Raw genomic sequence first — 55,417 nt, 5'->3', positions numbered from 1 at the left:
AGGTGCGGACCCCGGGCGACGGCCCGGGGTCCGCACCGCTGTCGGGGTGCGGCCGGAGCCGGTAGCGGGCGTCGCCGAGGTCCTCGATCCAGCGGTCGCCGTCCAGCCGCTCGCGCAGCGCCGCCATCGCGGACACCACGACCTCGAGGTCGCTGTCGCGCACCTGGCTGCCGACCGGGTAGGTCTCGCCGCGCAGCCCCAGCGCGAGCTCGCCCGCCGTCCGGGGCGCGGTGCCGGCGTAGAGCAGCAGCTCGAGCAGGTCGAACTCCAGCTGCCGGAGCTCGACGTCCTCGCCGTCGACCACCAGCCGGTTCGCGATCGGGTCCAGGCGCAGGTCGCCGAGGACCACCCAGTCGCCGTCGAGCTCGACCAGCCGGGTGGCGGGCGGCGCCTGGGGCGGCAACGGCCGCGGGACGACCGGCGGGGCCTGGGCCACGGCGTAGCGCTGGCGGGGCCGGCGCAGGCCGGCGAGCAGCCGGGCGCGCACCTCGCGCGGCCGGAACGGCTTGCCGACGTAGTCGTCCGCGCCGGCCGCGAAGCCACCGAGGATGTCGTCCTCCCCGGCGCGGGCGCTGACCATGACGACGTACGTCGAGCTGAACTGGCGGATCCGCCGGGTGACCTCGAAGCCGTCGATGCCGGGCAGGCCCAGGTCGACGGTGACGACCACCGGGGCGTGGGTCCGGACCGTCTCCACGCCGGCCGACCCGTCCGGGGTGACGACCGGCCGGAAGCCGATCTGCGACAGGATCAGCGCGAGCAGCTCGGCGACCTCGGGGTCGTCCTCGATCACGACCGCGAGCGGGGCGGCGTCAGCGGCACTCGACATTCGTCACCTCCCCGGTCCCGGGCGGCGTGACCGGCTGGGCGCACCCGACCACGTTGCCGGCGTCCTCGGCGTCGCCGACCAGGTGCACGGCGTACCCGGGGCCGCCGAGCGCGAAGGTGTTCCCCACGAACCGATTGTCGCGGCCCCAGCCGTCCAGGATCACGTGGACCTGGATCCCGTCCGGTCCCTGGGACCGCACCTCGTTGGACCGCACGTCCCAGCCGTTGCCCTTGAGGTCCACCACCGAGTCGACCTGCCCGGCCCCGCCGCGCAGCAGGTTGCCGCGCAGCTCGCCGCCGGTCGTGCCCTCCTTGACGTCGACGGCCTCGGCGGTGGTCCCGCCGACGTCGTTGCCGACGATCCGGTTGCCGTCGCTGCGGTCGGGGCCGCAGTCGCCGACCTCGCACCAGTTGCTCTCCGCGCTGCCGACGTAGATGCCCTCGCCGTACTCCGGGTCGTGCAGGCCGGTGCGGCGGATCTCGGCGCCGGTCACCAGGTTGTCGCTGCTGCCCGCGCGCAGGTGCAGGGCCTCGTCGCCGACCCCCTCGATGCGCAGGTCGCGCAGCTCGTTGTGGGAGGAGCCGTCGAGCACCACGCCCTTCTGCCCGCCGCTCACGGTGAACCCGCGCAGCCGCCAGTACGACGCGCCGTCGAGGTGCAGCGTGTACCCGGTGTCGACCGACGCGCCGACGAGCCGGGCCCGCCGGGAGCCGCAGACGGTGACCGGCTGCGACCGGGTGCCGCTCGCGGTCGCCTCGAAGGAGCCGGTGTAGTCGCCGTCGCCGAGCACGATCACCGCACCGGGCCGCGCGCCGGCCAGGGCGTCCCGCAGGCCGCCGGCGTCCGAGACCGTCGGGGCCCCGGAGCAGCCGCTCCCGCCGGCTGCGCCGCTGCCGGTGCCCGGCGCCGACGGTGCGTCCGAGGAGCACGCCGGGAGCGCCAGCACGGCGGCGAGCAGGAGCGCCGCCCGGAGGATGGTCACGGCCGAAGTGTCACAGGCGGCGGGCCGCCCGCGACGGACGCGTCTCGAAATCCGCGCCGTGGCGCGGCGGCGCCCCTACCCTGGTCGCGGGGAGAACGCGTGGGAGGGGTTGGGCGATGGACGCGCTGGTCGTCGGCGTGCCCGACTCCGTCTCGTTCATCCTGCCGTTCGGCCTGATCGGGATCGTGTCGTGGACCTTCTGGCTCGTGCGGAAGGTGATCTCGGCGACGACCCGGCCGGTCGTCAACGACTTCCGGACGACCTGCACGATCGTCGTGCCGTCGTACCACGAGGACCCCGACGTGCTCGTCCGGTGCATCGGCACCTGGATCGCGGAGGGGCCGCAGCGCGTCATCATCGTGCTCGACGTCGCGGACACCGAGGCCAAGGAGCGCATCGACGCCCTCGGTCACCCGAACGTCGAGGCGCACCTGTTCAAGCACCGCGGCAAGCGGTCGGCGCTCGGCTACGGCATGCGCCTGGTCGACACCGAGCTGTGCATCCTCATCGACTCCGACACCGTCTGGGAGCCGGGGATGTACGCCAACATCCAGATGCCCTTCCTCGACCCGGTCGTCGGTGCGGTCAGCACCCGCCAGAACGTCTACCTCCCGAAGACCAGCCTCTGGCGGCGGGTCGCGGACTGGATCATCGACCTGCGCTACTACGACTACGCCCCGGCGATGGGCCGCTTCGGCGGCGTGATCTGCGCCTCCGGGCGCACCAGCGCCTACCGCTACTCGGTCATCGTCGACAAGATCGACGACCTGGAGCACGAGTACTTCTGGGGCCGTGAGTGCATCGCGGGCGACGACGGCCGGCTGACCTGGCTGGTGCTGTCGCAGGGCTACCGGGTGGCGCACCAGGACACGGCGCGGGCGCTGTCGATGTTCCCCGACACCTTCCGCGCGTTCTGCAAGCAACGGGTCCGGTGGAGCCGGAACTCCTACCGCTGCTACCTCACCGCGATCCGGCACGGCTGGATCTTCAAGACCCCGCTGATCTCGCAGATCACCGTGATGCAGATCCTGCTCACGCCCATCACGTGCGCGTCGGCGCTGCTCTACGTCGGCCTCAGCCTGAGGTCGCCGCAGCCGGCGCTCGCGTTCACCGCGGCGGTGGCCTGGCTGGTGATCGGCCGCGGCATCCGCGGGATCTCGCACCTGTGGCGACGTCCCGAGGACATCTGGATCCTGCCGGTCGTCGCCTTCGCGGTCATGCTGATCGCGCTGCCGATCAAGACCTATGCGTTCTTCACGATGAACAAGCAGGGCTGGCTCACCCGCAGTGCGGACTCGATCGGCGGGGAGGGCCAGTCGGAGGCCAGCCTGACGAAGGCTGCAGCGGCGTGAACGACTCCGCCCCGTCCGCCGCCGAGCGGGGCGACACCGTCCCGGGCTGGGTGCGGTGGGTGGTGCGGCTGCTGGCGGTCGCCGCCTTCGTCGCGGGTGCCGTCGCGGTGGCGCACGTGCGCAACGGGGACCAGGAGGCGCAGCAGGGTGCGACCCCGTCGGCGACGCCGGCCCCGGCGCGCCCGTCCACCGCCACCGACGCCACCGACGCCACCGACGCCGCCGACCCCCTGGCGGCCGCCGGCCGCGAGGTGCGGCTGCTCGACGCCGAGGACGCCCGGCTGCGGGCGGTCAGCCTGGCCCGCGTGGACGGCACCGGCCACGCGGCCGGGACGCTCGTCCTCGACGCCCGTCCGGCGCCGTACACGCTCGCGGACCTGCTGCGGGCCGGAGCCGCCGTCCGGACGTCCCCGTCCGTCGTGCAGCTCACCCAGCCGGTGGTCGTCCGGCGCGAGGCCCGGCTGTCGATCGTCGCCCCGGGCACCACCCTGCGGCTGCTGAGCGGTGCGAAGGGCTACACCAGCCTGGTCTCGTGGGGCGGGTCGGTCACGCTGGCCGGGACCGCGCACGACCCGCTGGTCGTCGAGTCCTGGGACACCGACCGCGGGGGGCCGGACACCGACCAGACCGATGGCCGCGCCTACGTCCGGGTCAAGGACGGTGCCCTGGCGCTCGCGCACGTCCGGCTGGCGGACCTGGGCTACTGGAGCGGCCGCACCGGCGGTCTCGCGGTCACCGGCAGCGACGAGACCACGGCGACCGCTGCCCTCGACGACGTCAGCACGACTGACCTGCACCTCGGGCTCTACGTCTCCGGTGCGCAGCAGGTCCGCGCCGTCCACCTGCGGGTCCGGCACCCCGAGCGGCACGGCGTCGAGATCACGAACCGGTCCCGTGACGTCCGGCTGACCGACCTGGTGGTCACCCGGGCCGGCGAGGACGCGGTGAGCGTCTCCCACGGGTCCTCCCACGTCCGGATCTCCCGCGCCGTGCTCGCCGGCACGACCGGTGGCTACGGGCTGGACGTCGACGGCTCCCCGCTGGCCGACGGCCTCAACTCCGCGGGCTACGGGATCGGCAACTACGCCTGGGTCGGGCTGAGCCGCAGCACGGTCCGCGGCAACAGCTCCGGCGGGGTCCGGGTCCAGTCCGTCGACCACCTCAGCATCGACGACAGCAGGGTGACGGCCGACCGCGCCGCGCTCGTCGTCGTGGGCGCCGCCCGCGAGGTCACGGTGGCCGACTCCGAGCTGACGTCGGAGGCGGGGACCGGCTTGGTGCTGGCGCACCGGGTCGTCGGTGCCAGCGTGAGCGGGTCGACCGTGGTCGGCGTCGAGGTGGGCGTCGACGTCCAGGGCTCCGAGGTCGCGATCGAGGACAACCACATCACGGTCGGCACCGGGCACGGTGTCCTCGTGACGGGGCCGGCCGCCGAGGCGACCCTGAGCGGCAACGAGATCGACGGCCGGGGCTCGGGAGCGGTCCACGGCGCCGACGGCGCCAGCGTCTCCGGGGCCGACACGAGCACGGGGGACTGGACCTACCGCCCCGAGGTGGTGATGTGGGCCGAGCGGCACGCGGCGGCGCTGCCGCTGCTCCTGGTGCTGGTCGTGCCTCTCGCCGGGCTGGTCTTCGTGCTGCGGCGCCGCCGCCAGCAGCGCGAGCTGCGGCGGATCTTCGAGTCGACGCTCGTCGCGCGCGGACGCTCGGCGATCGACACGTACGTGCCGGTGTCGGCGCCGGTGCCGGCCACCGAGCCCGGGCCGGTCCCCGACACCGGGCTCCGGATCGAGATCGGGCCGGTCGCGGGGCCCGTGGAGGAGCCCGTGGAGGAGCCCGTGGACGAGCCGGGGGACGAGACCGTGCCCGCGGCCCCGGCCCAGCGACCCGCGCTGGAGGACCGCGAGTTCTCGACCGCCCGCGAGTTCGCCGTCGCCGCGGTCCGGGAGGCGGGCTACCCGCCGCACATGGTCGCCCGGGTCCTGCACGTGCCGACCTCCCGGGTGCGGGAGTGGGTCGCCGCGCCCGCGGAGCAGGAGCTGACCCCGGTCTGACGCGGCCGGGCGATGACCTCCGGTCGGCGACGGGATGTGAACCCTCGCCCACGGCGGGCCCGCGGTGAACTAACCTCGACCTGATGTCCCAGGTCGATCCGCCCCCGTCCCTGACCCCTGCCGGGGCCCTTCTCGACGCCACGATCGACGAGCACGGCGACGAGCTCGTCGCCCTGCGCCGCGACCTGCACGCGCATCCCGAGCTCTCCTGGCGGGAGATCCGCACCACCGCACTGGTCGCGGCCCGGGTCGCCCGGGCCGGGTGGCGGGTGCAAGAGCTGCCACGCGCCGGGCTGGTCGCGGAGATCGGTGACAGCGGTCCCTGCGTCGCGCTCCGTGCCGACCTCGACGCCCTCCCGGTCCCCGACCTCACCGACGACCCGTGGTCGAGCACCGTCGAGGGGGTGACCCACGCGTGCGGCCACGACGTGCACGTCGCCTCGCTCGTGGGTGCGGCGATCGCGCTGGGACGTCTCCACGACCGGGGGCTGCTGCCCGGACGGGTCCGGCTCCTGTTCCAGCCGGCCGAGGAGGTCATGCCCGGCGGCGCGCTCTCACTGATCGAGGACGGTGCGCTCGCGGGCGTCGACCGGATCTTCGGGCTGCACTGCGACCCGAGCCTCGACGTCGGGAAGGTCGGGCTGCGCGAGGGCCCGATCACCGGTGCGGCCGACCACCTCGAGGTGACGCTCACCGGCTCCGGCGGCCACACCTCGCGCCCGCACCTGACCGAGGACCTCACCTACGCCCTCGGCAAGGTCGTCACCGAGCTGCCCGCGATCCTCTCGCGACGGCTCGACCCGCGGGCGGGGGTCAGCGTCGTGTGGGGCATCGTCCACGCCGGCTCCGCCCACAACGTGATCCCGGCGACCGGCCGCATCGGCGGGACCGTCCGGATGCTCGACGCGGTCGCCTGGTCCGAGGCGGAGAAGCTCGTGCCCGTGCTGGTCGAGCAGATCGTCGCGCCGTACGGCGTGCACGCCCAGGTCGACTACCAGCGTGGCGTCCCGCCCGTGGTCAACGACCTGGAGTCGATCGTGCTGCTCGGCCACGCGGTCGAGGAGGTGCTCGGCCTGGTCGGCCACGAGTCGACGCAGCAGAGCCTCGGCGGCGAGGACTTCGGGTGGTACCTCGACCGGGTCGCCGGCGCGATGGGCCGGCTCGGGACCCGGACGCCGGGAGGGCGCACCTACGACCTCCACCAGGGCAACCTGCGGGTCGACGACCGGTCCGTGGTGATCGGCGCGAAGGTCCTCGCGCAGGTCGCCGTCCTGTCGACGCTCGCGTGAGCGGGCGTCGGGCCCCGTCCGCGGACGGAGCCCGACGGCACCGCTAGCCCTTGCGGTAGGGGATCCCGTCCGCCGCGGGCGGCCGGGACCTGCCGACCAGGCCGGCGACGGCGAAGATCGTGACGACGTAGGGCAGCATCAGCATGAACTGGCTCGGGACCGGCGAGCCGATCACGGACAGCACGCCCTGCAGGTTTGAGGCGAACCCGAAGAGCAGGGCGGCCAGCGTCGCCCGGATCGGGTCCCACTTGCCGAAGATCACCGCCGCCAGCGCGATGTAGCCCGCACCGCCGGTCATCTCCCGGTTGAACTGCGGGACCGAGACCAGGGTGTAGAAGGCGCCGCCCATGCCGGCGACCGCGCCGGCGATCAGGATCGTGCGGTAGCGGGTGCGGTTGACCTTGATGCCCACCGTGTCGGCGGCTGTGGGGTGCTCGCCGACGGCACGCACGCGCAGGCCCCACCTGGTGCGGTAGAGCGACCAGGTCACCAGGGCCACGGCGATGTAGAGGATGTAGACGATCGGGGTCTGCCGGAAGAAGATCGGGCCGATGAGCGGGATGTCGCCCAGCACCGGGATGACGACGGCGTCGAAGTGCGGCGGAGAGTTGAGCGAGTCCGCGTTGGGCGCCAGGACCTGGGTGAACATGAAGCTGGTCAGGCCGAGCACCAGCACGTTCAGCACGACACCGACGATGACCTGGTCGACGAAGTAGGTGATCGCGAACAGCCCGAGGAGGAGTGCCACGAGCACGCCGGCCGCGCTCGCGGCCACCAGGCCGGCCCAGGCCGAGCCGACCACCGAGGCGATCATCGCGGCGGCGAACGCCCCGGCGAGGAGCTGTCCCTCGATGGCGATGTTGACGACGCCCGAACGCTCGCCCAGGACGCCGCCGAGGGCGCCGAAGACCAGCGGTACGGCGAGCGCCAGCGAGCCCGAGAGGAGCCCGACGACCGGGATGGTGCCGCCGGTGGCCGCCCAGGTGAGGAACCCGAAGACCCACGCCACCGAGTAGACGACGATCAGCCAGAGCGGGGTCGGCCGGTGCCGGCTGTAGAGGACGACTGACCAGACGGCGCACAGCGCGCAGAGGACGACCACGACCCAGGCGGTCAGGGTGGAGGGGACCGTCACCGTCGGCAGCTGCGCGAAGTCGCTGGGGACGGCCAGGCGGAACGTCGTGTCGCCGTCCTCCGGCCAGATGGCCACGATGGCGAGCAGGACGATCGTGAGGACGCTGAGCAGGACCGGCGTCTTCTTGTCGATGACGGTGGTGACGCCTGCCAGCGGGGTCTCGTCGAGGGGGATGCTGGCCTCGCTGGTCGTGGTGCTCACTTCGCCTCCTGCGCGGGCAGCCGGAACAGGGTCTTGATCAGAGGTGGCGCCGCCAGGAAGAGCACGATGAGCGACTGGACCACCAGCACGATGTCGACGGGGATGCCCTGCGAGGCCTGCATCGCGAAGCCGCCGGCCTTCAGTGCACCGAAGAGGACGCCCGCGGCGAGGATCCCGAGCGGACGCGAGCGGCCCAGGAGCGCCACGGTGATCGCGTCGAAGCCGATCCCGGCGTCGAGGTCGACGGTGATGCCGCTGGTGACCGTGCCGAGCACCTGGTTGGCCCCGGCCAGGCCGACGAGCGCACCGGCGATCAGCATGACCACGACGTAGGTGCGCCCGACGTTGATCCCGTTGGCGCGCGCCGCCGCCGGGTTGATGCCGACCGCGCGGATGCGGAAGCCGAGCGAGGAGCGCTCGAGCAGCCACCAGGCGAAGCCGACCGCCACCAGCGCGATGATGAAGCCCAGGTGCAGGTTGTACTGGTCCCCGAAGAGCTTGGGCAGGGTCGCGGAGTCCTTCATCGGCAGCGACTTGGGGTTGAAGGAGTCGGGGGCCTGCAGCAGGCTCTGCTTCGAGAGCGCGAAGAACACCAGGTAGAACGCGACGTAGTTGAGCATGATCGTCGTGATCACCTCGTGCGCCCCGGTGCGTGCCTTGAGCACGCCCGCCAGGCCGGCCCAGAGCGCGCCCGCGAGCATGGCCGCGACGAGCGCCAGGGTCACGTGCAGGACGGGCGGGAGGTCGAAGTGGAAGCCGATCCAGCCCGCAGCCGCGCCGGCCATCAGCATCTGACCGCGACCACCGATGTTGAACAGGCCGGCTCGGAACGCGATGCCGACGCCGAGGCCGGAGACGATCAGCGGGGCGGCGAACTTCGCGGTCTCCGTCAGCGGCTTGATGCCCTGCTGGAAGTCCACGGCGTTGGTGTTGTAGATCGACCCGCGGAACAGCGCCGTGTAGGCGCCCCAGACCGCGTCCCAGGTCGCCTGGAAGAAGTCACCGGGTCGCGCGGTGATGTAGCTGGCGGTCGATCGCACGTTCTCGTCGGTGACGGCGATGAGCACCGAGCCGACGACGACCGCGAGGAGCACGGCGAGGACCCCGTTGAAGACGCTCCCGGCGGCGATGTCGTGGAGGGTCGTGCGCCAGCGGTTCGACTCCGGCGGCGCCTGGTCCGGCTCGGTGGGCGGCTGCTGCTCAGCCTGGACGGCGCTGCTCACGCGACGACCCCTTCCGGACGCTCTCCGGTCATCATCAGTCCGAGCACCTCTCGCGGTGTGTTGGCGGGGACGATGCCGACCACCCGGCCCCGGTAGAGCACCATGATCCGGTCGGCCAGGGCCGCCACCTCGTCCAGCTCGGTGGAGACCACGAGCACCGCGGCCCCGGCGTCGCGGCCGGCCACGATCTGCTTGTGGATGAACTCGATCGAGCCCACGTCCACGCCGCGGGTCGGCTGCGCGGCGATGAGGAGCTTGATGTCGCGCGAGAGCTCGCGGGCGACCACGACCTTCTGCTGGTTGCCGCCCGAGAGCTCCTCGGCGAGCGCGGTGATGCCGGGGGCGCGGACGTCGTACTCCTTCAGCTTCTCCTCGGCGAACTTCTCCAACCGGTCGAGCGCGAGCGTGCCGCGCCGCACGAACGGGGCCCCGTGGCTGCGGTTGAGCATCAGGTTCTCGGCGATCGTGAACTCCCCGACCAGGCCCTCGGTCTGCCGGTCCTCGGGGATGAAGCCGACGCCGGAATCGAGGACGTGGCGGACCGACCGGCCGACGAGCTCCTCGCCGTGCAGCCGGATGGATCCCTCGACGTGGTCCTGGAGCCCCATCAGCGCCTCGGTGAGCTCGGTCTGCCCGTTGCCCTGGACGCCGGCCACCGCGAGGATCTCGCCGGCGTGGATCGCGAAGCTCACGTCGTCGACGTGGACCCGGCCCGCGTCGTCGAAGACCCGCAGCCGGTCGACGCGCAGCGTCTCCTGACCCGGGGTGGCGGGGTCCTTGTGGACGGTCAGCTCGACGGGCCGGCCGACCATCATGGAGGCGAGCTCGGCGTTGCTCGCCGTGGGCTCGGCCTCGCCGACGACCTTCCCGAGCCGGATCACCGTGATCTTGTCGGCGACCTCGCGGACCTCACGGAGCTTGTGGGTGATGAAGACGATCGCCTTCCCGGCCTCCTTGAGCTGGCGCATGATGCCCATCAGCTCGTCGGTCTCCTGCGGGGTCAGGACCGCCGTGGGCTCGTCGAGGACGAGCACCTGGGCGTCGCGGGAGAGCGCCTTGATGATCTCGACCCGCTGCTGCACGCCGACGGGGAGGTCCTCGACGAGGGCGTCGGGGTTGACGTCGAAGCCGAACCTCTCGGAGATCTCCCGGACCCGGCGCCGGGCGGCCTCGACGTCGAGGGTGCCGGCGAAGCCGGTGGCCTCGTCGCCGAGCATCACGTTCTCGGCGACCGTGAAGACGGGGATCAGCATGAAGTGCTGGTGGACCATCCCGATGCCGGCGGCGATCGCGTCGCCCGGGCCGGAGAAGTGCTGGACGACACCGTCGAGCTCGATCTCGCCCTCGTCGGCGGGGTAGAGCCCGTAGAGGACGTTCATCAGCGTCGACTTGCCGGCCCCGTTCTCACCGAGGAGGCAGTGCACCTGCCCGCCCTCGACGGTCAGGGAGATGGCGTCGTTGGCGACCAGCGTGCCGAAGCGTTTGGTGATGTCGCGGAGCACGAGCTGCATGGGGGCGATCCTAGTGTCGGCGGGGGGTCCAGAGACGAGAGGGGGGAGGCCGGCCGGAGCCGACCTCCCCCCTCCCGAGGGTCGTACGAACCTACGCGACCAGCGTCACTGGTTGAGGTAGGAGTTCACCGGGATCGAGCCGTCGATGATGCCGGCCTTGATCTCGTCGAGCTGGCCCTGCAGCTCGGCGGGGACCTTGGACTCGAAGTTGTGGAACGGGGCGATCCCGACACCGTCGTTGTCGAGCGTGCCGACGTACGGGGAGAAGTCGAAGTTGTCGCCGTCGTTCGCCGCGGACATGATCGCCTCGTAGGTCGAGACCTTCATGTTCTTGAGGATCGACGTCATCACGACGTCCTGCGTGGTCGGGTCCGTCTCGAACAGGTCGGCGTCCACGCCGATCATCGCGATGTCCTTGCCGGAGTCGCCGATGGCGGTGACCGCGCCCTGGTAGATCGGGCCACCGACCGGCAGGATCACGTCGGCGTCCTGGTCGATGAGCTGCTTCGCGGTGTTCGTGGCCTTCTCGTTGGCCTCGAAGCCACCGGTGAAGCTGCCGTTCTTGCCGTCCCAGCCGACGACCTTGACGTCCTTGCCGTTCTCCTCGTTGTAGTAGTCGACGCCCTGCTTGAAGCCGTCCATGAAGATCGTGACGGTCGGGTAGGGCTGACCACCGTAGGTGCCGACGACACCGGTCTTGGTGTAGTCGGCGGCGGCGTAGCCGGCGAGGAACGCGGCCTGCGCGGTGTCGTAGAGCAGCGGCTTGATGTTGGGCTCGTCGGCCTTGCCGTCGAAGGTCTGGCCGTCGTCACCGCCGTCAGCCGCGTCGTCGATCAGGACGAACTTGATGTCGGGGTTCGCGGCGGCGGCCTCCTTGGTGGCCGCGGCGAGCGCGAAGCCGACGGTCACGATGGTGTCGCAGCCCTCGCCGACCAGGCTGTCGATGTTCGGCGCGTAGTCGTTCTCGCTGTTGGACTCGACGGACTTGAAGTCGGTGCCGAGCTCGTCGGCGGCCTGCTTGACGCCCTCGTAGCTGAGCTGGTTGAACGACTTGTCGTCGAAGCCGCCCGCATCCGAGACGATGCACGGCAGGAAGTCCGACGCCGACGTGCTGCTGCCTCCGTCGCTGCCTCCGCTGGACTCGTCCGGCGCGCTTCCACAGCTGGTCAGCACGGCGGCGGCCAGCAGGGCGGCCACACCGCCGCCCGCGGCCTTCCTCAACTTGTTCACTATTGCCTCCAAGATCCTCGCCCGTCGACGTGACGGCGCGACCGTCGGTCACGGTATCGAACCCCATCGGTCCGACAAGCCGGAAACCGGGAAAGATTCTGTAACGGTTAGGGTGTCGTCGTGCAGGCTCGCGTTGCAGGCCCGTTCGGCCGCAAGACCATCGCCGGAGCCCGGTCGTGACCGATGCCCCGGACGTCGCCGCCGACCCCGTGTGGGGCGAGCTGCGGGCGACCGCCGACGAGGCGGCGACCCACGCCTACGCGCCGTACTCCCGGTATCGCGTCGGTGCCGCGGCCCGCGTGGACGACGGGCGCGTGGTGGCCGGCTGCAACGTCGAGAACGCGGCGTACGGCGTGACGCTCTGCGCCGAGTGCGGGCTCGTGAGCCAGCTGCACCTCGGGGGCGGCGGCCGGCTCACCCACTTCGTCTGCGTGAACGGTGACGGGGCGGTGATCATGCCGTGCGGACGCTGCCGGCAGCTGCTGTTCGAGAACGGCGGCCCGGACCTGCTCCTGATGACCGGCTCCGGGGTCCGGTCGATGGCCGAGGTGCTCCCGGACGCCTTCGGGCCCGACGACCTCGCCCCGTAGGGTCTGCGTCGTGGGAGAGATGCATGACGCCGTCGAGGTCATCCTTGCCAAGCGCGACCGCCACGAGCTGGGCGACAGCCAGATCGACTGGGTGATCGACGCCTACACCCGCGGCGAGGTCGCGGACGAGCAGATGTCGGCGCTCGCGATGGCGATCCTGCTCAACGGCATGAACCGGCGCGAGATCGCCCGCTGGACGGCGGCGATGATCGCGTCGGGGGAGCGGATGGACTTCTCGTCGCTCTCGCGCCCGACCGCCGACAAGCACTCGACCGGCGGCGTCGGGGACAAGATCACGCTGCCGCTGGCCCCGCTGGTGGCGGCGTGCGGCGTCGCCGTCCCCCAGCTGTCGGGGCGGGGACTGGGCCACACCGGGGGGACCCTCGACAAGCTCGAGTCGATCCCGGGGTGGCGCGCCGCCCTGTCGAACGCCGAGCTGCTCGCCCAGCTGGAGTCGGTCGGCGCGGTGGTCTGCGCGGCCGGTGACGGTCTCGCGCCGGCGGACAAGAAGCTCTACGCGCTGCGCGACGTCACGGGCACGGTCGAGGCGATCCCGCTGATCGCGTCGTCGATCATGTCGAAGAAGATCGCCGAGGGCACCGGCGCCCTGGTGCTCGACGTGAAGGTCGGCACCGGCGCGTTCATGAAGGACGTCGCGTCGGCGCGCGAGCTCGCCGAGACGATGGTGGCGCTCGGGCAGGACGCCGGCGTGCACACCGTCGCGCTGCTGACCGACATGTCCACCCCGCTCGGGCTCACGGCCGGCAACGCGGTCGAGGTGCAGGAGTCGGTGGACGTGCTGGCCGGGGGCGGACCCGGGGACGTCGTCGAGCTGACCCTCGCCCTGGCCCGGGAGATGCTCGCCGGAGCCGGTCGCGACGACGTCGACCCTGCCGACAAGCTGGCCGACGGCACCGCGATGGACGCCTGGCGCGCGATGGTCGCCGCCCAGGGTGGAGACCCCGACGCCGACCTGCCGGTCGCGCGGGAGTCGCACGTGGTCGCCGCGCCGTCGTCCGGCGTGCTCACCCGTCTCGACGCGATGGCCGTCGGCATGGCCGCCTGGCGGCTCGGTGCCGGCCGGGCCCGCAAGGAGGACCCCGTGCAGGCCGGCGCCGGTGTCGTCTGGCACGCCCGCCCCGGCGACGAGGTCACCGAGGGTCAGCCGCTGCTCACCCTGCTCACCGACGAGCCGGCCCGGTTCGACCGGGCGCTCGCCTCGCTCGAGGGCGGCTACGACGTCGCGCCGGCGGGCACGCCGTACGAGCCCGCTCCGTTGGTCATCGACCGCATCGGCTGACCGCCGAGTCGGCGCCTACGCGAGCAGCAGGACGACCGTCTCGGCGACGCAGGCCGGCTTGGTCTCGCCGTCGATCTCGATCGTGTAGCGCAGGGTCATCTGCTGACCGGCCGGGACGTCGACGATCTCGCCGAGCGTCACCCGGGCGCGGACCCGGCTGCCGACGCGGACCGGGTTCGGGAACCGCACCTTGTTGACGCCGTAGTTGAGCTTGGCCCCCGGGGTGTCGAGGGCGAAGACCTGGCTGCCGAGGTAGGGCACGAGCGACAGGGTCAGGTACCCGTGGGCGATGGTGCCGCCGAAGGGGCCGGACGCCGCCCGCTCGACGTCGACGTGGATCCACTGGTGGTCGCCGGTCGCCTCGGCGAACCGGTCGACCCGGTCCTGCTCGATGGTCAGCCAGTCGGACGTGCCGAGCTCCTCGCCGCTCGCCGCGGACAGCTCCTCGAGGGTCGTGAAGACGCGCATGGCCCAGAACCTAGCGGGGTTCTGGAAGGATCGCGCCCATGACCCCGACCTCGACGCCGAGCCTTGACCAGATCCGTCGGGCGCCGAAGGTGCTGCTGCACGACCACCTCGACGGTGGCCTGCGGCCGCAGACCATCATCGACCTCGCCGCGGAGGTCGGCCACGCCCTCCCGGTGGTGGAGGGCGCGATGACCGCGGAGGTGCTCGGGCAGTGGTTCGCGGAGGCGGCCGACTCCGGTTCGCTGGAGCGCTACCTCGAGACCTTCGAGCACACCGTGTCCGTCATGCAGACCGTGCCCGCCCTGACCCGGGTCGCCCGCGAGTGCGTCGAGGACCTGGCGGCCGACGGCGTCGTGTACGCCGAGATCCGCTACGCCCCCGAGCAGCACGTCAGCACCGGCCTGAGCCTCGACGACGTCGTCGCGGCGGTCCAGGAGGGCTTCGAGCAGGGCACGGCGGCCAGCGGGGGGCGGATCGTGGTGCGCCAGCTGCTGACCGCGATGCGCAACCAGGCCCGCTCGATGGAGATCGCCGAGCTGGCGGTCGCGTGGCGCGACCGTGGCGTGGCCGGGTTCGACATCGCCGGTGCCGAGGCGGGCTACCCGCCCACCCGGCACCTCGACGCGTTCGAGTACCTCCAGCGGGAGAACGCGCACTTCACGATCCACGCCGGCGAGGCCTTCGGGCTCCCCTCGATCTGGCAGGCGATCCAGTGGTGCGGGGCGGATCGCCTGGGCCACGGCGTGCGCATCATCGACGACATCACCGTCCACGACGACGGCACGGTCGAGCTGGGGCGGCTGGCGGCGTACGTCCGCGACAAGCGGATCCCGCTGGAGCTCTGCCCGTGGTCGAACATCCAGACCGGCGCGGCCCCCTCGATCGCCGAGCACCCGATCGGGCTGCTCGCGGACCTCCGGTTCCGCGTCACCGTCAACACCGACAACCGGCTGATGAGCCACACCTCGATGAGCCACGAGATGGCCTCGCTGGTCGAGGCGTTCGGCTACGACCTCGACGACCTGCGCTGGTTCACGATCAACGCGATGAAGTCCGCGTTCCTGCCCTTCGACGAGCGGCTCGCGATCATCGACGGCACCATCAAGCCCGGGTACGCCGCGCTGGCCCAGGAGTCGGCCCAGGAGTCGGCAGAGGAGACGTCAGGGTGAAGATCCACTACGTCCCGACCGTCCTGCTGCTCGGCAGCGCCGCCCTGATCCTCGTGGTCGGCGTGCTGCTGATGCTCAAGGGTCGCGCCCAGCGGCGGAGCGCGACGAGCTTCCGGGAGCGGGCCGTCCCCGTGACCGGGACCGTCGTCGAGCTCCAGGCGAAGGACCTCTCCCTCGGCTCGGAGCCCGACACCCGCTACTTCGCGCTGGTCCGCTACCTCCCGGCGGGTGCACAGGAGCCCCTGGAGGCCGTGACCCTGACCGACGTGCCGTCGCCGCCGCCGCGGGTCGGTGACGAGATCGAGGTCGCCTACGACCCGGAGCGGCCGCAGCGCGTCGACGTGGTGGCGACCGAGGCGAGCGCCGAGGGCGCCGGTCGCACCTGGATGCTGCTCGGCTCGCTGGTCCTGCTGGTCGCGCTCGGTGTCGCCGCGGCCTGGTTGCTCCTGGTCTTCATCGTCTGGACCTCCTGATGCCGGACCCGGCGCAGTCGATCTTCTGGATCGCGCTGTGCGCGGTCCTGGCTCCGCTGCTGGCCGGGATCGTCTTCCGCAACCGGGTCCCGGAGGTCGTGCTGCTCCTGGTCCTGGGCGTGCTCGTCGGGCCGAACGTCCTCGACCTCGCGGTGACGGCGCCGGGGGTCGAGATGCTCCGCGAGCTCGGCCTGGGGATGCTCTTCCTGCTCGCCGGCTACGAGATCGAGCCGGCCGAGCTGGTCGGACGCGGCGGCCGGCGGGCGCTGGTCACCTGGCTGGCCTGCCTGGGCGTCGCGCTCGCGCTGGTCTGGCTGATCGGGCTCAGCGGACAGGTCCACGGCGAGATCGCCGTCGCCATCGCCCTGACGTCGACGGCGCTCGGCACCCTGCTGCCGATCCTCAAGGACAGCGGGCTCCTGGCGACGCCGTTCGGCCGGACCCTGCTCCACCACGGGGCGTACGGCGAGCTCGGGCCGATCGTGGCGATGGCGATCCTGCTCGGTGCGCGCGGCCCCGGCCTGTCCCTGGCCTTCCTGGTCCTCTTCGCGGTCGTCGCCTACCTGGTGCACCGGTTCGGCGCCGCGCTCAACCGCGAGGGGTCGCGCCTGCTCGCCGTGGTGCGTGGCGGGGCCGAGACCTCGGGGCAGACCCAGGTCCGCCTGGTCGTCCTCCTGCTGGTGACCCTCGGGGTCGCCGCAGCGGCGTTCGACCTCGACGGGGTGCTCGGTGCGTTCACGGCCGGCTTCGTGCTGCGGCAGCTCGTGCCCAACGGGCACGAGAGCCTGGAGCACAAGCTGGAGGGCCTCGCCTTCGGCCTGCTGATCCCGGTCTTCTTCATCACCTCCGGCATGGCCATCGACCCGCACGCGGTCGCGGCCGAGCCGGTCACGCTGCTGGTGTTCGTGCTGCTGATCCTCCTGGTGCGCGGCGGCGGCGTGCTGGTCGCCTCGAGGACGGGAGGGTTCGACGCCCGCGACAGCACCGCGATGGCGCTGTTCGCCTCGACCGGCCTGCCGATCATCGTCGCGGTGACGTCGGTCGCGGTGTCCGCGGGGGAGATGACCACGACGAACGCCTCGGTGCTCGTCGCGGGCGGCGCGCTCACGGTGCTCGCCTGCCCGCTGCTCGGCCAGCGGCTGCTCGACCGCTCGGCTGCCCCAGGCGTCACCCGGATCGGGTGAGCCCGGACGGGTGGTCCGGAACCTAGGGTCCCACCGTGGACAGCTTCTGGGACTTCTTCTGGTTCGTGCTCGCCTTCTTCCTGCTCATGGCGTACCTCATGGTGCTCTTCCAGATCCTCACGGACATGTTCCGGGATCGGGAGCTGAGCGGCTGGTGGAAGGCGGTGTGGGTCGTCTGCCTGATCTTCGCCCCGTTCCTCACGGCCCTGATCTACCTGATCGCCCGTGGTCGCGGGATGGCCGAGCGCAACGTCGCCGCGATCCAGTCGGCCCAGGCCAGCCAGGCGGAGTACATCCGCTCGGTGACCGCCGGTGCCGGCTCTCCTGCCGACCAGATCGCCCAGGCCAAGAGCCTGCTCGACTCGGGTGCCATCAGCCAGGAGGAGTACGACAGCCTCAAGGCCAAGGCGCTGGGCTGACCGCGTCGGCCCCGGATCTCCGGGGCTGACTCAGCGGGGGAGGACCGCCCACCAGGCGTGGTCCCACCCCGCCAGTCCGACGCGACCGCGCCGGAACTGCTCGCGTCCGACGTCGACGAGGCGTCCGGACGCCGGTTCGAAGAACCGCAGCCGGCCGCCCTCCTCGCCGAGCGCGAGGACCACGTGCCGCGGCAACCAGGCGTTGCCGACGTACACGGGAACCGGGCGGCGCAGCCGGGTGGCCGCGACGACCGCGTCGTAGCCGGACGAAGGGGAGGTCCGGACCCAGCGGACGTCGCGGTCGCCCAGCTGGCGGGCGACCGCCCACGGCGGCGTGCCGAGAGCGCGTGGCCAAGGCACCTGCAGGTGGCCGTGGTCGACGAGCCCGGTGACCTGCCGGTGCACCTCCAGGACCTCGGCGCGGAACCGGTCGGGCACCGACGGGGCCGAGCCGAGCTCCTGGCCGTACGCGTGGTCCTCGATCATCCGGGCCACGACCAGGCAGGTCGCGCCGCACGACACCCGGTCCGGCTGCACCAGCCGCTCCCGGAAGACCCGCTCGGGCCAGTCCTCGGTCACGGCTGCGGCTCGCGACGGAGCAGGTCCTGCACGGCGGCGTACGCCTCGTCGGGGTGGACCGGCACGCACCCGCGGGCGACGGCGTGGGCGACCACCCGCCGCTGGTCGCGCAGCAGCGCGACCCCGCGGCGCACCAGCACCAGCGGCGGCTTGCGGCGCTCGCGCAGGTCGCGGGTCAGCCGGCGCCAGAACGTGACGACGGGGTGCTGACGCACGCAGTACGCCGCCGCGAGCAGCGCGGCCTCCCGGCAGTGCGGGACGACCTCCTGCGCGAAGATGCCCTCGGCGAGGAACAGGTCGTGCCCGGCGAGGTCGAGCTGCTGCCAGCCGCACCGACCGTCGTGGGCGATGTCGTAGATCGGCACCTCGGCGCGCCCGGTGCGGCACAGCTCCTCGAGCGCGGCCATCGCGTCGTCGAGCAGCCACGACGCCGGGTCGTCCCAGTCGACGATCCCGGCGTTCGCACCCTCGGTGATGATCGGCAGGGTCGGGTCGCCGCCGCTCTTGTAGAAGTCGTCGAGCCGCAGCACCGGCAGGCCGAGCCGTTCGGCGAGACGGGACTTGCCGGCACCCGAGGGGCCGGCGAGGACGATCACGCGAGCCCTCAAGTCCGTCAGTTGCCCTTCGGGTGCCAGACCGTCTTGGTCTCCAGGAACGCCGTCATCGGCTCCAGGCCCGGGTCGAGGGTCCAGTCCGGCTCGGCGGCCGGCGCCCGGCGTACCCGCTTGAGGTTGTCGGCGGCAGCCACCTCGAGGTCGGTCGCGAGCGCGGTGTCGCCGGCGGTGCCGGTGAGGTCGATCGCGTTGACGTCCATGTGCGAGGCCAGCCAGGGCCCGACCGTCGCGGCCGAGCCGGTGAGGAGGTTGACCACCCCGCCGGGCACGTCGGAGGTGGCGAGCACCTCGGCGAAGGTGACGGCCGGCAGTGGGCGGGCGTACGACGACACGACGACCGTCGTGTTGCCCGTGACGACCACCGGGGCGACGACGCTGACCAGGCCGAGCAGGGAGGACTCCTGCGGCGCGAGGACCGCGACGACGCCGGTCGGCTCGGGGACCGAGATGTTGAAGAACGGGCCCGCCACCGGGTTGGCGTTGCCGACGACCTGGGCGATCTTGTCGGCCCAGCCGGCGTACCAGACGAGCCGGTCGACGGCCTCGTCGACGACCTTGTCGGCCTTCGACGCCGACAGGCCCTCGGACTGGACGACGGCCTGCACGAACTGGGCCCGCCGGTCCTCCATCACCTCGGCCACGCGGTAGACGATCTGCGCGCGGTTGTAGGCGGTGCGCCCGGCCCAGCCGGGGAACGCCTTGCGGGCGGCCACGACGGCGTCGCGGGCGTCCTTGCGGGAGGCGAGTGCGGCGTTGGCCACGAACGTCCCCTTGCTGTCGGTCACCTCGTAGGAGTACCCGGACTCCGAGCGCGGGAAGGCGCCGCCGATGTAGAGCTTGTAGGTCTTGCGGACGTCGATGCGGGTGCTCACTTGAGGTAGGCCTCCAGACCGTGCCGACCGCCCTCGCGGCCGTAGCCCGACTCCTTGAACCCGCCGAAGGGGCTGGTCGGGTCGAACTTGTTGAACGTGTTGGCCCACACGACGCCGGCGCGCAGCCGGTCGGCCATGGCCAGGATCCGTGACCCCTTGTCGGTCCAGACGCCGGCCGACAGGCCGTACGGCGTGTTGTTGGCCTTCTCGACGGCCTCGGCCGGCGTGCGGAAGGTGAGCACGGAGAGGACCGGCCCGAAGATCTCCTCGCGGGCGATCCGGTGTGCTTGGGAGACGCCGGTGAAGATCGTCGGCGGGAACCAGAAGCCCTGCGTCGGCAGGTCGCAGGCGACCTCCCAGCGCTCGGCGCCCTCGGTGTCCCCGACCTCGGAGAGCTCGCGGATGCGCTTGAGCTGCTCGCCGGAGTTGATCGCGCCGATGTCGGTGTTCTTGTCGAGCGGGTCGCCCATGCGGAGCGTGGACATCCGGCGCTTGAGGCGCTCCAGCAGGTCGTCGTACACGCTCTCCTGGACGAGCAGCCGGGAGCCGGCGCAGCAGACGTGGCCCTGGTTGAAGAAGATGCCGTCGACGATGCCCTCGACCGCCTGGTCGATCGGCGCGTCGTCGAAGACGATGTTCGCGGCCTTGCCGCCGAGCTCGAGCGTGACGCGCTTGCTGGTGCCGGCCACCGTGCGGGCGATCGCCTTGCCGACCTCGGTCGAGCCGGTGAAGGCGACCTTGTCGACGTCGGGGTGGGCGACCAGCGCCTGGCCGGTCGCCCCGGCGCCCGTGACGATGTTGACCACGCCCGGAGGCAGGTCGGCCTGCTGGCAGATCTCGGCGAACAGCAGTGCGGTGAGCGGGGTCGTCTCCGCCGGCTTCAGCACGACCGTGTTGCCGCACGCGAGCGCCGGGGCGATCTTCCACGCGAGCATCAGCAGCGGGAAGTTCCAGGGGATCACCTGGCCGGCGACGCCGAGCGGGCGCGGGTCGGTGCCGCGGCCGGCGTGCTCGAGCTTGTCGGCCCAGCCGGCGTAGTAGAAGAAGTGCGCGGCGACCGTCGGGATGTCGACGTCGCGCGACTCCTTGATCGGCTTGCCGTTGTCGAGCGACTCCAGGACGGCCAGCTCGCGGCTGCGCTCCTGGATGATCCGCGCGATGCGGTAGAGGTACTTGGCGCGCTCGCGGCCCGGCATCCTCGACCAGACCTTGTCGTAGGCCTTGCGCGCGGCCTTCACGGCGGCGTCGACGTCGGCGTCGTCCGCCTCGGCGACCTCCGCGAGGACCTCCTCGGTGGCCGGGCTGATCGTCTTGAAGCTCGTGCCGTGGCCGTCGACGAACTCGCCGCCGACGAACAGGCCGTACGACGGCTTGATGTCGACGACGCTGCGCGACTCGGGAGCCGGTGCGTACTCGAACGGGGTGCCCTGCGTTGTCATCGGGGATCAGTCCAGCGTGAAGTAGTCGGGGCCGGAGTAGCGGCCGGTCGTCATCTTGGTGCGCTGCATCAGCAGGTCGTTGAGCAGCGTGGAGGCGCCGAAGCGGAACCAGTCCGGGTCCAGCCAGTCGGGGCCGGTGACCTCGTTGACCATCACGAGGTACTTGATCGCGTCCTTCGCGGTGCGGATGCCGCCGGCCGGCTTCACACCGATCATCTGCCCGGTCTGCTCGCGGAAGTCGCGGACCGCCTCGAGCATGACCAGCGTGACCGGCAGCGTGGCGGCCGGCTGGACCTTGCCGGTCGAGGTCTTGATGAAGTCGCCTCCGGCCATCATCGCCAGCCAGCTCGCGCGGCGGACGTTGTCGTAGGTCTGGAGCTCACCGGTCTCGAAGATGACCTTGAGGTGGGCGCTCGAGCCGTCCGCTCGGACGCACGCCTGCTTGACGGCCACGATCTCCTCGAAGACCTGGAGGTAGCGGCCGGAGAGGAACGCGCCGCGATCGATGACCATGTCGATCTCGTCGGCGCCGGCGGCGACGGCGTCCCGGGTGTCGGCCAGCTTGACGTCCATCGCGGCGCGGCCGGAGGGGAACGCGGTCGCGACCGCGGCCACGTGCACCCCGGAGCTCCCGAGCACCTCGTTCACGTCCGCCACCATGTCGCCGTACACGCAGACGGCCGCGACCTGCGGGCAGGTCGGGTCGGCGGGGTCCGGGCGCATCGCCTTGGCGGCCAGGGCGCGGACCTTGCCCGGCGTGTCCTGGCCCTCCAGCGTCGTCAGGTCGACCATCCGGATGGCGAGGTCGAGGGCCTGCGCCTTGGCGCTGGTCTTGATCGAGCGGGTCCCGAGCCCGGCGGCGCGGGCCTCGGCGCCGACCTGGTCGACCCCGGGGAGGCCGTGGAGGAACCGCCGCAACGACGCGTCGGACGCCGTGACGTCGTCGAACGGCGACCCGGACGCGCGATCGAGGAGGGGGGAGGTGCTGCTCACCGACCCAGCATAGGGTTGACGTCGCGATGGACCACAACCCAGGAGAGTCCCGATGAGCCAGCCCGACGCCCGACCCGCGGTGGAGCGTTTCCACGCCACGAACGGGCGTGCGAGCGGTTACCTCGGCCTCGCCGTCGGCGTGGCCGTGCTGGCACTGGCGATCGCGGGCTGGAGCACGGGTCGGGCGCTCGGCGTCGCGATCCTGGCCGTCCTCGGGCTGCTGCTGGTGTGGGTCGTGATGCTGCGGCCCGCGATGTGGGCGACCGAGCGGGACCTGGTGGTGCGGGGGATGTACCGCACCGACAGCGTGCCGCTCGCCTCGATCGACAAGGTCGCCGTCGGGCAGGTCACCGCGGTCACCGCCGGGGACCAGCGGTTCCTGTCCCCGGTCGTCGGCTACACGGCGCGCCAGACGATCAAGCAGCGCGCGGCCAAGGCCCCGTCCTCGTCCTCGGCGGCCGCGAGCGCGGCCGACACCTACCAGGTCTTCGTCGAGGAGCGGATCACCCACCTCGCCCGCGAGGCACGGGAGCTGTACGGCGACGACGGTTCGGTGGCGCGCCGTACCTATGCCTGGCCCGAGCTCGTCGGCACCGGTGTCCTGCTCCTGGCGTTCCTGGTCTGGCTGCTGGCCTTCTGAGGCGGCGGACCCGGGAAGTCGGCCGTGCGTGACAACGGCGGCGCCTCGGGGTTCGTCTAGGGACCATGACGCCCGCCACCCGCCTCAGCACCGCGCTCGACGACCGACTCGACGGGCTTCCGACACGCCCTCCTGGGCACTACCTCGCCGCCGGGCGGGCGGCCGCGCGTCGCCGGCGCCGGCGTCGCGCGGGGGTGGCCGGGGTCGCGGCCGGCGTGGTCACGGTCGGGGTGCTCGCCGCCGGCTCGGTGCTTCCCCTCGGGGACGGTCCCCACCGAGGGCTGGCCACGCTGAACGCACTCCTCGGCGAGGAGCTGGTCGGCGAACGGCCCTGAGGCATCGGAGGCGCTCGCAGAACGCCCTGCTCCTCCTCCGCCGCAGGTTCACCATGGCCTGTTGCTGAACCCTCACTTCCCACGGCGGGCATGGCGTGGGAAGTGCGGGTTCACCTGGGTCCCATGGTGAACCGACGCCTGGTCCGGACAGCCCGACCCTCAGATCCCCGCGGCCGCCTTGATCCCGTCGCGCAGCGCGTCGAGACGGCCGGCGGCGGCGATCCGGGCCGCGTCGACGCCGTCGTCGGGGTGCACGGGTACGACGACCTCGAGGTAGCACTTGAGCTTCGGCTCGGTGCCGCTCGGCCGGACGACCACCCGGGCGCCGTCGGCGAGGTGGTAGCGCAGTCCCTCGGTCGGCGGCAGCTCGGGGCTGCCGAGCGCGAGGTCGTCGACCCGCTCGACCGCGAGGCCGCCGAGCTCGGCGACGGGGGTGGTCCGCAGCCGCTCCATCGCGGCGGCGATCTCGGCCAGGTCGGTGACCCGGACCGACAGCTGGTCGGTGGCGTGCAGCCCGTGGGTGACCGCGAGGTCGTCGAGCAGGTCGGTGAGCGTGCGCCCGTCCGCCTTGAGCGCCGCCGCGAGCTCGCAGAGCAGCAGCAGCGCGGAGACACCGTCCTTGTCGCGGACGTGCTCGGGGTCGACGCAGTAGCCCAGCGCCTCCTCGTAGCCGAAGACGAGTCCCTCGACGCGCCCGATCCACTTGAAGCCGGTGAGGGTCTCGGCGTAGGGCTGACCGGCGGCGGCGGCCATCTTCCCGAGCAGGCTCGAGGAGACGATGCTGCACGCGTAGGTGCCCTCCGTGCGTCGCTCCAGCAGGGCGTGCGCCAGCAGCGCCCCGACCTCGTCGCCCCGCAGCATCCGCCACCCGTGCGGTCCCGGCACCGCGGCCGCGCACCGGTCGGCGTCCGGGTCGTTGGCGACCACCAGGTCGGCACCGCGCTCCTCGGCCAGCGCCATCGCGAGGTCCATCGCCCCGGGCTCCTCCGGGTTGGGGAACGCCACCGTGGGGAAGTCCGGGTCCGGCTGCTCCTGCTGGGCCACGACCGCCGGCTCGCGGAAGCCCGCCGCCTCCAGGACCCGCAGGACCGTGGTGCCGCCGACCCCGTGCAGCGGGGTGTAGACCAGCTCCAGGTCGCGCGGCCCGTCGACGGCGAGGTCGGCGACGGTGTCGAGGTAGCGGTCGACGATCTCCTCGTCGAGCACCGTCCCGGCCTTGCCGCGCGGCACGTCGGCGAGGGGTCCGACGGCGGCGATGCGCGCGGCGATCTCGGCGTCGGCCGGAGGGACGATCTGGCTGCCGTCGCCGAGGTAGACCTTGTAGCCGTTGTCCTCCGGCGGGTTGTGGCTGGCGGTCACCATCACGCCGGCAGCGCACCCGAGCTCGCGGATCGCGAACGCGAGCAGCGGGGTCGGCAGCGGGCGGGGGAGGACGTACGCGGTGAAGCCGGCCCCGGTCATCACCTCTGCGGTGTCACAGGCGAAGACGTCGGAGTTGTGCCGGGCGTCGTACCCGATCACGACCGCGCCGCGGGCGTGGCCGGTGTCCACCAGGTACGCCGCCAGGCCCGACGCGGCCCGGGTGACCACCACCCGGTTCATCCGGTTCGACCCGGCGCCGAGGGCGCCCCGCAGCCCGGCGGTGCCGAACTCGAGGGTCCCGTCGAACCGGTCCGCGAGCTCGTCGGGGTCACCGCCACCCTCGACCTCGGCGAGGAGCGCCTCGAGCTCGGACCTGGTCTGCGGGTCGGGGTCCTCGGAGAGCCACGCCCGAGCGCGGTCGAGGAGGGTGGCCACATCGGCACTCGTCATGGAGGGCACGATACGAGGGTGCGCGCCTCCTACACGTTCTCCGGTCGGTGGGAGGTGTCCGCGCCGGTCCCCGCGGTGCACGACGCGCTGGTCGACCTCGAGCACTACCCGGACTGGTGGCCGCAGGTGGTCGCGGTCGCCTCGCTCGGTCCGGACGACGCCCGGGTGCTGTGCCGGTCGCGGCTGCCCTACATGCTCGACCTGGTGCTGCACGCGGTCGACCGGTCGCCGCGGCGGCTCGAGGTGGCGGTCAGCGGCGACCTCGACGGCTGGGTCCGGTTCGACCTCGCGCCGACCGCCGGCGGCACCCGCCTCGACCTCGCCCAGGAGGTCTCGGTGTCGGGTCCGCTCGCGCTGGCGTCGTACACCGCCCGTCCGGTGCTGCGCTGGAACCACCACCGGATGATGGCCGGCTTCGTGGCCGGGCTCGAGGCGTGGCTCAGGCGTTGAGGGCGGCCTCGATGTCGTCGGCGATCTGCTCCGGTCTGGTGGTCGGTGCGTAGCGGTCGAGGACGGTGCCGTCCTTCCCGACCAGGAACTTGGTGAAGTTCCACTTGATCCGCGAGCCGAGCAGGCCACCTCGCTGGGAGCGCAGGTAGCCGAAGACGGGGTGCGTCCCGGGCCCGTTGACGTCGACCTTGGCGAACAGCGGGAAGGTGACGCCGAACCGGCTCTCGCAGAACGCCGCGATCTCGTCCTCGCTCCCGGGCTCCTGGCCGCCGAACTGGTCGCACGGGAACCCGAGCACGGCGAACCCGCGCTCGGCATACCGGTCGTGGAGCTCCTGCAACCCCTGGTACTGCGGCGTGAAGCCGCACTGCGAGGCGGTGTTGACCACGAGCACGACCTGGCCCTCGTAGGCCGCGAGGTCCAGGTCGGTCCCGTCGATGGTCCGGGCGGAGAGGTCGTGGAGGGACGTCATGCGTCGATCGAGGACATGTCGCCGTAGCGGGCGCCGACGACCGCGTCGCGCGGCACCGCCTCGTCGAGCGCCGCGAGGTCGTCGGCGCTGAGCGTGACCTCGGCCGCACCGACGTTCTCCTCGAGGTAGCGCACCCGCTTGGTGCCCGGGATCGGGGCGACCCCCAGGTCGGGCCCGCCCTGCGCGAGCACCCAGGCGAGCGCCAGCTGGCCGGGCGTGCAGCCCTTCTCCTCGGCGATGGCGCGGACCCGGTCGACGAGCCGGAGGTTGGCGCGCAGGCCCTCGCCGTTGAGGCGCGGGAAGTACGCCGAGCGCCGGGAGTCGTCCTCGTCGAGGGAGTCCTCGGAGGTGATGGCGCCGGTGAGGATGCCGCGGCCGAGGGGCGAATAGGGCACCAGGCCGATGCCGAGCTCACGGATCGTGGGCAGGATCTCGTCCTCGAGGTCACGGGTGAAGAGCGAGTACTCGGTCTGCAGCGCCGTGATCGGGTGCACCGCGTGGGCCCGCCGGATCGTGTCCGGCGAGGCCTCCGACAGCCCCAGGTGGCGCACCTTGCCCGCGTCGACGAGCTCCTTCATGGCGCCGACGGTCTCCTCGATCGGGACGCTCCTGTCGACGCGGTGCTGGTAGTAGAGGTCGATGTGGTCGACCCCGAGCCGCTGGAGGGAGGCGTCGCAGGCGGCGTGGACGTACTCGGGGCGGCCGTTGATGCCGACGCGGCTGCCGTCGGGGCGCCGCTCGTTGCCGAACTTCGTGGCGAGCTGGACCTGGTCGCGTCGGCCCGCGACCGCCTTGCCCACCAGCTGCTCGTTGGTGAAGGGGCCGTACATGTCGGCCGTGTCGAGGAAGGTGACCCCGAGGTCGAGGGCGCGGTGGATGGTCGCGACCGCCTCGGTCTCGTCGCCGGTGCCGTAGAACTCCGACATCCCCATGCAACCGAGGCCGAGGGCGGATACGGTCAGCGGGGCGGTGGTCCCGAGGGTTCTGCAGGCTCATGCCCCTACTCAAGCGCGGTGACCCAAAGCAGGCAGGGTCAGGTCCGGTCGAGCGCGGGGCGCACGAACGCCGCGGTGGCGAACGGCCCGCCGACGTGGGCGCCCTGCTCCTCGTCGTCCGGACCCGGCGGCACCGAGCCGGCGAACGCCTCGGCGTCGTCCTGGGGGTCGTAGCCGAGCGCCCGGCCCGGTGCCAGGTCCCACCAGGCGCGGGTGTTCGCCGAGATGCCGTAGAGCACGGCGAAGCCGGGCGCCGGCGTCGTGAGCGCGGCCTCGACCATCCGCACGCAGTCGTCGTGCGAGAGCCAGGTGGCGAGCTGGCGGACCGTCTCGGGACGCTCCAGGAAGGAGCCGATCCGGCAGGCGACGGCATCGAGGCCGTAGCGGTCGGCGTAGAGGCTCATCAACGCCTCCGCGGCGACCTTCCCGACGCCGTAGAACGTGTCCGGCCGCGGGCGGGTCTCGACCCTCACCAGGTCGCCCGGCAGGTCGCGACGCGGCGTGCGCCCGACGGCGTGGTTGGAGGACGCGTAGACGAAGCGGGGCACGCCGTGCTCGTGCATGGCGTCGAGCAGCGCCGCGGTCGTGACCACGTGGGAGGAGAGCGAGTCGGGGAGGCTGGCCTCGCCGGGGTGACCGGCCAGGTGGAGGACGGCGTCGAAGGACTCCGCGTCGAACACGGCGGCGACCGCGTCGGCGTCGGTGCAGTCGAGGGTGTACCAGGCCCCGTCCTCGCCGTCGGGCTGCGGCACCCGGTCGAGACCCACGACGGTGTGGCCCGCCGCCGTCAGGGCGGGGCAGACGACACGACCGATGCTGCCGGCAGCGCCGGTGACGAGGACCTTCACGGGCGCAGGCTATCCGGACCTCAGATGCGGGGGACGACCTCGCCCAGCAGTGCGCCCATCCGGGACGCTGCCGACCGGCCGGCCTCGAGGACCTCCTCGTGGTTCAGCGGCTGGTCGCTGATGCCGGCAGCCAGGTTGGTGACCAGGCTGATGCCGAGCACCTCCATGCCGGCCTCCCGGGCCGCGATCGCCTCGAGGGTGGTGCTCATCCCGACCAGGTGCCCGCCGATGACGCCGGCCATCCGGACCTCGGCGGGGGTCTCGTAGTGAGGGCCGGGGAACTGCACGTAGACGCCCTCGTCGAGGGTCGGGTCGACCTCGCGGCACAGCGCCCGCAGCCGTGAGCTGTAGAGGTCGGTGAGGTCGACGAAGTGGGCGCCGACGATCGGCGAGCGGCCGGTGAGGTTGATGTGGTCGCTGATGAGGACCGGGGTGCCGGGCTCCCACGTCTCCTTGAGGCCACCGCACCCGTTGGTGAGCACGATCGTGCGGCAACCCGCGCGGGCCGCCGTACGGACCCCGTGGACGACGGCCGCGACGCCCTTGCCCTCGTAGTAGTGGGTGCGGCTCAGGAAGACGAGCAGCTGCTTGTCGCCGGACCGGACCGAGCGGATCTTGCCGGCGTGCCCCGCGACGGCCGCCGGCGAGAAGCCGGGCAGGTCCGTGGTCGCGATCTCGGCGGTCGCCTCGCCGAGGGCGTCGACCGCGGGCAACCACCCGGAGCCGAGGACGAGGGCGACGTCGTGCCGCTCCACCCCGGTCAGCTCGGCCAGCCGCGCCGCGGCCTGGTCGGCGAGGTCGTAGGGGCTCGGCTCGGTCACCTGGTCCGTCACGCCGTGGACTCTAGTGGCGTCGCCGCTGTCGGACGACTCCGGCATGCTGGCCCCATGATCGATCACCTGGGGATCAACTGCTCCGACCTCGAGCGGTCCGCCGCCTTCTACGACGCCGTGCTCGGCGTCCTGGGCCACCGCCGGCTGATGGACCACGGCGTCGCGATCGGCTACGGCAGCTCGCACCCGGCGTTCTGGATCGGCCGGCAGCCCGAGGAGGGCCCGGCCTCCGGTCCCAACCGCGAGATCCACGTCGCGTTCGTCGCCTCCTCCGCCGAGGAGGTCCGCGCCTTCTTCGAGGCCGCGCTGCCCTTCGGCGTCGAGGCCCTCCACGAACCGCGGCACTTCCCCGAGTACCACGACCACTACTACGGCGCCTTCGTCCGCGATCCCGACGGCAACAACGTCGAGGCCGTGTGCCACACGGTGCCGCCGGAGCAGGCCTGACGATCGGCCGCGGCTACAGCCCGATCGAGCGGCAGGGCCGCCGGCGCAGCGCGGCGACGTAGTCCGCCGGGGCGTCGGCGGCCTCGGCGGCGTCGGCGAGGATGCCGAGGTAGGACGCCGAGGGCAGCCCGCCCTCGTACGCGTCCAGGACGTAGGTCCACACGACCAGCTCGCCGGTCAGGGTCGACACCCGCACGCGGGTCTTGCGGTAGAGGCCGAGGTCGGCGCCCTCCCAGCCGTCCAGGCTCGCCTCGTCCTCCCGGGTGATGTCGTAGACGGCGACGAACACCTGCTCGATCGGGTCCTCCACGATGGTGGAGAGGGCGCCGTCCCAGCCGTGCTCCTCGCCGCCGAAGGTGAGCCGCCAGCCCTGCAGCCACCCGGTCGTGGACAGCGGCGAGTGCGGGCACCGCTCGCCCATCCGGGCGGGATCGAGGTTGGTCCCGTAGGCCGCGTAAAGCGTCACGCCAGGAGAGTAGTGGAGCGATTGAGGGTGGGCTGCGTCACCTCAGTAGGCTGGCGACCGTGACTTCGCACTTCGACACCCTCGTCCTCGGCGCCGGACCCGGCGGGTACGTCGCCGCGATCCGCGCCGCGCAGCTCGGCCAGACCGTCGCGGTCGTCGAGGAGAAGTACTGGGGCGGTGTGTGCCTCAACGTGGGCTGCATCCCGTCCAAGGCCCTCCTGCGCAACGCCGAGATCGCCCACATCATCACGAAGGAGAAGGACGTCTTCGGGATCAGCGGCGAGCCGACGATGGACTTCGGCACCACCCACAAGCGCAGCCGCGGCGTCGCCGACGCGAGCGCCAAGGGCGTGCACTACCTGATGAAGAAGAACAAGATCACCGAGATCGACGGCTGGGGCACCATCAAGTCGCCGACCGAGATCGAGGTCGACAAGGACGGTCAGAAGCAGAGCTACACCTTCGACCACCTCGTCATCGCCACCGGTGCGAAGGTGCGGATGCTGCCGGGGATGAGCAGGAGCAAGAACGTCGTCACCTACGAGGAGCAGATCCTCGACGCCGAGCTGCCCAGGAGCATCATCATCGGCGGCTCCGGCGCGATCGGCGTCGAGTTCGCCTACGTGATGACCAACTTCGGCGTCGACGTCACGATCGTGGAGTTCCTCGACCGGATGGTGCCGACCGAGGACGCGGACGTCTCCAAGGAGCTGCTCAAGCAGTACAAGAAGCTGGGCGTCAAGGTGCTCCTCTCGACCAAGGTCGACTCGGTCGAGGACACCGGCGACGGCGTCCGGGTCACCGTCAGCCCGGCGGGCGGCGGCGACAGCCAGGTGCTGGAGGCCGACCGGATGCTCGCGGCGTTCGGCTTCGCGCCCCGCGTCGAGGGCTACGGCCTGGAGAACGCCGGCGTGAAGGTGTCCGAGCGAGGTGCGATCGAGGTCGACGCCCGCGGCCGCACCAACGTCGAGAACGTCTACGCGATCGGCGACGTGACGGGGAAGCTGATGCTCGCCCACACCGCCGAGGCGATGGGCGTCGTGGCCGCGGAGACGATCACCGGTGCCGAGACGGTGGAGATCGACTTCGACATGATCCCGCGGGCGACGTTCTGCCAGCCGCAGATCGCGTCGTTCGGCTACTCGGAGGCCCAGGCGAAGGAGAAGGGGTACGACGTCAAGGTGGCGTCCTTCCCGTTCAGCGCCAACGGCAAGGCCCGTGGCATGGCCGAGGGCGTCGGGTTCGTCAAGATCGTCGCGGACGCGACGTACAACGAGATCATCGGCGCCCACATGATCGGGCCCGAGGTCACCGAGCTGCTGCCGGCGCTCACCCTGGCCCAGCAGTGGGACCTCACCGCCGACGAGGTCGCCCGCAACGTCTTCGCCCACCCGACGCTCTCGGAGGCGATGAAGGAAGCCGTCGAGGGCATCGCCGGCCACATGATCAACCTGTGACGATGGCCGAACGAGTCGTCATCATCGGCGGCGGCCCCGGTGGCTACGAGGCGGCCCACGTCGCCGCCCAGCTCGGCGCCGAGGTCACCGTCGTCGACACCGACGGGGTCGGCGGCTCGGCCGTCCTCACCGACTGCGTGCCGAGCAAGACCCTGATCGCGACCGCCGAGGTGATGAGCGAGCTCGCCGACGCCTCCGAGCTCGGGGTGAGCTTCCACGACGCGGAGGGCGACGCCGCCACCGGGATCAGCGTGGACCTCGCGAAGGTGAACGCCCGGGTCAAGGGCCTCGCCGCCGACCAGTCCTCCGACATCGAGCGGCGCCTGACCCGGGACGGCGTCACCGTCCTCCGCGGCCGCGGCCGGCTCGCGGGCCCGGACCGGGTCGTCGCGGCGCTGGCCGACGGGTCCGAGCGCGAGCTCCCGGCCGACGCGATCCTCGTCGCCACCGGCGCGGCGCCGCGGACCCTGCCGACCGCGCAGCCCGACGGCGAGCGGATCCTGACCTGGGAGCAGGTCTACGACCTCACCGAGGTGCCCACCGAGCTGATCGTGGTCGGCTCGGGTGTCACCGGGGCCGAGTTCGCCAGCGCCTACCTCAACCTCGGGATCCCGGTCACCCTGGTCTCCTCGCGCGACCGGGTGCTCCCAGGGGAGGACGCCGACGCGGCGAAGGTGCTCGAGGACGTGCTCACCCGCCGCGGGATGACCGTCCTGTCGCGCTCGCGCATGGAGTCGGTCACCCGGGACGGGGACGCGGTCACCGTCACCCTCACCGACGGCCGGACCGTGCAGGGCTCGCACTGCATCCTCGCCCTCGGGTCGGTCCCCAACACCGCCGACATGGGCCTCGAGGAGGCCGGGGTCGGGCTCAAGAACGGCGGCTTCGTCAACGTCGACCGCGTCTCGCGCACCGCCGCCCGCGGCGTGTACGCCGCCGGCGACTGCACCGGCGTCCTGATGCTCGCGAGCGTCGCGGCGATGCAGGGCCGGATCGCGATGTGGCACTTCCTCGGCGACGCCGTGCAGCCGCTGGACCTGAAGAAGGTCTCCTCGAACGTCTTCACCGCCCCGGAGATCGCGACCGTCGGCTGGTCCCAGGAGGCGGTCGACGCGGGGGAGATGCAGGCCGAGGTGGTGACCCTCCCGCTGTCGGGCAACCCGCGCGCGAAGATGCAGGGCGTCCACGACGGCTTCGTGAAGCTGATGTGCCGTCCGGGCACCGGCATCGTGGTCGGCGGCGTGGTCGTCGGACCACGGGCGAGCGAGCTCATCCACCCCGTCTCGATCGCGGTCGCGGAGTCGCTGACCGCGGACCAGCTTGCCCAGGCGTTTACCGTGTACCCGTCGATGAGCGGCTCGATCGCGGAGGCCGCCCGACGCCTGCACCGCGTCTGACGCCTACCTCTCGGGAGTCCCATGTTCCGCCGCACAGCCGTCCTCCGGACCGTCCTCGGTGCCGCCCTCACCGTCCCGCTCGCCGCCGTGCTCGCGCCCGCCGCCCCCGCGACGGCCGGCGCGGCAGCGGACGCCTGGGACGTGCCGCACTCGGCCACGATCACGGTCCGTGGCCACGGGTACGGCCACGGCAAGGGGCTGTCGCAGTACGGCGCGCAGCACGCGGCGAAGCTCGGGAAGAGCTACCGCGCCATCGTCGGCTACTACTACCCCGGCACCCGGTGGGGGACCGCGACCGGCTCGGTCCGGGTCTGGATCAGTCGCGACCTCAGCAACGACGTGCAGGTCCAGGCGCGCTCCGGCCTCACCGCCCGCCGCACCGGCACCTCGCGGACCTGGAACCTCGCGAAGGCCCAGCCCCGCGCCGACCGCTGGCGGATCGTGCCGGACGGTGACACGGCCAGCGTCCTGCAGTTCCGGCGGCACGGCTGGCACGACTACCGCCGGGTCACCGGCCGGCTCGAGCTCGCCGCCGGCGGCGCCCCGGTCCGGCTGTACACGGCCGGGGGCAGCGTCGCGCTGCGTGGCGTCCTGCGGTCCGTGCCGTCCTCGCCCGGCAACCGGATCACCGTGAACGTCCTGCCGCTCGAGTCCTACCTGCGCGGCGTCGTGCCGGCGGAGACCTTCGCCTCCACCTGGCACCAGCAGGCGCTGCGCGCCCAGGCGGTGGCGGCTCGTACCTACGCCGTGCACGAGCGGGCGGACCGGGTCGGCAAGGCGTTCGACCTGTGCGACACCGCCGCCTGCCAGGAGTACGGCGGCGCCTCGGTGGAGTACCCCACGACCGACGCTGCGGTGAAGGCGACCGCCCGGAAGGTCCTCACCTACGGCGGGCAGCCCGCGTTCACGCAGTTCACGGCGAGCAGCGGCGGGTGGACGGTCGACGGCGGCAGGCCGTACCTCCCGGCCCGCGAGGACCGGTGGGACTCCGCGCAGGACCCCTACCACTCCTGGACCGTGGGCTTCCGGGACACCGAGCTCGAGGCCGCCTGGCCGGCCGTCGGGGACCTCACCCGGATCGAGATCGGGGGCCGCGACGGCCACGGCCAGTGGGGCGGCCGGGCGGGCACGGTCACCCTCACCGGCACCTCCGGGACCGTCACGGTGAGCGGCTCGGACTTCGCCCAGCGGCTGCGCCTGGCCTCGCCCTGGCTGTCACTGCGCGTGTCCTGAGAACTACAGCACTGTAGTTGCCGCGGTTGCGTTGCGGGGCGTGTGTGACGCGTGGTGCGATTGAGACCATGCGTGCGCTCCCGGCCCTGCTGACGGCCGCCCTCCTCGCCGCGGTCGGCAGCGCCGCCCCGGCCGGAGCGGTGACCGGCGACACCTGGCCGGTGCCGACGCACGCGACGATCACGATCAGGGGCCACGGCTACGGGCACGGCCACGGCATGTCGCAGTACGGCGCCGAGGGCGCGGCTCGCGAGGGACTCGGCTACCGCCAGATCGTGCAGTTCTACTACCCCGGCACCGACTGGGGCGTGGCGAAGGGCCGGGTTTCGGTCCTCATCACCGCGGACACCAGCGACGACCTGGTCGTCGCCGCCCGCCCGGGCCTGACCGTGCGCGACACCGCCGGCGGCGACCGGGTCGAGCTGCCCCGCAACGGGGCCACGCGCTGGATGGTCGCCGTCGGAAGCGACGGCGTGAACCGGGTCTCCTACCGCACCCAGCGGTGGCACCGCTGGAAGGAGCTGCGGGGCCAGGGCGAGTTCTACGCGGCCGGTGACCCGGTGACGCTGGTGACCCCGACCGGCGAGCGGGCCTACCGCGGCCGGTTGCGCGTCGGGGTCACCTCGTCGGGGGAGCGGGTCACCGTCAACGACCTCGCGCTCGACAACTACCTCAAGGGGGTCGTGCCGCTCGAGATCCCCGCCTCCTGGCACGCCGACGCGGTGCGCGCCCAGGCGGTCGCGGCCCGCACCTACGCGGCCTACGAGCGCCGCCACCCGCGGTCCTCGGCCTACCAGATCTGCGACACCGGCTCCTGCCAGGTCTACGGCGGGTACGACGCCGAGTACCCCGCCTCGAACCAGGCCGTGGACGCCACCGCGCACCAGGTGCTGCTCAGCGGCGGCGACCCGGCCTTCACCCAGTTCGGCTCGAGCAGCGGCGGCTGGACCGCCGCCGGTTCGGTGTCCTACCTGCCCGCCCAGGCGGATCCGTACGACGGGTGGTCGGGCAACCCGGTGCACTCCTGGTCCACCCGGGTCAGCGACGCGACGCTCGAGCAGGCCTGGCCCGCCGTGGGCGACCTGCGGCGGATCACGGTCACCGGACGCGACGGCCACGGCGACTGGGGCGGACGGGTCGGCTCGGTCGTCCTCAGCGGGACGGGCGGCCGGGTGACCGTCTCCGGGGACACGTTCCGGTCGGTGCTCGGGCTGCGCTCGACCTGGGTCACCCTCAGGGTGCGCTGATCGCCCGGTGGGCGGTGGCGAGCACCACCCAGTCGATGAACACGAAGGCGATGCCCATGCCGAGCAGCGCGAGGCCGTTCGGGCCGGTGATGCCCCAGACGAGGACCGCCAAGGACACGAGGGCCACGGCGACGGCGGCGTTCCACAGGCCCCGACCCGCCCGGACCGACGCCCACGCCAGCACCATCGCGACCAGGCCCAGGGCGCAGAAGGCCGCCAGCAGCCAGAACACGCGCGACGACGGGTCCCGGGGGTCCTGCAGGGCCACCACCACGCCGAAGACCCCGATCGCGGCGTAGCCGAGGGTGGCGACGGGTGCCACCTTGTCGGTGGTCCTGCCGGCCGAGCGGGCGAGGGTCGTGGACATCAGCCGATGACCGCCTTCGGCCAGTGGTCCGCTCCGAAGTCACCGGTCTCGTTGGCCACCTTGAGGAACTCGGTGTTCGCACCGGACGCGGCGCCGCGCAGGTTGAGGACGGCGGAGCCGAGGGCGAGGATCGCGGTCGCGACCGCGGCGATCACCGTCGGCGGCACCGCCGGCAGGCCCAGGATGCTGACCGCCTCGCCGGTGGCCGTCACGATGCCGACGATCATCGCGATGATGGCGACGGCGACGGCTCCGTAGAAGATGTAGAGCGCCGTCGAGACCGCGCCGAGCGCCGGGCCGATGACCGAGGTGAGCTTGCTCTGCACGGCCGTGAGCGCCTTGCCCTGCGGGCCGAGCGACATCGCGTACCGGTCGGCCGCCTGTCCCTTCCACTCGCTGTCGACGGTGCTCTGGGAGCGGTCGGACTCGGTGGCGCGGGCCGCGACCGGTCCGCCCAGCTGGATCCAGTCCTGCTTCGCGGAGTCGAGGTCCCAGGGTGCCCCGATGTAGGAGACGAACTCCTTCACCTTGTCCCAGAACTCGCCGAGCTTGTCCATGGCGGCGCTCCAGAGGTCCTTGAACTTGTCGACCACCCAGCCCAGCCCCCAGGGCACCCAGGACAGGATGTCGTTGACCCTGTCGGTGAGCGACTGGACCTTCTGGTCCACCTCGTCGAGGAGGTCCATGATCCGGTCGACGGCCTCGGGTCCCATCACGTGCCTCCTTACTCCGGGATCCAGACGGACTGGACCTCGGAGACCACTTGCTGGTCGGTGCTCTCGAAGTCGCGACGCACCTCGCGGAGGGCGTCGGCGAGCTTGCCGGTCTCGCGGGCTCCGGCGTTCAGCACGTCCTCGACGTGCTGGCGGGCCTGGGCGTAGCTGTCGTCCACCCCGGTCATGAAGCAGACGAACGAGAACTGGGCCGCCGAGAGCTGGAGCCCGGACACCGTCGTGGCCGCGTCGGTGAGCGCCTGGGACGTGTCGTCCCACTCGGCCGCCTCGCTGGTCAGGGCCTCGAAGCCCGCCTGCATCGTCATCGTCGGTCCCCCTCGGGAGTGGTGGTGTCGCCGACCGCCATCCGGGCGATGTCGGCGAGCTTGGTCGCCTGGAGCACGGCCGACAGGCCCTCGCGCCGCGCCCGCTGCGCGGCCGCGAGCATCGCCTCGGTGATCTCGCGTCCCAGGTTGGCCGGGTGCGCCCGGGGCACCCAGGAGGTGTCGAGCTCGATCGCGTCGACCTCGCCGTTGCCGAGCGCGGTCGCCGTGACGTGGCCGGAGGTGCTGCGTGCCTGGAAGCGACGGCCGGCGTGCTCGTCGAGCAGCCGGTTCGCCTCGTCGAGCCCCGCCCGCGCGTCGAGCAGGATCTCCTCGGTCAGCTCCCGGGCGGCGTCCGTGCCTCCGCCGCGCGCCTCGACCCGCTCGCGGAACGCGTCCATCATCGGGGTGTCGGTGCGCGCGGGGCGGGCCCGCGGCTCCGGCTCGTCCTCGATCGCGCGGATCGCCTCGCCGTACTGCTCGACCTGCTCGATCCGGGCCTGGGCGACCGCCTCGAGGACGGCGGCCGGCAGCTCGGCGGCGGTCAGCGTCCGGTCCCACGTGAAGCCGACCTGCACGGACTCCAGCCGGCCGTCGGCGTCGAGGCGGACGGTCACCTGGCCGCTCGCGTCGGCCGCCTGCACGGGTCGCACCCGCTCCTGGGCGCCGGTCACCTGTTGGAGCAGCACGTCGCTGCGCTCCCGGAGGACCGCGAGGTCCTCGATGGCGTCGGTCATCAGGTCGTCTTCCCCCGAGTGGTCGCTGACGCCAGACCCTTGCCCGCCTCCCCGTGGCCTCAAACGCGGGAGCGCACGACGGGCCGCAGCACCGGGCGCAGCACCAGTCCGGCGAGCAGCGCCCAGAAGGCCGCACCCACCCCGAGCACGCTGATCCCGGAGGCCGCGACGAGGAAGCACACGGCCGCCGCCTCCCGTCCGTCCGGCTCGGCCAGGGCGCCGGCCAGCGCCGCCCCGAAGGTGCCGAGCAGCGCCAGCCCGGCCGCAGCCGGGATCACCTGACCGGGCGCGGCCGCCACCAGCGCGGCGAGCGCGGAGGCGAGCAGCGCCAGGACGACGTACGCCGCGGCCGCGCTCGTGCTCGCGAGCCACCGGCGGCTCCGGTCCGGGCCGGCCATGGGCCCCGCGGTCATCGCGGCCGTGATCGCCGCGAGGTTGATCGCGTGGCCCCCGAAGGGCGCACCGAGCAGCGTGCCGAGCCCGGTGACCGTCATCGACTCCCGCCAGGGCACGGTGTAGCCGAAGCTCTTCATCACCGCGACCCCGGGGACGTTCTGCGAGGCCATCGTCACGACGTAGAGCGGCAGCGCGATGCTGACGACCGCCGGCAGCGTCCACTCCGGCGTGGTCCAGGTGAGCGAGGGGACCAGCTCGGCGCCGTCGACCGCGGAGCCGGCCTCGACGAGGACGACGACCAGGGCGACCGCGAGCGACACCGGGACCGCCCAGCGCCGGGACACCCGGTGCATCACGAGCCAGGCCAGGACGACGGGTCCGACCAGCCAGGGCGAGTCGGCCAGGCCGGTGACCGGCTCGAGGCAGATGGGCAGCAGCACCCCGGCCAGCATCGCCCGTGCCAGCGAGGTCGGGATCCGGGCGATCAGCTCCCCGAGCCACGGCAGCAGCCCGGTCAGGAGGATGAGGACGGCGGTCACCGTGAAGGCGCCGACCGCCGCCGGCCAGCCGCCCTCCACCGCGCCGGTGGAGATCAGCAGCGCCGCGCCGGGGGTGGACCACGCGAGCGAGATCGGCGTGCGGTGGCGGACGCTGAGCCACCACATCCCCAGGGCCTGGGTCACGCAGAGGGCCAGCAGCCCGGACGCGGCCTCGGCCGGCGTGGCGCCCACGGCGACCAGCCCGGACAGGACGACGACGAACGCGCTGCTGAAGCCGACGACCGCGGTGACCACGCCGGCGACGACGGGCGTGCCGTGCTCGGCGGCCGCCGGGTCGACGGGAGCGGGGGCGTCGGGCGGGGTCAGGACAGCACCAGCACCAGGTCGCCGCCCTCGACGGCGCGGGTGCCCGTCTGGGCCAGCCGCTCCACGGTGCCGGCGACCGGTGCGGTGATGGCGGCCTCCATCTTCATCGCCTCGATGGTGGCGACCGTGTCGCCGGCCGCGACCTGCTGGCCCTCCTCGACCGCGATGGTGACGACGCCCTGGAAGGGGGCGGCGACGTGTCCGGGCTTCGTGGTGTCGGCCTTCTCGGCGGTGGGGACCTCGGAGGCGACGCTGCGGTCGCGGACGTTGACGGGCCGGAGCTGGCCGTTGATCGTGGCCATCACGGTCCGGATGCCGCGCTCGTCGGGCTCGCCGATCGCCTGGAGCCCGAGGATCAGGGTCTTGCCCTCCTCGATCTCGACCTCGTGCTCCGCGCCGCGGCGCAGCCCGTAGAGGTAGTCGATGGTCGGGACGACCGAGAGGTCGCCGTAGGTGGCGCGGGACTCGGTGAAGTCGCGGGTCGGGCCGGGGAAGAGCAGCTCGTTGAGGGTGCGGCGCCGGACCGGGTTGGTGACGCCGTTCTCGCCGGCGAGGCCGGCGGCCTCCTCGGCGGTGAGCTCGGCGGTCGGGGGCTTGTGGGTGCGGCCGGCCAGGGCCTTGGTGCGGAACGGCTCGGGCCAGCCGCCGGGCGGGTCGCCGAGCTCGCCGTTGAGGAACCCGATGACCGAGTCGGGGATGTCGAACCTCCCCGGGTCCTCGGCGAACTCGGCCGGGTCGGCCCCGACGGCGACCAGGTGCAGCGCGAGGTCGCCGACGACCTTGGAGGACGGGGTCACCTTCACGACGTTGCCGAGGATGTCGTTGGCGGCGGCGTACATGTCCTCGACCTGCTCGAACTTCTCGCCCAGCCCGAGCGCGATCGCCTGCTGGCGCAGGTTGGAGAGCTGGCCGCCGGGGATCTCGTGGCGGTAGACGCGCCCGGTCGGCGAGGGCAGCCCGGACTCGAAGGGGGCGTAGACCCGGCGGGTGGCCTCCCAGTAGGGCTCGAGGGCGTTGACGGCGGCCAGCGACAGCCCGGTCTCGCGGGGTCCGTGGTCGGTGGCCGAGACCAGCGCGGAGAGCGGCGGCTGGGAGGTGGTGCCGGCCATCGACGCGGTCGCGGCGTCCACGGCGTCCACGCCGGCGTCGATCGCGGCGAGCAGGGTGGCGAGCTGGCCGCCGGGGGTGTCGTGGGTGTGCAGGTGCACGGGCAGGTCGAAGCGCTCCCGCAGCGCGGTGACCAGGGTCCGCGCGGCCGGGACCCGGAGCAGGCCGGCCATGTCCTTGATCGCGAGCACGTGCGCGCCGGCGTCGACGATCCGCTCGGCGAGCCGCAGGTAGTAGTCGAGGGTGTAGAGCCGCTCGTCGGGGTCGGAGAGGTCGCCGGTGTAGCACAGCGCCACCTCGGCGACGGCGGTCCCGGTCGCGCGGACCGCCTCGATCGCGGGCCGCATCTGCTCGACGTCGTTGAGGGCGTCGAAGACCCGGAACACGTCGATGCCGGTCGCGGCCGCCTCCTCGACGAACGCGGTGGTGACGTCGGTCGGGTACGGCGTGTAGCCGACCGTGTTGCGGCCGCGCAGCAGCATCTGGAGGCAGATGTTGGGCACCGCCTGGCGCAGCGAGGCCAGCCGCTCCCACGGGTCCTCGGCGAGGAAGCGGAGCGCGACGTCGTACGTCGCCCCGCCCCAGCACTCCAGGGACCACAGGTTCGGGGTCGTGCGCGCCAGGTGCCCGGCGACGGAGAGCAGGTCGCGGGTCCGGACCCTGGTCGCCAGCAGCGACTGGTGGGCGTCGCGGAAGGTGGTGTCGGTGACCGCCACCCGGTCCTGCGCCCGCAGCCGGCGGGCGAACTCCTCGGGCCCGACCGCGAGCAGCAGCTGCCGGGTCCCGTCGGGGGCCGGCACCGTCAGGTCGACCCCCTGGTCGCGTCCGGGGAGCTTGGTCACCGGGTCGACGCTCACCGGGGCCGCGCCGTACGGCTGGTTGACCGTCACGTCGGCGAGGTAGTTGAGCATCTTGCTGCCCCGGTCGCCGGACCCGCGCGCCTGCAGCAGCTGGGGGTGGGTCTCGATGAAGGCGGTCGTGACGTGGCCGCTGGCGAAGTCGGGGTCGGCGAGCACGGCCTGGAGGAAGGGGATGTTCGTCGACACGCCGCGGATGCGGAACTCCGCGACCGCCCGGCGGGCCTTCTCGACGGCCTTGTCGAAGGTGCGGCCACGGCAGGTCAGCTTGGCCAGCATCGAGTCGAAGTGCGCCGACACCTCGGCGCCGGTGTACGTCGTGCCGCCGTCGAGGCGGACCCCGCCGCCACCGGGGGAGCGGTAGGTCGTGATCACGCCGGTGTCGGGGCGGAAGTCGTTGGCCGGGTCCTCGGTGGTGATCCGGCACTGGAGCGCGGCCCCGCGCAGCACGACCGAGTCCTGGGACAGGCCCAGGTCCGCGAGCGTCTCGCCGGCGGCGATCCGCATCTGGGACTGCACCAGGTCGACGTCGGTGACCTCCTCGGTCACCGTGTGCTCGACCTGGATCCGCGGGTTCATCTCGATGAACACGTAGTTGCCGTCCGGGTCCAGCAGGAACTCCACCGTGCCGGCGTTGCGGTAGCCGATCTCGCGGGCGAACCGCACCGCGTCCGCGCACATCCGCTCCCGCAGGTCCGGGTCGAGGTTCGGCGCCGGCGCGAGCTCGATGACCTTCTGGTGGCGCCGCTGCACCGAGCAGTCGCGCTCGTAGAGGTGGATCACCGAGTCGTCGCGACCCTCGCCGTCGGCGAGGACCTGCACCTCGATGTGCCGCGGGTCCACGACCGCCTGCTCGATGAAGACCGTCGGGTCGCCGAAAGCGCCCTCGGCCTCGCGCATGCAGGTCTCGACCGCCTCGCGCAGGAACGCGGCGTCCGGCCCGGGCTCGTCGACCCTCCGCATGCCGCGGCCGCCGCCGCCGGCGACGGCCTTCACGAACAGCGGGTAGGGCATCGCGCTCGCCGCCTCGACCAGGCCGTCGACGTCGGTCGACGGCTCGACCCCGGCCAGGGTCGGCACCCCGGCGGCCTTCGCCGCCGCGATCGCCCGCGCCTTGTTGCCGGTCAGCGTCAGCACCTCGGCGCTCGGCCCGATGAAGGTGATCCCGGCGTCCGCGCACGCCTCGGCCAGCGCCGGGTTCTCCGACAGGAACCCGTAGCCGGGGTAGACCGCGTCGGCGCCGGCACGGACCGCGACCGCCACGATCGCCTCCGGGTCCAGGTACGCCCGGACCGGGTGCCCGCGCTCGCCGATCTCGTAGGCCTCGTCCGCCTTCAGGCGGTGCTCGGACCAGCGGTCCTCGTAGGGGAAGACCGCCACCGTCCGCGCGCCGAGCTCGTAGGCGGCCCGAAAAGCCCGGATCGCGATCTCGCCCCGGTTCGCCACCAGCACCTTGGAGAACATGCGCACACGCTATAAGCCGGGACGCCGGGCGGCGCCGGCGTCGGTCTCCGACGAGACGGCCGGGCGCCGCCGCGGCCGTCGGCCCGCCCGGATAGGCTCGCGGGGACGCGCCGCTGCCGGCGCGTCGGGGGAGAGGGAGAACCATGCGTCGTACGACGAGCGCGCTCGCGGTGGCCGGCGTCCTGGCCGCCGCCGCCCTGGTGGGGACGCCAGCGTCCGCACCTGCGGCCCCGGCACGGGACGGGCGAGCCGCCCAGCAGGTCCACCGGGAGATCGACTACGTCGCGCTCGGCGACTCCTACAGCGCGGGCCCGCTGGTGAAGGCGCCCCCGGGCAAGCCGACCTTCCGTCCCGACCCCCAGGCCTGCGCCCGGTCGTGGAACAACTACCCGGCCTTCGTCGCCGACTACCTCGACGTCTCGTCGTACACCGACGTCACCTGCTCGGGAGCGCAGGTGGCCGACTTCTCCTCCCCGCAGGGGGGCGAGAACCCGTACGCCGCCCCGCAGCTGGACGCGCTCTCGGCGGACACGGACCTGGTCACGATCGGGATCGGTGGCAACGACTACGGGCTCTTCGGCTCGCTCGTCGACACCTGCGGCCGGCTGGCGCAGGAGCACCCGGACGAGGCGACCCCGTGCCGCGACCACTACACGGTCGACGGTGTCGACACCAAGGCCCGCGACGCCCGGGCGATCAGGACGCGGATCGCCGGCGCCGTGGCCGCGGTGCACGAGGCCGCTCCGGAGGCCGACGTCTACGTCGTCGGGTACCCGCAGCTGATGCCGCTCGGGGCCCACACCTGCGACGCCGTCGGCTTCGCCGCCGGTGACGTCGCCTGGGGCGACCACATCGAGGACCTGCTGAACCGGTCGCTCCGGCTCGGGGCGACGTCGCAGGACGCCACGTACGTCGACACGCAGACCATCAGCCGCGGCCACGACGCCTGCGCCGGTCTGAAGGCGTGGATCAACGGCTCGCTCGTGGTGTTCACCGGCCCGAAGGCCGGCGCCAACTTCCACCCCAACCGCGCCGGCGAGCGAGGCATGGCGAAGGCGGTCTTCGGGGTCGTCACCGGCCGGCCGGTCTCGAAGGCGCCGACGAACGCGAACGCCGCGCCGCCGGCCGACGCGATCGTGCTCAACCCGGCGTACCCGGGCTGACCTCGCGGGTTCAGCGGCCGAGCGTCACCCCGACCCGGTGGCGGGGGCTGAGCTGGGTGCCGGCGTAGTACTGCTGCTCGATCACGAAGCCGCGCCTCAGCGGGGGTGCGTGCCGGGTGCGGACCCTGCCCAGCCGGCAGTCCGCCCACTCCAGCTCGGCCTTCGCGACGCCGAGGCGGAAGCCACGCAGCTCGGGAACCAGGCAACCCTCGCTCCCGCGGTCCGTGGTCGCGCCGTGCACCGCCGGTGCGGCGTCGCCCGGTGGCGGTCGCCAGGCGACGGCGACCAGGGCGAGGACCGCGGCGAGTGCGGTGGCGAGGGCGGCCGCCAGCACGCGCACACGCACGGGCCGGCTGGTCATCTGCGCTCCTCCACGTGGCAAGCAAGTGCCCGAGCACGCGGTCGAGACCTCCACGCTAGACCTCCCACCTCCCGGTGGGTGCGGCTCGCGGGAACGCACCGGACCGGTCCGGACCACGTGTCCGGGCGCCTGCGGTCAGCGCGCCGCCGGGCTGCCCTCGAGCGAGCGCTCCAGGAACTGCTCGAGCAGCTGCGGGTGGGCCGCGTGCGCCAGCGCGACCGCCGTCGCCTCCGGCACGTCCAGGGCAGTGAGGGACTGTCGACCGCCGGCGGTCGTGGCGACCAAGGTCGTCAGGCCGGCGCGCCGCTGGAACCAGGTCGCCCGCAGGTTCCAGCCGATCACGGAGTCGGTGGCCAGCGCCTCGCGACGCCGGTCCAGGCTGCCGGACCGCACGACGACGTACCCCTCGGTCAGCGCGTGCCCGAGCGCGCGCGCCCGGTCCGCCGCCAGGGCGAGCGCGACCGGGACGCCGAGGGCGGCGACCAGGGGGACCCAGACCGGGAGCCCGGTCACCGGCACCAGCACCGCGGCCGCGAGGAGGAGCAGGACGGCGGGGAGCAGGGCGCGGGTGTAGCGCCGCGACCGTGCCCGCGGCCCGTGCCCGACGAGCGGTCCCTCCAGGGGGCCGGTGCTGCGCAGGACCACGCCCGCGGCGCGGTGCACGACCTGGCGCGGAGCCGGTGGCACGAGCACGGCGGACCGGCCGCCGCCGAAGCCGGTCGCGATCGCCGAGGCGCGGCCGCCCCCGACCGCACGCAGCCCGAGCGGCTCGCCGATCGACACGCCGCGAAGCCGCTCGTCGTCGATGGTGGTCTCGCGGGTGGTCAGCAGGCCCCGGCGCAGGTGCCAGGCGCCGTCGGCGTGGGAGAGCCGGAAGCCCCAGTTGGTGAGGACGTACCCGCCGATCGAGAGGACCGAGACCAGCACGAGCAGGCTCACGAGCGCGACCGGCAGGGCCAGCCACGGCGACCAGGCCTCGGCGTCGTGCGCGATCCGCTCGGGGTCCAGCCGTTGGATGCCGCCCGCGGTGTTGAGCGCCTGGGTCGCCACCGCCAGGACGCCGCCCGTGATGGCGAGACCCGCGCTGGTGAACGGCGCGAAGCGGACCCAGGACGGGTCCAGGACGAGGACCGGCGGGACCGCGACCGTCTCGCGGACCTCGGCCCCGGAGGACAGCAGCTCGGCGCGCAGCCGGCGGGCCTGCGCGACCGGGAGGCCGTCGAGGGCGATCTGCTCGTCGTCGTCGGAGGACGCGGTGCCGGTCCCGACGTGCACCGTGGTCAGCCCGAGCAGTCGGTGCACCGGGGGCGCGGAGATGTCGACGGTGCGGACCCGGTCGACCGGCGTCGAGAGCACGTGCCGGTTGAGCAGCCCGCGACGCAGCTCGACGCGGCCGGCCGAGAGCCGGTACGACGTCGTGCAGTAGCGCAGCACCCCGAGCCCGATCGGGACGAGGACCCCGACGACGTTCCACCACTCGCCGGTGCCGCCGGAGGCCGTGCCGGCGATGAACAGGCCGATCAGCACCGGCAGGAACCGGCCCAGCTCCTTGACCGGGTAGACGAGCAGCATCCGCGGGTCGAGGCGCTGCCAGTCGGTCACGTGGCGTCCCCCGGCACGCTGTCGGCCATCGCGGTCAGCTCGTCCACCAGGGCCAGCGCCCGCGTGCGCTCGAGCCCGGCGATCTCGAGGGCGCCGGCGGCCGACGCCGTGGTCACCGTGACGGTGGACAGCCCGAAGAGCCGCGCCACCGCCCCCTCGACGTGGTCGACGGTCTGGATCCGCGACATCGGCGCGATCCGGCGCTCGCGCGCCCACCACCCGGTCTGGGTGTACACGGCGGTCTCGGTGACCTCCCAGCGGTGCACGGCGTACCGCCACCGCGGCACCACCACGGCGTACGCCGCCGCCGCGAGTGCCACGACCGCGACCGGCCACCACGGCAGCGGCAGCCACCCCGTCACCGGCCCGGCGACGGCCAGCGCCACCACCAGGGCGAGGCCCTCGACCGCTGCCGTCAGCGCCCACATCTGCCGGGCCCGCGGGCTGACCCGCTCGCGGGGCTCGCGGAGCCGGGGCGCCGTCGCTGGCTCGGTCATGACCCCGAGATTACGGAGGGGACCCTGCTCAGCCCTTCAGCTCGCAGATGACCGCACCGTTGGCGACGGTCTGGCCCGGCTCGACCTGGAGGCCGGTCACCGTGCCGGCCTTGTGGGCCTTGAGCGGCTGCTCCATCTTCATCGCCTCGATGACCACGACCGTGTCGCCCTCGGCGACCTCCTGGCCCTCCTCCACGACGACCTTGACGACGGTGGCCTGCATCGGGCTCGCGACCGCGTCGCCGCTGACCGCGGCGCCGTGCTTCTTGCCGCCGCCGCGCTTGGGCTTCTTGCCACCGCCGGCCGCCGGCGCAGCCGCGATGCCGCCGAGCCCGCCGGGCAGGACGACCTCGAGGCGCTTGCCGCCGACCTCGACGACGACCGTCTGCCGCTCGACCGGGTCGTCGGCCTCGGCCGCGCCGCCGCCGTACGGCGTGATCTGGTTGTCGAACTCGGTCTCGATCCAGGTCGTGAAGATGTCGAACTTCTCCGGGTAGTCCGCCGGGCTCCCGATGAAGGCCGGGTCGTCGACGATCGCGCGGTGGAACGGGACCACGGTCGGCATCCCGTCGACGACGAACTCGGCCAGGGCGCGCCGCGAGCGCTCGAGCGCGTGCTGGCGGTCGCGGCCGGTGACGATCAGCTTGGCGATGAGGGAGTCGAAGGAGCCCGGGATGGTCTCGCCGTTCTCGTAGCCGCCGTCGAGGCGGACGCCCGGGCCCTGCGGCGGGCTCCACGCGGACAGCGTGCCCGGAGCCGGCATGAAGTTGCGGCCGGCGTCCTCGGCGTTGATGCGGAACTCGATCGAGTGGCCCCGCACCTCCGGGTCGCCGAACCCGAGCTCCTCGCCCGCGGCGATGCGGAACATCTCGCGGACCAGGTCGAGGCCGGTGACCTCCTCGGACACGCAGTGCTCGACCTGGAGGCGGGTGTTGACCTCGAGGAAGGAGATGGTGCCGTCCTCGGCGACGAGGAACTCGCAGGTCCCGGCGCCGACGTAGCCGGCCTCGCGCAGGATCGCCTTCGAGGCGTCGTAGAGGCGGTTGACCTGGGCCTCGGTGAGGAACGGCGCGGGCGCCTCCTCGACGAGCTTCTGGTTGCGGCGCTGCAGCGAGCAGTCGCGGGTCGAGACGACCACGACGTTGCCGTGCTGGTCGGCGAGGCACTGGGTCTCGACGTGGCGCGGCTTGTGCAGGAACTTCTCGACCAGGCACTCGCCGCGGCCGAACGCCGTGATGGCCTCGCGGACCGCCGAGTCGTAGGCGTCCGGGATCTCCTCGAGCGTCTGGGCGACCTTGAGCCCGCGGCCGCCGCCGCCGAAGACCGCCTTGATCGCGACCGGCAGCCCGTTGGCCTTCGCGAACTCGACGACCTCGTCGGCGTCCGCGACCGGCTCCTTGGTGCCCGGCGCCAGCGGCGCGTTCGCGCGCAGCGCGATGTGCTTGGCCTTGGCCTTGTCACCGAGCGCGTCGATCGCCGCCGGCGGTGGGCCGATCCACACCAGGCCGGCGTCGATGACCGCCTGGGCGAAGCCGCCGTTCTCGGCGAGGAAGCCGTAGCCCGGGTGCACCGAGTCGGCGCCGGTCTTCTTCGCGATCGCGATGATCTTCTCGATGTCGAGGTAGGAGTCCCCGGGCGTCGAGCCGTGGAGGGAGTGCGCCTCGTCGGCGAGCCGGACGTGCATCGCGTCGCGGTCGGGCTCGGCGTACACCGCGACGCTCCCGATCCCGGCGTCCTTGCACGCCCGGATCACGCGGACGGCGATCTCCCCGCGGTTCGCGATGAGCACCTTCTGCAACGGCTTGATCTGCGCCACGTGCGACTCCTGGTCTCGATGGTCTCCGTCTCGCAGCGTATCGCCAGCGAGACCCGGACGGACGACGACCCCGTGTGGTGGTCGTCTCCCGGAACGGGGTCCGGCCCCCGGCCCCGGGAGGAGTCCCGGGGCCGAGGGCCGGACAAGGTGCTGCGAGGTCGTGACCCGGAGGTCAGCGACCGGACCGGTTGCCCATGGCCACCGGTGCCTTGACCGTCAGCGTGTACTTGCCGTACTGCGTGATGGTCTGGCTCTTGTCGTCCATCGTGACCAGCGCGGCCACGGTGGTCGCCTTGCTGCCGAGCGCCTTGCGCAGCTGCTTCCCGGTCAGCGAGCCGCGGAAGGACTTGTCGATCTTCAGGTCGTGGTACGACGCCTTGCCGGACTTGTCGATGCCGACCAGCTGCACCGTCCAGTCCGGGACCTCGACCGGGTGGACCTGGGTGATCGTCTTCCAGCCGGCCAGCGAGTCGCTGGGCAGGCTGGTGCCCGCCACGTCGATCCCGCGGACCCAGAAGCCGCCCTCGTTGACGCCCGAGTCGGTGATGTAGCGGAAGCCGAGCATGATCTTCTTGCCGGCGTACGCCGACAGGTCGGCCGTCTCGGTCTTCCACTCACCGCTGTCGCCGGTGAAGCCCGGCAGCTCGGACACGATGTTGCCCACGGCGCCCGGGTCGTGCTCGGACGTGGTGTCCTCGGTGCTCAGCGACGTCCAGGTCTTGCCACCGTCGGTGGACACCTGCACGAAGCCGTAGTCCCACTGCTCCTCGGTGTCCCAGAGCGCCTCGAACGAGAGCGTCCCGCCACCGGCGGGCACCGTCACCTGGCGGACCAGCGAGCGGTCCAGGTTCTCGCCGCAGCCGCTGTAGAGCGCCGCGGCGCCCGTGCCGTCCTCGACCGCACCGCAGGTGGTGTCCTCGGTGGTCGCGTCCGGCGGCGTGGTGTCGACGGTCCACTCGACCGGCGTCGGCGCGAGCGACGAGGCGCCCTTGAACCTCAGCGCGTCGATCTGCTTGCTCTTCAGCCAGTGGCCCGGCTTGCCGAGGCGGACGTAGTCGGCACCGTTCGGCGGGGCGCCGGGGCTGTCGAAGGACTGGGGGTTGGCCCAGTTGATCCGTGCGCTCAGCGAGTCGGCGGTGTACCGACCCTTCGGGCCGCCGGTCAGCTTGCCGCTGTCGTCGACCGCGGCGTCGAGCGCCATGGTGGCGATCCAGTCGTGGATCGTCTGCGTGGCGTTCCGGCTGGCGCCGGCGTCCTTGAGGACCGCGTTGAGGCCCTTGATGCCGTTGCCCGGCTCGGTGTGCAGCTGGCTCATGAAGTCCTCGCCGTAGTGCGAGAAGAGGTACATCATGAACGAGTACGCAGCGCCGTAGTCGCAGAGGACCTCGGGTCCGCCCTGGTCCTGCCAGAGCGTCAGCGAGTTCTCCGCGCCGCCGTAGGACTCGGGCAGGTAGCCCTCGAAGCAGCCGATGTGGCTGTCGAAGTCCGGCGCGGTCGGCGGGAGCGCGGTGTCGACGTAGCCGACCAGGCTCTGGGCGTAGTCCGAGAGACCCTCGTTGACCCAGGAGTCCTCGTCCGGGTCGACGTAGCTCTCGAGCAGGTGCTGGTACTCGTGGGCGAAGGTGCCCTCGTAGTCACGCGGCCGCGGCGAGCCGTAGCCACGGTCGTAGCCCTGCGACTGGGCGCAGGCGATGTACGCCGGGTCCTCGGAGTCGTCCGGCGGGTTGGCGCCGGTGCGGTGCAGCCAGTCGTTGGCGTCGATGGTCATGATGTTGCGGTCGGTGTAGTCGTTGAACACCGAGTAGAAGAAGCCCGCGATGAACGTCTGGCCGTCCGGGGTGGACGGGTCGTAGAAGTTCGCGTCGCGGACGTTGTCCACCAGCGTGACGATGTCGTCGGCCTGGTCGGCGGACACCGGCCCGGCGCCGTACGCACCCTCGGCGCTGCCGTCGCGGCTCGGCGGCACGGAGAAGGACGCCGACTCCTTCGGGAAGATGTTGTTGTCGAACTCCTGGACGAAGCTGTCCACCTGCGCCTGGGTGATGTCGGTCATCCCCAGGTCGTTGCGGCAGTCACCGTCCGGGAAGGCGGTGTTGTCGGCGACCCACACCTCGATGTGCTCGCCGATGCCCTTGAGGGTGTAGGGCTTGAGGTAGATCTGGCCGGTGTAGTCGTTGAGCGCCAACCAGTTGACGGTGTCCCCGACGTGCGCGTCCTCGGCGGCCTTGGCGGTCGCCCCGTTCTGCGCCCGCATCGCCTTGCGCAGGGCTGCGCTGGCGGGAAGGGGCTTGCCGTTGTTGTAGTCGGGCCCGACCTGGGTCTGGTCGGACGCCGATGCGACCTGGGAGTGCGCCGGTCGGGTCCCGGGCTCGGCGGTAGCCGAGCCGACGGGGGAGACCAGGGCGCCGGTGACGGCAGCAACCGTCGCCATTCCCAGTAGTGCCGCGCCGTGCCTGCGGTGCATGCGTGCTCCACTCTGATGAGCTGGACGCAGAGCAGCCGGGGCCCAGCAAGGTCCCGAGACTGCGCTGCCGGACGTGGGGCATCCCACACCGGAAGTGCTCGTCGCACAAGATGTACGACCGTGCATCTTGCGGCAGAACCCTCGAAATGCCGCTTTTCCTCCGATCGGGTGAGGTGGCGCCGGTGGTTAACAACCGCTAACCGCAGCCGCTAGGGTGGCCCCATGACCTACGAGCTGTCGCGCGAGCACGAGGAGTTCCGCCGGGCGGTCCGTGACTTCGCCGAGGCCGAGATCGCACCGCACGCCGCCGCCTGGGACCGGGCCCACCACTTCCCGACCGACGTGGTGCAGAAGATGGGCGCGCTCGGGCTGTTCGGCCTTACCGCCCCCGAGGAGTACGGCGGCGCCGGGGAGGACGGCGACTTCACGAGCCTGTGCGTGGCGATCGAGGAGATCGGCCGCGTGGACCAGTCGATGGGCATCACGCTCGAGGCCGCGGTCGGGCTCGGCATCAACCCGATCCTCACCTACGGCACCGCGGAGCAGCGCGCGACCTGGCTTCCCGACCTGGTCGCCGGCCACCGGCTCGCCGGGTTCGGCCTGACCGAGCCGGGCGCCGGGTCCGACGCCGGCGCCACCCGCACGCGGGCGGTCCTCGACGGCGGCGAGTGGGTCGTGAACGGCGCCAAGCAGTTCATCACCAACTCCGGCTCGGACATCACCAGCCTGGTCACCGTCACCGCGCGCACCGGGGAGCGGGAGGACGGTCGGCCCGAGATCAGCACGATCATGGTGCCGAGCGGGACGCCGGGCTTCACGGTCGAGAAGGCCTACGACAAGCTGGGCTGGCACGCCTCCGACACCCACCCGCTGTCCTTCGAGGACGCCCGGGTCCCCGAGGCGAACCTCCTCGGCGCCCGCGGCCGCGGCTACGCGCAGTTCCTCGCCACGCTCGACGACGGTCGGGTCGCCATCGCCGCGCTCGCGGTCGGGTGCATCCAGGCCTGCCTCGAGATGAGCGTCGCCTACGCCGGCGAGCGGCAGACCTTCGGTGGTCCGATCGGCCGCAAGCAGGGCGTGGCGTTCCAGGTCGCCGACCTCGAGGTGATGCTGCACGCGAGCCGGCTGCTGACCTACCGGGCCGCAGCCATGAAGGACAGCCAGCGCGACGGGGGCGGGGCCTCGATGAAGGAGTTCAAGCAGGCCGCCGCGGTCGCCAAGCTCTACGCGACCGAGTCCGCGGTCACCGCCACCCGGATCGCGACCCAGGTCTTCGGTGGCTACGGCTTCATGGAGGAGTACCCCGTCGCCCGGTTCTACCGCGACGCCAAGGTGCTCGAGGTCGGCGAGGGCACCTCGGAGGTCCAGCGGATGCTGATCGCGCGGGGGCTCGGCCTGCCGGTCGAGTGACCCGGCCGGTCGAGCGGCTAGCCTTGCCGCCATGTCGAACCGGTGGCGTCGGGTGCTCACCGAGGCGTACCGGTTCCTCGCGGTCGGAGGCCTCGCGACGATCGTCGCGTTCCTGATCTTCAACTTCCTGCTGCACGGCTTCGGCACGGGGTACGACGCGCCGCTGGCCGGTCAGCCCTACCTGGCCTTCGCCGTGGCCAACGTCGTCGGCATGGTCGTGAGCTACCGGGGGAGCCGCACGTGGGTGTTCCGCGACCGTCCGCCGCGCACCGCCGACGGCGGCCGGTTGATGTTCGTCGCGATCAACCTCGTCACGATGCTGATCCCCCTCGGGTGCCTGTGGGTCAGCCGGCACCTGCTCGACCTCGACGACCCCTACTCGGACAACCTGTCCGCGAACCTGATCGGGCTCTTCCTCGGGATGGTCGCGCGGTTCTACCTGTTCCGGACCCTGGTCTTCCGCCGGCCCGTGCACCTCGCCGACCTCAAGCAGCGGCCGATGCAGGTCTTCGAGCTCAGCGAGCTCCAGGTCGGTGACCCGCTCGAGGTCCGCATCGAGCAGCTGGACCCGCTCGACGAGCCGGTGGACCTCGCCGACGACCTCAGCGGCGACGCCACAGGTCCGTCCACGAGTGCCCCAGCTCGGCGACCAGGTCCCTGACCAGCGGCAGGCTCACCCCGACCACGTTGTGGTGGTCGCCCTCGATGCCGGTGACGAACGCGCCGCCGAGGCCGTCGACCGTGAACGCCCCCGCGACGGCGAGCGGCTCGCCGGTCGCGACGTAGGCCGCCACCTCGTCGTCGGTGACGTCGGCGAAGTGCACCGTCGTGGAGGCGGTGGCCGCGGCGACGCGGTCGTGGTCGGTGTCCCGCAACGAGTGGCCGGTGTGCAGCACGCCCGACCGGCCCCGCATCGCCGCCCAGCGGCGGACGGCGTCGTCGGCGTCGTCCGGCTTGCCGAGCGCCCGGCCGTCGAGCTCGAGGACCGAGTCGCAGCCGAGCACCAGCGCGCCGGCCGGGACCTCCGGACGCGGCGCCACCGCGGCGCACTTGAGCTCGGCCAGCTGGAGCGCCAGCTCGGCCGGCGGGAGCCCGTCGAGCTGCGACTCGTCGACGCCCGAGACCACGACCACGGGGTCCAGGCCGGCGTTGCGCAGCGTCTGCAGGCGCGCCGGCGAGGCCGAGGCCAGGACGAACGGCGTCACGCCGGCGGCTCGAGCAGCTCGAGGTGCTCGCCGAAGGCGCAGGTCGTCAGCGCGGTGAGCGGGTCGTCGGCGTCGAGGTGCTCGGGGGCGCGCATCGAGAGCATCACGTTGAGCAGCATGCCAAAGGCGACGAAGTCGCGGCACTGCTCGTCGTCCCAGCCGGTGCGTCGGATCGTCGCGAACACCTCGCCCATGCAGCGTCGCGCGGCGGCGGCGATCTCGGGCACGCTCCCGCTCGAGAAGCCGTGCATCATCACCTGCAGGAAGTCGTGGTCCTGGAGGAGCTGGGCGTAGGCCATGCCCATCCGCGCCTTGTCGTCCTCGCTCTCGGGGTCGAACGGGCCCGCGTCGATCACCTCGGCGAAGGCGGCCTCGATCCGCCGCACGGCACCCGCGAACACCTCGAGGAACAGGTCGAGCTTCGAGCCGAACAGGCGCACGACGTACGGCTGGGAGACGCCCGCCTCCCGCGCCACCGCGTCCGTGCTGGTCCCGGCGTAGCCGGAGCGCGCGAAGGCCCGCGTCGCCGCTGCGAGCACGAGCTCGCGTCGGTCCTCCGCGGGCATCCGGCCGGTGGCTCTCGCAGCATTCATGGTTGACACGTTATCAGTTGATTACTTATGGTCGTGACCGAAGTAATCATTCGATGCAAACTTCTGGAGCCGTTCCATGACCACACTCGACACCGCGCCCGGCGCGACCGTCGTCGCCCCCGCCCGCCCCCGGCGCACCACGCCGGTGTGGCTGGCGATCGTGGCGGCGTCCCTCCCCATGTTCATGGCCACCCTCGACAACCTGGTGATGACCAGCGCGCTGCCGGTCGTCCGTGCCGACCTCGGGTCGAGCGTCGGCCAGCTGTCCTGGTTCGTGAACGCCTACACGCTCGCGTTCGCGACGTTCATGCTGCCCGCGGCCACGCTCGGCGACCGGATCGGTCGGCGCCGGACGATGCTGGCCGGCCTCGTCGTGTTCACCCTCGCCTCGATCGCCTCGGCCCTCTCGACGTCGTCGGAGGCGCTGATCGCCGCCCGCGCCGTCCAGGGCCTCGGCGCGGCCGCGATCATGCCGCTCTCGCTCACCCTGCTCGCGTCGGCGGTGCCGCCGGCCAGGCGGGCCGCGGCGATCGGGATCTGGGGCGGCGTCAGCGGCCTCGGCGTCGCGCTCGGCCCGGTCATCGGCGGCGCGGTCGTCGAGGGCGTCAGCTGGCAGGCGATCTTCTGGCTCAACGTCCCCGTTGCTCTGGTCGCCGGCCCGCTGCTGCTCGTCGCGGTCCGGGAGTCCCGCGGCACCTGGCAGCGGCTCGACCTGGTCGGCGTGCTGATGCTCGGCGGCGCCGTGTTCCTCGGCGTGTGGGGCATCGTGCACGGCAACGACGACGGCTGGACCGACCCCCGGGTCGTGCTGCCGCTGGTCACGGCCGCGCTGCTGCTCCCGGCCTACGTCTGGTGGGCGCGTGGTCGCTCCTACGCCGTCCTGCCCCTGCGGCTGTTCTCGTCGCGCGGCTTCTCGGTGGCCAACGTCATCGGGCTGTTCTTCACCCTGGGCATGTTCGGCACGGTCTTCCTGCTGTCGCAGTACCTCCAGATCGTGCAGGGCTACTCCCCGCTCGAGGCCGGCGTCCGGACGCTGCCGTGGACTGCGGCGCCGATGGTGGTCGCGCCGATCGCCGGCGCGCTCGCGCCGCGGGTCGGCCTGCGGGCGCTGCTGTCCCTCGGGCTGGTGCTGCAGACCGCGTCCCTGGTGTGGTTCGCCGTGCTCACCGAGACCGGGGCGGCGTACCCGTCCTTCGTGGCGCCGCTGCTCCTCGCCGGAGTCGGCATGGGGCTGACCTTCGCCCCGATGGCGACCGCGGTGCTGGAGGGCCTGCCCGACGAGGAGTTCGCGATCGCCAGCTCGGCGAACTCGACGGTCCGTGAGTTCGGCGTCGCCATCGGCGTCGCGTTGCTGACCGCGGTGTTCCTGGCCAACGGCGGCGCGCTGACGCCGACGGGGTACGACGGAGCCATCGGCCCGGCGCTGCTCACCGGCGCCGCCGCCGTGGCCGTCGCGGCGGTCGCGTCCGTCTTCGCACCGGGTCGCCGGAAGGCCGTGGCGCCTCGGGCATGATGTGGCGGTGCCTTCCCACCGTCGTCGGCTGCCTGCGCTGCTGCTGACCCTCGTCGCTGCAGCCGGCCTCCTCGTGGGGTGCGGCGGCAGCGACGACGGGCAGGGCAGCGCCAAGCCGGCGGACCCGCAGGCGGTGGACCCCTACGCCGACCGGGCCGGCTACGCCGACCCCGACTCGCGAGCGGCCCAGGCGGCCGCGCAGGCCGAGGCCCAGGGGAGGGCCGACGAGGTCGCCGTGTTCGACCGCCTCGCCGCGACGCCGACCGGGATCTGGCTGACCCCGGAAGAGCACCCGCCCGGCGAGGTCGGGCCGTTCGTGACGAAGATCGTCGACGGCGCCGACGCCGCAGGGGAGGTCCCGACCTTCGTCGTCTACGGGATCCCCGACCGTGACTGCACCGGCGGGTTCTCCGGCGGCGGGCTGCCGGCGGACCAGTACGCCACCTGGGTGCAGGAGATCGCCGACGCGGCGGGCACCGCCGACGCCGCGGTCGCGGTCGTCGAGCCGGACGCGCTGGCCTCCGCCCTCGAGTGCGACCGGCGCGCCCAGCGGGTCCAGCTGATCGCCGACGCGGTCGACGCGCTCGCCGCGGCCGGCGTCACGACCTACGTCGACGGCGGCCACTCGAACTGGGTCGACCCGGCGGAGCTCGCGCCCCTGCTGAAGCAGGTCGGTGTGGAGGACGTGCGCGGCTTCGCGACCAACGTGTCGAACTACCAGACCGACGAGGACGAGCGGAAGTACGGGGAGAAGCTGAGCAGGCTCCTCGGGGGCGCGCAGTACGTCATCGACACCGGCCGCAACGGCAACGGCTCGACCGACGTCTGGTGCAACCCGCCGGGCCGGGCCTACGGCACCGACCCCGCCCCGGCGAGCGATGCTCCCCACCTGGACGCCTACGCGTGGGTCAAGCCGCCGGGCGAGAGCGACGGCGAGTGCAACGGCGGTCCGCCGGCCGGCCAGTTCTGGCCGGAGCGGGCGATGCAGATGGCCGCGTCGTCCGGCTGGTGAGACAACTGGCCCGCTGCGGACGGTTCCCGGACCGATCGACGCACCAACGGCAGTGGCGGGTCACACCGTTGTTAGCATTCGAGCCATGCAGCCGGACAGCGACTGGGTGGCCGTCATCATCGAGGACGACCCCGACGTTCGCGACCTCATCGACATCGTCCTGACCCAGTCCGGGTTCCGGACGGTCGTCACCGAGAACGGTCCGGACGGCGTCGAGGCGGTGCGCCGGCACAACCCGTTGATCACGACGCTCGACGTCAACATGCCCGGCATGGACGGGTTCGCGGTGGCCAAGCGGCTGCGCGAGTTCAGCACCACCTACCTGATCATGATCACCGCCCTGGCCGACGAGATCGACGTGGTGCAGGGCTTCGAGGCCGGCGCGGACGACTACCTGGTCAAGCCGTTCCGGC

The 55,417-nt window shown here is 72.6% G+C and carries 54 protein-coding genes (2 of these 54 running past the window's edge); 23 read left to right on the top strand and 31 right to left on the bottom strand.

All coding sequences use genetic code 11. The features are described 5' to 3' along the window. Together ACILQ5_RS08900 and ACILQ5_RS08895 are read right to left on the bottom strand one after the other, a co-directional pair. Positions 1-829, bottom strand: the 5' portion of a protein-coding gene (locus ACILQ5_RS08900; RefSeq protein WP_395657628.1) for a response regulator transcription factor. 2 nt of this gene lie to the left of the window's left edge; 829 of the gene's 831 nt are visible here — the first part of the coding sequence; its start codon is at positions 827-829; the stop codon is cut by the window's left edge — 1 of its three bases falls inside, at position 1. After that, positions 813-1,811 carry a right-handed parallel beta-helix repeat-containing protein gene (locus tag ACILQ5_RS08895; protein WP_395657627.1) on the bottom strand — a complete coding sequence of 333 codons (999 nt, stop codon included), beginning with the start codon at positions 1,809-1,811 and terminating at the stop codon, positions 813-815. Before ACILQ5_RS08895 ends, ACILQ5_RS08900 begins: the two co-directional genes overlap by 17 nt. Positions 1,812-1,927: 116 nt before the next feature. On the opposite strand from ACILQ5_RS08895, the gene ACILQ5_RS08890 reads away from it, so the two are divergent. The 3 genes from ACILQ5_RS08890 (at position 1,928) to ACILQ5_RS08880 (ending at position 6,506) form a co-directional block, all read left to right on the top strand. Then, positions 1,928-3,163, top strand: coding sequence for a glycosyltransferase (locus tag ACILQ5_RS08890; protein WP_395657626.1), 1,236 nt, complete (start codon positions 1,928-1,930; stop codon positions 3,161-3,163). Then, complete coding sequence (locus tag ACILQ5_RS08885) at positions 3,160-5,217, top strand: right-handed parallel beta-helix repeat-containing protein (protein WP_395657625.1); 2,058 nt, start codon at positions 3,160-3,162, stop codon at positions 5,215-5,217. The genes ACILQ5_RS08890 and ACILQ5_RS08885 overlap by 4 nt, the downstream gene beginning before the upstream one ends. A gap of 83 nt (positions 5,218-5,300) precedes the next feature. Next, complete coding sequence (locus ACILQ5_RS08880; protein WP_395657624.1) at positions 5,301-6,506, top strand: amidohydrolase; 1,206 nt, start codon at positions 5,301-5,303, stop codon at positions 6,504-6,506. Positions 6,507-6,549: 43 nt separating this feature from the next. Here ACILQ5_RS08880 and ACILQ5_RS08875 read toward each other — a convergent pair whose 3' ends face one another. The 4 genes from ACILQ5_RS08875 to ACILQ5_RS08860 form a co-directional block, all read right to left on the bottom strand. After that, positions 6,550-7,842, bottom strand: coding sequence for an ABC transporter permease (locus ACILQ5_RS08875; RefSeq protein ID WP_395657623.1), 1,293 nt, complete (start codon positions 7,840-7,842; stop codon positions 6,550-6,552). Then, positions 7,839-9,065, bottom strand: coding sequence for an ABC transporter permease (locus tag ACILQ5_RS08870; protein WP_395657622.1), 1,227 nt, complete (start codon positions 9,063-9,065; stop codon positions 7,839-7,841). The genes ACILQ5_RS08875 and ACILQ5_RS08870 overlap by 4 nt, the downstream gene beginning before the upstream one ends. Then, complete coding sequence (locus tag ACILQ5_RS08865) at positions 9,062-10,576, bottom strand: ABC transporter ATP-binding protein (protein ID WP_395657621.1); 1,515 nt, start codon at positions 10,574-10,576, stop codon at positions 9,062-9,064. Before ACILQ5_RS08865 ends, ACILQ5_RS08870 begins: the two co-directional genes overlap by 4 nt. A 105-nt stretch (positions 10,577-10,681) precedes the next feature. Continuing rightward, positions 10,682-11,806: a BMP family protein gene (locus ACILQ5_RS08860; protein WP_395657620.1), complete on the bottom strand. Its 1,125-nt coding sequence runs from the start codon at positions 11,804-11,806 to the stop codon at positions 10,682-10,684. 176 nt (positions 11,807-11,982) lie between these two features. On the opposite strand from ACILQ5_RS08860, the gene ACILQ5_RS08855 reads away from it, so the two are divergent. Both ACILQ5_RS08855 and ACILQ5_RS08850 read left to right on the top strand, forming a co-directional pair. Continuing rightward, positions 11,983-12,396, top strand: a complete 414-nt coding sequence (locus ACILQ5_RS08855) for a cytidine deaminase (protein ID WP_395657619.1) — start codon at positions 11,983-11,985, stop codon at positions 12,394-12,396. A gap of 19 nt (positions 12,397-12,415) precedes the next feature. Beyond that, on the top strand, positions 12,416-13,696 hold the full coding sequence (locus tag ACILQ5_RS08850; RefSeq protein ID WP_395657637.1) for a thymidine phosphorylase: 1,281 nt from the start codon (positions 12,416-12,418) through the stop codon (positions 13,694-13,696). Between the two features lie 15 nt (positions 13,697-13,711). On the opposite strand, the gene ACILQ5_RS08845 is transcribed toward ACILQ5_RS08850, so the two are convergent. After that, positions 13,712-14,164, bottom strand: coding sequence for a MaoC family dehydratase (locus ACILQ5_RS08845; protein WP_395657618.1), 453 nt, complete (start codon positions 14,162-14,164; stop codon positions 13,712-13,714). 38 nt (positions 14,165-14,202) lie between these two features. Here ACILQ5_RS08845 and ACILQ5_RS08840 point away from each other — a divergent pair, with 38 nt between their 5' ends. The 4 genes from ACILQ5_RS08840 to ACILQ5_RS08825 are packed head-to-tail and all read left to right on the top strand — an operon-like array spanning position 14,203 to position 17,409. After that, positions 14,203-15,333 (top strand): adenosine deaminase, encoded by a 1,131-nt coding sequence (locus ACILQ5_RS08840; protein WP_395657617.1) that lies wholly within the window; start codon positions 14,203-14,205, stop codon positions 15,331-15,333. Beyond that, positions 15,330-15,806 (top strand): DUF3592 domain-containing protein, encoded by a 477-nt coding sequence (locus ACILQ5_RS08835; RefSeq protein WP_395657616.1) that lies wholly within the window; start codon positions 15,330-15,332, stop codon positions 15,804-15,806. Before ACILQ5_RS08840 ends, ACILQ5_RS08835 begins: the two co-directional genes overlap by 4 nt. Continuing rightward, on the top strand, positions 15,806-16,990 hold the full coding sequence (locus ACILQ5_RS08830; protein ID WP_395657615.1) for a cation:proton antiporter: 1,185 nt from the start codon (positions 15,806-15,808) through the stop codon (positions 16,988-16,990). The genes ACILQ5_RS08835 and ACILQ5_RS08830 overlap by 1 nt, the downstream gene beginning before the upstream one ends. A 35-nt stretch (positions 16,991-17,025) precedes the next feature. Continuing rightward, positions 17,026-17,409, top strand: a complete 384-nt coding sequence (locus ACILQ5_RS08825) for an SHOCT domain-containing protein (RefSeq protein WP_395657614.1) — start codon at positions 17,026-17,028, stop codon at positions 17,407-17,409. 30 nt (positions 17,410-17,439) lie between these two features. Here the strand turns inward: ACILQ5_RS08825 and ACILQ5_RS08820 are convergent, their stop codons facing one another. Genes ACILQ5_RS08820 through deoC form a run of 5 tightly spaced genes read right to left on the bottom strand, consistent with a single transcriptional unit; the run spans position 17,440 to position 21,906 of the window. Continuing rightward, a complete protein-coding gene (locus tag ACILQ5_RS08820) occupies positions 17,440-17,988 on the bottom strand; it encodes a hypothetical protein (protein ID WP_395657613.1) in 549 nt (182 codons plus the stop codon). After that, a complete protein-coding gene (locus ACILQ5_RS08815; protein WP_395657612.1) occupies positions 17,985-18,584 on the bottom strand; it encodes an ATP-binding protein in 600 nt (199 codons plus the stop codon). The genes ACILQ5_RS08820 and ACILQ5_RS08815 overlap by 4 nt, the downstream gene beginning before the upstream one ends. A 17-nt stretch (positions 18,585-18,601) precedes the next feature. Then, complete coding sequence (locus ACILQ5_RS08810) at positions 18,602-19,474, bottom strand: aldehyde dehydrogenase family protein (RefSeq protein WP_395657611.1); 873 nt, start codon at positions 19,472-19,474, stop codon at positions 18,602-18,604. Next, the gene (locus tag ACILQ5_RS08805) at positions 19,471-20,913 is read right to left on the bottom strand and encodes an aldehyde dehydrogenase family protein (protein WP_395657610.1); all 1,443 of its coding nucleotides are present in this window, start codon (positions 20,911-20,913) and stop codon (positions 19,471-19,473) included. Before ACILQ5_RS08805 ends, ACILQ5_RS08810 begins: the two co-directional genes overlap by 4 nt. A gap of 6 nt (positions 20,914-20,919) precedes the next feature. Next, on the bottom strand, positions 20,920-21,906 hold the full coding sequence (deoC, locus tag ACILQ5_RS08800; RefSeq protein WP_395657609.1) for a deoxyribose-phosphate aldolase: 987 nt from the start codon (positions 21,904-21,906) through the stop codon (positions 20,920-20,922). A gap of 52 nt (positions 21,907-21,958) precedes the next feature. Between deoC and ACILQ5_RS08795 the strand changes: the two genes are divergently transcribed. Together ACILQ5_RS08795 and ACILQ5_RS08790 are read left to right on the top strand one after the other, a co-directional pair. Then, positions 21,959-22,546: a hypothetical protein gene (locus ACILQ5_RS08795; protein WP_395657608.1), complete on the top strand. Its 588-nt coding sequence runs from the start codon at positions 21,959-21,961 to the stop codon at positions 22,544-22,546. Positions 22,547-22,611: 65 nt separating this feature from the next. Further along, positions 22,612-22,881 (top strand): hypothetical protein, encoded by a 270-nt coding sequence (locus ACILQ5_RS08790; RefSeq protein ID WP_395657607.1) that lies wholly within the window; start codon positions 22,612-22,614, stop codon positions 22,879-22,881. 159 nt (positions 22,882-23,040) lie between these two features. Here ACILQ5_RS08790 and ACILQ5_RS08785 read toward each other — a convergent pair whose 3' ends face one another. After that, positions 23,041-24,693, bottom strand: a complete 1,653-nt coding sequence (locus ACILQ5_RS08785) for a phospho-sugar mutase (RefSeq protein ID WP_395657606.1) — start codon at positions 24,691-24,693, stop codon at positions 23,041-23,043. A gap of 18 nt (positions 24,694-24,711) precedes the next feature. On the opposite strand from ACILQ5_RS08785, the gene ACILQ5_RS08780 reads away from it, so the two are divergent. Continuing rightward, positions 24,712-25,143, top strand: coding sequence for an SRPBCC family protein (locus ACILQ5_RS08780; RefSeq protein WP_395657605.1), 432 nt, complete (start codon positions 24,712-24,714; stop codon positions 25,141-25,143). Here the strand turns inward: ACILQ5_RS08780 and ACILQ5_RS08775 are convergent. The 4 genes from ACILQ5_RS08775 to ACILQ5_RS08760 all read right to left on the bottom strand — a co-directional run bounded on the left by ACILQ5_RS08775 (position 25,133) and on the right by ACILQ5_RS08760 (position 28,291). Beyond that, the gene (locus ACILQ5_RS08775; RefSeq protein WP_395657604.1) at positions 25,133-25,615 is read right to left on the bottom strand and encodes a glutathione peroxidase; all 483 of its coding nucleotides are present in this window, start codon (positions 25,613-25,615) and stop codon (positions 25,133-25,135) included. The genes ACILQ5_RS08780 and ACILQ5_RS08775 overlap by 11 nt on opposite strands. After that, positions 25,612-26,577 (bottom strand): aldo/keto reductase, encoded by a 966-nt coding sequence (locus tag ACILQ5_RS08770; RefSeq protein WP_395657636.1) that lies wholly within the window; start codon positions 26,575-26,577, stop codon positions 25,612-25,614. The genes ACILQ5_RS08775 and ACILQ5_RS08770 overlap by 4 nt, the downstream gene beginning before the upstream one ends. Positions 26,578-26,648: 71 nt before the next feature. Next, the gene (locus tag ACILQ5_RS08765; RefSeq protein WP_395657603.1) at positions 26,649-27,458 is read right to left on the bottom strand and encodes an NAD-dependent epimerase/dehydratase family protein; all 810 of its coding nucleotides are present in this window, start codon (positions 27,456-27,458) and stop codon (positions 26,649-26,651) included. Between the two features lie 20 nt (positions 27,459-27,478). Next, positions 27,479-28,291, bottom strand: coding sequence for a purine-nucleoside phosphorylase (locus tag ACILQ5_RS08760; RefSeq protein ID WP_395657602.1), 813 nt, complete (start codon positions 28,289-28,291; stop codon positions 27,479-27,481). A 54-nt stretch (positions 28,292-28,345) separates the two neighbouring features. Between ACILQ5_RS08760 and ACILQ5_RS08755 the strand changes: the two genes are divergently transcribed. Next, positions 28,346-28,738 (top strand): VOC family protein, encoded by a 393-nt coding sequence (locus ACILQ5_RS08755; RefSeq protein ID WP_395657601.1) that lies wholly within the window; start codon positions 28,346-28,348, stop codon positions 28,736-28,738. A gap of 13 nt (positions 28,739-28,751) precedes the next feature. Here ACILQ5_RS08755 and ACILQ5_RS08750 read toward each other — a convergent pair whose 3' ends face one another. Next, positions 28,752-29,204: a gamma-glutamylcyclotransferase gene (locus ACILQ5_RS08750; protein WP_395657600.1), complete on the bottom strand. Its 453-nt coding sequence runs from the start codon at positions 29,202-29,204 to the stop codon at positions 28,752-28,754. Between the two features lie 59 nt (positions 29,205-29,263). Here ACILQ5_RS08750 and lpdA point away from each other — a divergent pair, with 59 nt between their 5' ends. The 4 genes from lpdA (at position 29,264) to ACILQ5_RS08730 (ending at position 34,538) form a co-directional block, all read left to right on the top strand. Continuing rightward, positions 29,264-30,661, top strand: coding sequence for a dihydrolipoyl dehydrogenase (lpdA, locus tag ACILQ5_RS08745; protein ID WP_395657599.1), 1,398 nt, complete (start codon positions 29,264-29,266; stop codon positions 30,659-30,661). Positions 30,662-30,663: 2 nt separating this feature from the next. Next, a complete protein-coding gene (locus ACILQ5_RS08740) occupies positions 30,664-32,058 on the top strand; it encodes an NAD(P)H-quinone dehydrogenase (protein WP_395657598.1) in 1,395 nt (464 codons plus the stop codon). 21 nt (positions 32,059-32,079) lie between these two features. Beyond that, complete coding sequence (locus ACILQ5_RS08735; RefSeq protein WP_395657597.1) at positions 32,080-33,291, top strand: SpoIID/LytB domain-containing protein; 1,212 nt, start codon at positions 32,080-32,082, stop codon at positions 33,289-33,291. A 68-nt stretch (positions 33,292-33,359) separates the two neighbouring features. Then, positions 33,360-34,538 (top strand): SpoIID/LytB domain-containing protein, encoded by a 1,179-nt coding sequence (locus ACILQ5_RS08730; protein WP_395657596.1) that lies wholly within the window; start codon positions 33,360-33,362, stop codon positions 34,536-34,538. On the opposite strand, the gene ACILQ5_RS08725 is transcribed toward ACILQ5_RS08730, so the two are convergent. The 6 genes from ACILQ5_RS08725 to ACILQ5_RS08700 are packed head-to-tail and all read right to left on the bottom strand — an operon-like array spanning position 34,525 to position 41,368. Further along, entirely contained in the window at positions 34,525-34,905 is a 381-nt protein-coding gene (locus ACILQ5_RS08725; protein ID WP_395657595.1) for a hypothetical protein, read from the bottom strand. The two genes, ACILQ5_RS08730 and ACILQ5_RS08725, sit on opposite strands and share 14 nt — an antisense overlap. After that, the gene (locus ACILQ5_RS08720) at positions 34,905-35,618 is read right to left on the bottom strand and encodes a hypothetical protein (protein WP_395657594.1); all 714 of its coding nucleotides are present in this window, start codon (positions 35,616-35,618) and stop codon (positions 34,905-34,907) included. Before ACILQ5_RS08720 ends, ACILQ5_RS08725 begins: the two co-directional genes overlap by 1 nt. Positions 35,619-35,629: 11 nt before the next feature. Further along, on the bottom strand, positions 35,630-35,944 hold the full coding sequence (locus ACILQ5_RS08715) for a hypothetical protein (RefSeq protein WP_395657593.1): 315 nt from the start codon (positions 35,942-35,944) through the stop codon (positions 35,630-35,632). Then, positions 35,941-36,678 (bottom strand): YbaB/EbfC family nucleoid-associated protein, encoded by a 738-nt coding sequence (locus ACILQ5_RS08710; protein WP_395657592.1) that lies wholly within the window; start codon positions 36,676-36,678, stop codon positions 35,941-35,943. The genes ACILQ5_RS08715 and ACILQ5_RS08710 overlap by 4 nt, the downstream gene beginning before the upstream one ends. Before the next feature lie 59 nt (positions 36,679-36,737). Continuing rightward, entirely contained in the window at positions 36,738-37,940 is a 1,203-nt protein-coding gene (locus ACILQ5_RS08705) for a benzoate/H(+) symporter BenE family transporter (protein WP_395657635.1), read from the bottom strand. After that, complete coding sequence (locus ACILQ5_RS08700; protein WP_395657591.1) at positions 37,937-41,368, bottom strand: pyruvate carboxylase; 3,432 nt, start codon at positions 41,366-41,368, stop codon at positions 37,937-37,939. Before ACILQ5_RS08700 ends, ACILQ5_RS08705 begins: the two co-directional genes overlap by 4 nt. A 143-nt stretch (positions 41,369-41,511) precedes the next feature. Here ACILQ5_RS08700 and ACILQ5_RS08695 point away from each other — a divergent pair, with 143 nt between their 5' ends. Continuing rightward, entirely contained in the window at positions 41,512-42,531 is a 1,020-nt protein-coding gene (locus ACILQ5_RS08695; protein ID WP_395657590.1) for an SGNH/GDSL hydrolase family protein, read from the top strand. A 10-nt stretch (positions 42,532-42,541) separates the two neighbouring features. Here ACILQ5_RS08695 and ACILQ5_RS08690 read toward each other — a convergent pair whose 3' ends face one another. The 5 genes from ACILQ5_RS08690 to ACILQ5_RS08670 form a co-directional block, all read right to left on the bottom strand. Next, complete coding sequence (locus ACILQ5_RS08690) at positions 42,542-42,892, bottom strand: hypothetical protein (RefSeq protein WP_395657589.1); 351 nt, start codon at positions 42,890-42,892, stop codon at positions 42,542-42,544. Between the two features lie 135 nt (positions 42,893-43,027). Beyond that, positions 43,028-44,494, bottom strand: coding sequence for a PH domain-containing protein (locus tag ACILQ5_RS08685; RefSeq protein ID WP_395657588.1), 1,467 nt, complete (start codon positions 44,492-44,494; stop codon positions 43,028-43,030). Continuing rightward, positions 44,491-44,991: a PH domain-containing protein gene (locus tag ACILQ5_RS08680; RefSeq protein ID WP_395657587.1), complete on the bottom strand. Its 501-nt coding sequence runs from the start codon at positions 44,989-44,991 to the stop codon at positions 44,491-44,493. Before ACILQ5_RS08680 ends, ACILQ5_RS08685 begins: the two co-directional genes overlap by 4 nt. 28 nt (positions 44,992-45,019) lie before the next feature. Then, the gene (locus ACILQ5_RS08675; protein ID WP_395657634.1) at positions 45,020-46,789 is read right to left on the bottom strand and encodes an acetyl/propionyl/methylcrotonyl-CoA carboxylase subunit alpha; all 1,770 of its coding nucleotides are present in this window, start codon (positions 46,787-46,789) and stop codon (positions 45,020-45,022) included. 190 nt (positions 46,790-46,979) lie between these two features. Beyond that, positions 46,980-49,271 carry a choice-of-anchor J domain-containing protein gene (locus tag ACILQ5_RS08670; protein WP_395657586.1) on the bottom strand — a complete coding sequence of 764 codons (2,292 nt, stop codon included), beginning with the start codon at positions 49,269-49,271 and terminating at the stop codon, positions 46,980-46,982. A 222-nt stretch (positions 49,272-49,493) separates the two neighbouring features. Between ACILQ5_RS08670 and ACILQ5_RS08665 the strand changes: the two genes are divergently transcribed. Both ACILQ5_RS08665 and ACILQ5_RS08660 read left to right on the top strand, forming a co-directional pair. Next, entirely contained in the window at positions 49,494-50,681 is a 1,188-nt protein-coding gene (locus ACILQ5_RS08665; RefSeq protein WP_395657585.1) for an acyl-CoA dehydrogenase family protein, read from the top strand. Positions 50,682-50,712: 31 nt separating this feature from the next. Continuing rightward, positions 50,713-51,342, top strand: a complete 630-nt coding sequence (locus ACILQ5_RS08660; RefSeq protein WP_395657584.1) for a GtrA family protein — start codon at positions 50,713-50,715, stop codon at positions 51,340-51,342. On the opposite strand, the gene ACILQ5_RS08655 is transcribed toward ACILQ5_RS08660, so the two are convergent. Beyond that, positions 51,284-51,886 carry a Maf family protein gene (locus tag ACILQ5_RS08655; RefSeq protein ID WP_395657583.1) on the bottom strand — a complete coding sequence of 201 codons (603 nt, stop codon included), beginning with the start codon at positions 51,884-51,886 and terminating at the stop codon, positions 51,284-51,286. The genes ACILQ5_RS08660 and ACILQ5_RS08655 overlap by 59 nt on opposite strands. Further along, positions 51,883-52,479: a TetR/AcrR family transcriptional regulator gene (locus ACILQ5_RS08650; RefSeq protein ID WP_395657582.1), complete on the bottom strand. Its 597-nt coding sequence runs from the start codon at positions 52,477-52,479 to the stop codon at positions 51,883-51,885. Before ACILQ5_RS08650 ends, ACILQ5_RS08655 begins: the two co-directional genes overlap by 4 nt. 76 nt (positions 52,480-52,555) lie before the next feature. Here ACILQ5_RS08650 and ACILQ5_RS08645 point away from each other — a divergent pair, with 76 nt between their 5' ends. From ACILQ5_RS08645 to ACILQ5_RS08635, 3 genes are all read left to right on the top strand, one after another. Beyond that, positions 52,556-53,992, top strand: a complete 1,437-nt coding sequence (locus tag ACILQ5_RS08645; RefSeq protein ID WP_395657581.1) for a DHA2 family efflux MFS transporter permease subunit — start codon at positions 52,556-52,558, stop codon at positions 53,990-53,992. A gap of 7 nt (positions 53,993-53,999) precedes the next feature. Continuing rightward, entirely contained in the window at positions 54,000-55,004 is a 1,005-nt protein-coding gene (locus ACILQ5_RS08640) for a glycoside hydrolase family 6 protein (protein WP_395657580.1), read from the top strand. An 85-nt stretch (positions 55,005-55,089) separates the two neighbouring features. Then, positions 55,090-55,417, top strand: partial view of a winged-helix domain-containing protein gene (locus ACILQ5_RS08635; protein WP_395657579.1) — the 5' portion only. The gene runs 842 nt beyond the window's last position; 328 of the gene's 1,170 nt are visible here — the first part of the coding sequence; it begins with the start codon at positions 55,090-55,092; its stop codon lies beyond the right edge, outside the window.

It is taken from the genome of Nocardioides sp. (assembly GCF_044226305.1).
GTDB lineage: Bacteria > Actinomycetota > Actinomycetes > Propionibacteriales > Nocardioidaceae > Nocardioides.
This window is presented reverse-complemented; position numbering and strand designations above follow the sequence as displayed.

What these genes read in the sequence shown, in the direction of transcription:
- ACILQ5_RS08890 (WP_395657626.1), top strand. Translation starts at nt 1,928, where the DNA reads ATGGACGCGCTGGTCGTCGGCGTGCCCGACTCCGTCTCGTTCATCCTG.
- ACILQ5_RS08880 (WP_395657624.1), top strand. Translation starts at nt 5,301, where the DNA reads ATGTCCCAGGTCGATCCGCCCCCGTCCCTGACCCCTGCCGGGGCCCTT.
- ACILQ5_RS08865 (WP_395657621.1), bottom strand. Translation starts at nt 10,576, where the DNA reads ATGCAGCTCGTGCTCCGCGACATCACCAAACGCTTCGGCACGCTGGTC.
- ACILQ5_RS08850 (WP_395657637.1), top strand. Translation starts at nt 12,416, where the DNA reads ATGCATGACGCCGTCGAGGTCATCCTTGCCAAGCGCGACCGCCACGAG.
- ACILQ5_RS08845 (WP_395657618.1), bottom strand. Translation starts at nt 14,164, where the DNA reads ATGCGCGTCTTCACGACCCTCGAGGAGCTGTCCGCGGCGAGCGGCGAG.
- ACILQ5_RS08840 (WP_395657617.1), top strand. Translation starts at nt 14,203, where the DNA reads ATGACCCCGACCTCGACGCCGAGCCTTGACCAGATCCGTCGGGCGCCG.
- ACILQ5_RS08830 (WP_395657615.1), top strand. Translation starts at nt 15,806, where the DNA reads ATGCCGGACCCGGCGCAGTCGATCTTCTGGATCGCGCTGTGCGCGGTC.
- ACILQ5_RS08805 (WP_395657610.1), bottom strand. Translation starts at nt 20,913, where the DNA reads ATGACAACGCAGGGCACCCCGTTCGAGTACGCACCGGCTCCCGAGTCG.
- ACILQ5_RS08795 (WP_395657608.1), top strand. Translation starts at nt 21,959, where the DNA reads ATGAGCCAGCCCGACGCCCGACCCGCGGTGGAGCGTTTCCACGCCACG.
- ACILQ5_RS08790 (WP_395657607.1), top strand. Translation starts at nt 22,612, where the DNA reads ATGACGCCCGCCACCCGCCTCAGCACCGCGCTCGACGACCGACTCGAC.
- ACILQ5_RS08785 (WP_395657606.1), bottom strand. Translation starts at nt 24,693, where the DNA reads ATGACGAGTGCCGATGTGGCCACCCTCCTCGACCGCGCTCGGGCGTGG.
- ACILQ5_RS08775 (WP_395657604.1), bottom strand. Translation starts at nt 25,615, where the DNA reads ATGACGTCCCTCCACGACCTCTCCGCCCGGACCATCGACGGGACCGAC.
- ACILQ5_RS08755 (WP_395657601.1), top strand. Translation starts at nt 28,346, where the DNA reads ATGATCGATCACCTGGGGATCAACTGCTCCGACCTCGAGCGGTCCGCC.
- ACILQ5_RS08740 (WP_395657598.1), top strand. Translation starts at nt 30,664, where the DNA reads ATGGCCGAACGAGTCGTCATCATCGGCGGCGGCCCCGGTGGCTACGAG.
- ACILQ5_RS08735 (WP_395657597.1), top strand. Translation starts at nt 32,080, where the DNA reads ATGTTCCGCCGCACAGCCGTCCTCCGGACCGTCCTCGGTGCCGCCCTC.
- ACILQ5_RS08730 (WP_395657596.1), top strand. Translation starts at nt 33,360, where the DNA reads ATGCGTGCGCTCCCGGCCCTGCTGACGGCCGCCCTCCTCGCCGCGGTC.
- ACILQ5_RS08725 (WP_395657595.1), bottom strand. Translation starts at nt 34,905, where the DNA reads ATGTCCACGACCCTCGCCCGCTCGGCCGGCAGGACCACCGACAAGGTG.
- ACILQ5_RS08720 (WP_395657594.1), bottom strand. Translation starts at nt 35,618, where the DNA reads ATGGGACCCGAGGCCGTCGACCGGATCATGGACCTCCTCGACGAGGTG.
- ACILQ5_RS08715 (WP_395657593.1), bottom strand. Translation starts at nt 35,944, where the DNA reads ATGACGATGCAGGCGGGCTTCGAGGCCCTGACCAGCGAGGCGGCCGAG.
- ACILQ5_RS08710 (WP_395657592.1), bottom strand. Translation starts at nt 36,678, where the DNA reads ATGACCGACGCCATCGAGGACCTCGCGGTCCTCCGGGAGCGCAGCGAC.
- ACILQ5_RS08700 (WP_395657591.1), bottom strand. Translation starts at nt 41,368, where the DNA reads ATGTTCTCCAAGGTGCTGGTGGCGAACCGGGGCGAGATCGCGATCCGG.
- ACILQ5_RS08695 (WP_395657590.1), top strand. Translation starts at nt 41,512, where the DNA reads ATGCGTCGTACGACGAGCGCGCTCGCGGTGGCCGGCGTCCTGGCCGCC.
- ACILQ5_RS08690 (WP_395657589.1), bottom strand. Translation starts at nt 42,892, where the DNA reads ATGACCAGCCGGCCCGTGCGTGTGCGCGTGCTGGCGGCCGCCCTCGCC.
- ACILQ5_RS08680 (WP_395657587.1), bottom strand. Translation starts at nt 44,991, where the DNA reads ATGACCGAGCCAGCGACGGCGCCCCGGCTCCGCGAGCCCCGCGAGCGG.
- ACILQ5_RS08670 (WP_395657586.1), bottom strand. Translation starts at nt 49,271, where the DNA reads ATGCACCGCAGGCACGGCGCGGCACTACTGGGAATGGCGACGGTTGCT.
- ACILQ5_RS08665 (WP_395657585.1), top strand. Translation starts at nt 49,494, where the DNA reads ATGACCTACGAGCTGTCGCGCGAGCACGAGGAGTTCCGCCGGGCGGTC.
- ACILQ5_RS08660 (WP_395657584.1), top strand. Translation starts at nt 50,713, where the DNA reads ATGTCGAACCGGTGGCGTCGGGTGCTCACCGAGGCGTACCGGTTCCTC.
- ACILQ5_RS08650 (WP_395657582.1), bottom strand. Translation starts at nt 52,479, where the DNA reads ATGAATGCTGCGAGAGCCACCGGCCGGATGCCCGCGGAGGACCGACGC.
- ACILQ5_RS08645 (WP_395657581.1), top strand. Translation starts at nt 52,556, where the DNA reads ATGACCACACTCGACACCGCGCCCGGCGCGACCGTCGTCGCCCCCGCC.